Below are 57,671 nucleotides of genomic sequence, written 5' to 3'. Positions count from 1 at the left end.
GCCTGGTCAGTGCCTTGGATATCACCACCTCCGGGCGGATCCTCAGCTACCACGAGCACAATGAACAGTCCCGAACCCCCTACCTGCTGGACCTGGTCCGCGGCGGCGCCACACTGCTGATGGTCACCGACGCAGGTATGCCCTCCGTCTCCGACCCCGGTTACCGTCTTGTCGAAGCAGCCGCTGCGGAAGGGATCGCAGTCACGGCCGCCCCCGGTCCGTCCGCGGTGCTGACAGCCCTGGCCCTGTCCGGCCTGCCTACCGACCGGTTCTGTTTTGAGGGATTCCTGCCGCGCAAAGCGGGGGAACGGGCAGGACGCCTCGCGGAACTGGCTGCGGAACGCCGCACCATGGTTTTCTTCGAAGCACCTCACCGGCTCGAAGCGATGCTCCGGGCACTCGATGCCGCCTTTGGCGGCAGCCGCCCCGCCGCCGTCGCGCGTGAACTGACAAAGCTGCACGAACAGGTCCTGCGGGCGCCCCTGCGCGAGCTGCTCGAATGGGCGGAGAGCAGCGAAGTCCGGGGTGAGATCGCCGTAGTTGTTGGCGGTGCCGCAGAAGCAGCGCCGGAAGCGCCGGAAGACCACGTGGCGGCGGTCAACGGCCTCATCAGCCAGGGGTCGCGGTTGAAGGACGCCGTCGCGAGCGTGGCATCCGATGCACGCATCAGCAAGCGGGAGCTGTATTCCGCGGTGCTTGCCGCCCGGAGCAAGGATGATGCCGGCAAAGCGGAGAATGCTGGAAAGTCCTGAGAACAGGGCACCGGCAGGACAGGCGGAGCCAAATGCACAGTGAACCGTCAGTTCCGTTGTGCAGGAATGCATTTACAGTGCTCCGCGCGCGACTTACGGTGAGTTGAGCACCGGTCAGATCATGCACCGGGAAAACCCGCACATTTTTGGAGGCTCACCCATGGCTGTAACCGCTGAACGCGAGGCCGAACTGCTGGCCCAGGTTCCCACCGGCCTGCTGATTGACGGACAGTGGCGTGAGGCCACCGGCGGCAAGACCTTCGAAGTCGAGGATCCCGCCACGGGCAAGGTGCTGCTGAGCATCGCCGATGCCAGCACCGAAGACGGCGCCGCCGCCATGGACGCGGCCGCAGCCGCCCAGGATTCATGGGCACAGACCCCGCCCCGGGTCCGCGGCGAAATCCTGCGCCGGGCCTTCGAGCTCGTCACCGCCCGCGCTGAAGACTTCGCCCTGCTGATGACCCTGGAAATGGGCAAGCCCCTGGCCGAAGCCCGCGGTGAGGTTGCCTATGGTGCCGAATTCCTGCGCTGGTTCTCTGAGGAAGCAGTCCGCGTAACCGGCCGCTACGGCATGTCCCCGGATGGCAAGTCCCGGATCATGGTTAACAAGAAGCCGGTTGGCCCCTGCCTGCTGATCACCCCGTGGAACTTCCCGCTGGCCATGGCGACCCGCAAGATCGCCCCCGCAGTGGCTGCCGGCTGCACCATGGTGCTCAAGCCCGCAAAGCTGACTCCGCTGACCTCCCAGCTGTTCGCTGCCGTCATGATGGAAGCCGGGCTGCCCGCCGGTGTCCTGAACGTCGTGTCCACGACCCAGGCCGGAGAGGTGACCGGACCGATCATGAAGGATGAGCGCCTGCGCAAGGTCTCCTTCACCGGCTCCACCCCAGTGGGCCAGGCCCTGATCCGCGATGCCGCGGACAACGTGCTCCGCACCTCCATGGAACTCGGCGGCAACGCACCCTTCGTCGTCTTTGAGGACGCTGACATCGACAAGGCCGTTGAAGGCGCCATGGCCGCGAAACTGCGGAACATGGGCGAGGCCTGCACCGCCGCCAACCGTTTCATCGTGCACGAGGACATCGCCGACGAATTCTCCGAAAAGTTCGCTGCGAAGGTCGGGGCCATGACCGTTGCCCGCGGCACTGAGGACGAGTCCAAGATCGGTCCGCTGATCGATGCCAAGTCCCGTAACAAGGTCCACTCCCTCGTTGAAGACGCGATCGACGCCGGTGCAACGGCTGTAGTCGGCGGCGCCCCGGTGGACGGCCCCGGCTACTTCTACGCACCGACCGTGCTCAAGAACGTTCCGGCTGGAGCACGCATCCTCAAGGAAGAGATCTTTGGCCCGGTTGCCCCGGTGATCACCTTCTCCACTGAGGCCGAAGCCGTGAAGCTGGCCAACGCCTCCGAATACGGCCTGATCGCCTATGTCTTCACCGAGGACCTGAACCGCGGCCTGCGGATCGGCGAGAAGCTGGAAACCGGCATGCTGGGCCTGAACGCCGGCGTCATTTCCAACGCCGCCGCCCCGTTCGGTGGAGTCAAGCAGTCCGGCCTCGGCCGTGAGGGCGGGGACGAAGGCATCGAAGAATACCTCTACACGCAGTACATCGGCATCGCCGACCCCACCGCGTAGCTCCTGCCCGGTCCGGCAACCGGACCGCGGAGTGCAAGACCCGGCACCTGGGCCCAGCCCAGGCGCCGGGTCTTCCTGTGTTAAGCACCTGACGGGCGTGGTCAGGTCCGGCGGCCGCGTCCCAGCGAGGCCGGGAACAGGGCAGCTTTGATGCGGGTTCCTGCCGGGACCGCGGCACGCAGCCCGGCCGCTAGAAGTCCGATGTCGGCCCAGGAAGAGCTGGTCCGGCCCTGGGGCGAGGACGCCCTGCCCGGCGGTCCGGGCACGGTTGCCGGCGCGGCATAGGCTTCGGCCTCGTACGCCTGGCGCAGCCGGTCCAGGGCTGCAGCGGAGGGACCAGTCAACCCGGCATCCGCGGCCAGCCGGGCGGCGTAGGAACGCGGACTGTCAGCGGTCCTGGCTGGAAAGCCGTAGTCCTGGGCCAGGTCAATGGCCTCCTCCCACGCCAGGCCGGCACCTCCGCCCAGCTCAGCATGAGCGCGTTGCCGTTTCCTTGTCCGCCGGCGCCGCAGCCCCCGCGGCGTCAGGAACGCCAGGACCGCCGCCAGGAATCCGATCCCGGCACCGGCGAAAGGAGCTCCGCCGGTCTCCGCGGGTCCCACGGGCTGCGGAGATGCAGGTGGAGACGCAGCGGGCGAGGGAACGGAAGGCGGTCCGCTGGCCTGCAGTTCGCGCGGATCCGCATCAGTCTGGGCCGCAGCTCCCGCGTTCTGCTGCCGGGGCACGGCATAGGAAGGAACTACGCCCCGGGACGGAGTCGGCTCGAACCGGACCCAGCCAGCTCCCTCGAAGTACAGCTCCGGCCAGGCATGCGCGTCACGGGAATCCACAACGAACTCATCCAGCTCCTGGCCGGTGGCTCCGGTCCGGGTTTCGTTGGTAGCCCGGCCCGGGGCATAACCAAGTCCCATCCGGCTGGGGATCCCTACCTCCCGGGCCATAACAGCCATCGCGGACGCGAAGTGCACGCAGTATCCCGAGCGCTGTTCGAGGAAGCGGGCCAGCACATCCATGCCGTTGCCGTCGTAGCCGCCCTCAACCGGGGCGTCGAGCGAATACGAGAACCGGGCACTCCTCAGGTAGGACTGGAGGGCCAGGGCCTGGCCGTAAGGCGCAGTTTCGGCTCCCACTGCCTCCCGCGCGGTGTCCCGGATGACCTGCGGCAGGTCGTCCGGGAGATCAGTGAACACAGGGTCCACTGCGCCTTCCGGTGCCGGCCCGATTCCCCTGAGCATCTCACCCGTCATTGTCGGGCTCACGCTGCGTACCTGGTAGCTGGACTGCGGATCCGCACTGCCATCCGCGGAAAGTATGGTCATGGTGGAGGGATCCCACGTCCAGGCGCCGCCTACTTCCGAGACCGAGGACGGCGCATAAGGGGCCAGCAGCCACGGGCTTGAATACGACTGCGACCCGATCACTGTGGTGGTCACGGTCGTGGGGATGCTCGCCGACACGCTTTCCAGCGGAGTCATGGTGGACGTGCCAAGACGGCGGGAATCCGACCGGGTATCCGGTGCCCAGCGGCTGCCGGAGAAATCCTCCAGCGTGGTGGAGCGGAGGTAGAGCGGCCGCGGCGAATCGGTGGCGTAGGTGATCCGGCCGGTGGCGCTGGGCTGGCGCAAATCGTTGCCCAGGGTGACCACAGGGTTGAGCCCCGTGGTGCCGGCAAACAGGTCGAACCGGGCTCCCTGCGGGAAGGCACCGGTGCTGAACCCCGGGATGGCCAGCGGCAGCAGCAGCGCGGCCGTGACCGCACCCGCTCCGATGCCCACTGCTCCGGCAGCATGGCTGCCGGTCGGACGGTTCCGGCCGGTGCGGGAGTCCGCCCGCTCCTGCCAGGCTCCGGCCGCCAGGACCAGCAGGAACCCGAGGGCAGCGGCGAGGAACCCGGCAGTACCCACGCTCTGCGGCTTGATGATGCCGGGCACCAGCAGGATGGTGAACAGGCCCAGTCCGCTGGCGGCCGGCATCCGGAGAGTGACGGCCAGCGTGTCGACCAGGACGGTCACCAGACCCACGGCCAGACAGGCGATGAACACCACGCCCTGGTCGGGTACAACGGGAATCACCTGCGAAATGACCACTGTTTGGGCATCTGAAAGCAGTGCCCCGGCCCGGGCTGCCGTCCCGGAGGTGGGAATGATCCCCAGGAACGCCGTGTCGAAGGAGAACATCCAGGTCAGGGCCATGGTGAGGGAAGCCAAGCCGGCGACTGGAACCAGCACCGTGGGGAACCGGAAGCGGCGGGCCAGGGCGGTGGCTACGGAGACGGCGGCAACAGACAGGGAAAGTGGCCACATCCAGCCAAAGCCCTCCAGCACTCCGTGGATGCTCAGGGAGCAAAGGAGGACCGCAGCCGCGGCGGCTGCGCCGGTCACCCACTGCGCGGAAGCACGCCGGGCCGTGGCGCGCGGAGCGCCCTGCGCGGGGGGCCGTGAACGGGTGCGGGTCATGGCCGCGGTCATGGCAGCCGTCCCTGCGGGACTGCGGTCCGGATGGCAGGCTCGCCGGCGCTGGACCAAACGGCGGCCACGGGCTGTGAGGGTTCGACGGTGAGCGCGGTCCAACCTGCTGAGCGCAGGATTGTCAGCGCCGGAGCCACGCTGCCCGGCCGTTCACTGACCAGGACGGCAATGGCGGCGGGAGCGTAGTCCGCTGCCGGGGCCAGCCGGTGCGCGTCTTCCGCACTGATCTGCCCGGCAATCACGACCAGGGGGCCGCGGTTCCGCGGGTCCTGCAGAGCTTCTGCCAGTGCGTCACCGAAAGGTGCCAGGGAACCGGCAGGCAGCTGCGCCCCGGTCCATGCAGGTGCTCCGGGACTGGCCTGGTCAGTCGGTTTTCGCAGCGCCGGCCTTGCACGCCGTGGTTGGGCCCCCTGGGATGCCGAACCGGCAGATGGTTCCAGCCCCAGTGCGGCCAGCCCTTCGCCGAGGTCAAGGACACCGGCTGCACCGCTGAAGGTGTCCACCTGCGGTGCAGCTGCGGAGGGGGAACGGGCCAGCCCCGGCCGCGCCGCGGCATCAACCAGCCGCACCGCGAACCCGTGCTCCATCATGTGGGCGCCGATCGACATCACAGCGGACACTGCCCACTCGAAGGCTTCGGAACTGGCTGGTGCCGAGGCATCCGGACTGTCGGCCCAGAAGGGGGAGAGGAACCCATGATCATAGGAGGCCTCCCGCTGGTCGAGGAGGATCGTGGCCCGCGGAGTCGTGACCGTCTCCTCCTGGCGAACCATCAGTTTCCCGTGCCGGGCAGTGGCAGACCAGTGGACTCTGCGCATGGGGTCTCCGTGCCGGTACTCCCTGGTCGTCACATCGTCCTGGCTGGGGATGCCGTGCCGCCGTGTGGAGACTGAACCGTCGGCTCCGCGCAGCCCGTCCAGGATGGCGGCCGGCAGTTCAGCCGGGGCCGGTTTGACCACCAGCGCATCCGTCCCTCCGATGGTGTGGCGCAGCACCGCCAAGCCGAAGGGGTCATGGAATCCGGCACTCACCGGGCCAATCTGATAAAGGCCGCGGCGGGAGGACCGCAGCCGGTATTCGTACCGGCTGGTGCCCCCGGGGCCCGTGCTGCCTGCAGGAAACCCGAACTCCGGACTGGCACCGAAGCGCGCCGGCAGTCCCTCCCGCATCCGGGCAGTTCCGCCGAACGGCCGGACCGGGGTAAGGGTGAGGGAAATATTGACTGCGTTTCCAGCATCGGCCGAGGGCGGGGAAAAGGTCCGCTGGACGGTAAAGGCCGGGCGCATCAGCCGCAGCGCGAGGACCGATGCCAGCGGCAGCAGGATCAGGAACACAGCCAGCAGCAGGAGGTCGCGGCGGCCCAGCACCTGTGCGCCCAGCAGAGCAGCGACACCGGCTGCGGCCACGCCGAACCCGCGGCCGGTGAGCATACGCGTACGGACTCTGGACAGCATGACCCTCCTAGGCCGGGGCAGGACGCTACGGCCGGGTCACGCCAGCCGATCCGGGCGGGCGGGGGACAGGAACCTTGGCCAGGATCGACCGCAGCACAGACGCCGGGCTCTCGCCGGCGCTCAGCGCCTTGCGCTCGAGTATCAGCCGATGTGAGAGGACTGCTTCACCGAGGCGTGCGACGTCGTCCGGCAGGACGAAATCCCGCCCGTCGAGGGCAGCGCGGGCCTTGGACGCACGAAGCAGCTGGAGCAGGGCCCGGGGACTGGCACCGAGCCGCACCTGTGGATGGCCGCGGGTGGCGGCACCGATTCCCACCGTGTACTCCTTGACTGCTGAGGAGACGTACACCTCCCGCACCCGGGCTGTCATGGCGGCAGTATCCCGGACGGAAACCACCGGAACGATCGACTCCAGCGGGGAAACTGACTGATGGGATTCGAGCATGTCGATCTCAGAAGCCGTATCCGGATACCCAAGGGATATGCGTGCCATGAACCGGTCCCGCTGCGCTTCAGGCAGGGCATACGTGCCTTCCATCTCCAGCGGGTTCTGCGTAGCGACCACCATAAAGGGCTCCGCCAGGCGGTACGTTCCGCCGTCGACTGTCACCTGCCGTTCCTCCATGCACTCCAGCAGGGCGGACTGGGTCTTGGCGGAGGCACGGTTGATTTCGTCGCCGATCACGATGTTGGCGAAAACCGGGCCACGCCGGAACTCGAACCGGTGCGCGTCCTGGTTATAGATTGACACCCCCGTCACATCGGAGGGCAGCAGATCAGGGGTGAACTGGATCCGGGTCACCGAACAGTCCACTGCCCGGGCGAGGGTCTTGGCGAGCATCGTTTTGCCCACCCCGGGGACGTCTTCGAGGAGAACATGGCCTTCGGCGAGCAGAACGGTCAGGACCAGCCGGGCCGCCTCGTCCTTGCCATCGATGACAGTGTTGATCGCACCGAGGATCCGGGTGCTGGCATCCAGGAATGAATCTGCCGTCCCCTGGACACCCCCTCCGGCAAGATGGGAGGCCGCTGTGTCCGGGGCATCAAAATCAGTGGTGGCAGCGGATGTGTTACGAGCGTCCATGGATACCTTCCAAGTCTCGGCGGAGACAGCCGGGACTCTCGTGCAGAAACACGGCTGGCGACTGCGTGCCCCTTGACGGCAGATGAGAACAAACACCGGAAAACAAATACCGGGAATACCTTCAGGCTGCCGGCCGGGCACGTTTCTACGTACAGGGTACAAGCTCACTTAGGCTTAAAGACATGAGTACCCACAGCGGTTATGTTCAGGGCCAGATACCGCAGACCTACCTGTCGCTGCCGCACAGCCGCCGGGCGGACAGCAAAACCGGTGATAAGGCGTTCGCTCCCGCCCCTGAGCCGCTGCCGGTTCCGGTGATGGACAACCACACCCACCTGGACTTCGGCGGGCCGGGCGCACTCTCCGCAGCTGCAGCTCTCGACGCCGCCGGGGCCGCCGGTGTCCGGGGTGCAGTCCAGGTCGGAACGGACCTGGAATCCTCCCGGGCGGCTGTGCAGCTGGCCGGGGAAGATTCCCGCCTGCTGGCCGCCGTGGCAATCCACCCCAATGATGCGCCGGAACTCGCCGGGCTCGGAACGCTGGACAGTGCGCTCGCCGAGATCGAATCGCTGGCCGCCCACCCCCGCGTCCGCGCAGTGGGCGAAACCGGTTTGGATTACTTCCGAACCGGTCCGGAGGGGATCGGGGCCCAGCAGTATTCCTTCCGCCGTCACATCGACATCGCCCGCAGGCTGGGGCTCGCCCTGCAGATACACGACCGTGACGCACACGATGACGTGGTGAAGGTGCTCGGCGAAGAAGCTGAACCGCGGGCCGTGGTCTTCCACTGCTTTTCGGGTGACGCCGGGCTGGCGCGGATCTGCAACGACAACGGCTGGTACATGTCCTTCGCCGGAACGGTCACGTTCCGCAATGCCCAGGGCATCCGCGATGCCCTGGCAATCGCCGATCCCGAGTTGATTCTCGTTGAGACCGACGCTCCGTTCCTGACGCCCCATCCGCACCGGGGGCGGAACAATGCCAGCTACATGATCCCGTACACGGTGCGCTCGATGGCTGAAATCCGGGGGGCTGAGCTGAGTGCTCTCTGCGCCGCAATCGCCTCGAACACCGAGCGTGTTTACGGCTCCTGGGACTAGCTGCGGGGCACCGGTTGGACCCCTCCCGCGAATAAGGGTCCAGACGCCCGGTTTGCCCGCAGATCACGGTTCGGTTACGGTAAGGACCTATTAGCCGGGGTCGGGGAAGGCTTCCGGACTGATAACACCGCCTCCGTGCATTGCATCCGGGCTCTCTGAGCCGGATAAAAGTGTGCGGTGATGGTCCCTGCCTGCACTCGTCGGCGCTCCGTGAGACCCGGAGGCCCGCCCGGCGTGTGCCCTGTCCCCGTGCCCGGAAGCTGTGAACGTTTGGAATTCCGTGGCAACTGCATTCGTGAGGCGCGCACTCAAGCTCGGCGGCCAGGCCGCCGTCATGGTGGCGCTTATCCTGGGACTCGTGGCCTTCGTCGGCACGAACAAGTCCGTTGTCCTGTCTGTGGACGGCGAAACCAGCGACATCATGACCTTCGGAGGAACCGTTGAGGAGGTCCTGGCGAAGGCAGACATCCAGCTGGCCGCCGCCGACCGCGTGGTCCCGGCTCCAAGCAGCGAGGTACGTGACGGTTCCCGGATCGAAGTAACCACGGCCAAGACAGTCAACGTCAACGTTGACGGCACCGGACACACCATCCAGACCACCGGATCCACCGTGGCGGACCTCATATCAGAGCTCCGCGTATCGGCCAATTCCTCAGTTTCAGCATCGCTGGACACCTCCCTGGCCAAGCTGAGCGGACTGTCCATCTCCACCCCTAAGACCGTCCTGCTGGTTGCGGACGGCAAATCCACCGAAATCGAAACCACGGCAGGAACCGTTGGAGCTGTCCTCGACGAAGCCGGCATCGAGGTTGGTCCCACGGACCGCCTCTCCGCCCCTGCCCGCGCTGACGTGGCGGACGGAATGGTCCTCAAAGTCACGCGTGTGGTCACTGGATCCCAGGACACCGTCACCGAAGCCGTGCCGTTCGAAACGCGTTCCGTGGATGACCCGGAAATGTTCGAAGGGGAGAAGCAGGTGAGAACCGCCGGGGTACCCGGCGAGCGCATCCTGGTGTTTGACACGGTCGTCCTCGATGGGCGGGAAGTCAGCCGCAGCCTGGTCGGCGAAAAGCTCAGCGTGGAACCCGTTACCGAAACAGTGGCCGTGGGCACGAAGAAACGTCCCGCCGCCGCAGCACCCGCCGGCGGTGCGGCTCCCGCCGGCGGCAGCTGGGCAGCACTCGCCCAGTGCGAATCGGGCGGAAACTGGCACATCAACACCGGGAACGGCTACTACGGCGGGCTGCAGTTCAGCGCCCAAAGCTGGATCGGTGCCGGCGGCGGCGCCTACGCCCCTGTTGCCAGCGAAGCCACCCCCGAACAGCAGATTGCCGTCGCGGAGAATCTCCGGGCAAACGGCGGCTGGGGCCACTGGCCTTCCTGCGCGCGCAAGCTCGGGCTGCTCTAGCGGTACCCGCAGCGAACACATCAGCCCTGGCACCCTTGCGACAGCGAGGCTGCCAGGGCTTTTGCGTGCCCTGACCTGTCTGCCGCGCCGGCCTTGCGGAAGAGCGCTTCGCTCTCCTCCAACCGGGCGGCGGCCGCACAGCTCCTGCCCAGGGAAGCCAGGCTAAGCCCGAGCTGAAGGGCCACTTCGGCTGCGGTCTGGGGCGCCAGGACGGCCCGCTCGGCGTAGGCCGCTGAGAGCAGGCGGACGGCCTCGGCGTGGTTTCCCTGCAGATGCTGCCACCGTCCGCGTGAATGCAGGAGGTCCAGGGCATCTGTCACGGATCCGCCCACCACAGCCAGGGCAGTTTCAGCGTGTTCAATGCAGATGAGGGTCTGATCGTCATGCAGTCCGGAGGAGAGCCGCATGCTGGCCGAGGCCTTGTTGAACGACGCCCAAAGTCCCAGATCCAGCCTGGGACTCAGCAAAGAAGCTGCCTGCTGATGGAACCGGAGGCCGGCAACCCGGTCGCCGCGGCGGAACGCCACGTTTCCAACCGTCCAGAATCCCTTTCCAGCGAGCTGGGAATCCGGCACAGTATCCAGCAGGGGCACCAGAAAAACCCGGCAGATCTCCCAGGCCTGCGCCAGACGCCCACTTTCCGTGAGCGCTGCGGCCAATGCCTGGTAGGCCTCGAGCAGTCCATCATTTCCTGCCGGAGCCTTTTGTGCGGCTGCCACCGCTGCCTCTGCCTGGCGTACTGCTTCCGACAGGTGCCCCCGGCCCTGGTGGGCGGTGGCCAGCAGGGCCTTTGCACGGGCCCGAAGGGACAGCTGCTGCAGTGCAAGGGGGTGCCGGGCAAGCAAGGACGCCTGCATAACGCAGCCTTCGAAATCACCGAGCTTCAACTGGCAGCGGGCGGCCAGGAAAGTCAGTGCCCACCATTCGGGGGGAGCGTGTTCCGCCAAAGCTGCGCCGGCGCCCGCGGCCGCACAGTCACGGGCGCGCACATAGTCCCGCTCATCCCAGAACTGGTGGGCAGCGAGTCCGAGGTAGAGCGCTCCGTCCGGCCCGGCCGGCCGCGGCGTGTTGCCGGGGGCTGCAGCCAGCCGCTCGGCGAACTGCCTCATCATGGCTCTGCCCGGCTCACGCCGTCCGCCCTCAAGAAGCGACACTTCCCTTTCCCGCAGAAGAGGCGCGCCCAACTCGGACCGGCTCAGGAACCGCTCCCGCCGGGCCGACCGCAGCTTTTCACCAAACGATATGCCCATCGCCATTCCCGCCGTTCTCCGGGTGCGGCAGACTTGGATTCTGCCGCGGCAAATGATGCTACCGTCCGGCACCGCGCCACGGCAGAGCAGCAGGGGCTAACGCGTTAGGAATCCCATGAAGATGTTGCAGACACCGAATTCCGTATCATCCAGAACACTTGTAGGGGACTGGCCCGACTAGGAGCGATCCGCCGGGTCACCGGGGCGCAGCTGGGCTGGCGCTAGTATTAGGCAGTGACTGAATCCGTTTCCACGCCCGTTCCGCGGCCCCGGCCGCTCCTTGGCGCCTCCGATATCCGGGCGCTGGCCGAGGAGCTGGGCGTGCGCCCAACCAAGACGCTTGGCCAGAACTTCGTCATTGACGGAAACACCATCCGCAGGATCGTCGCGGCGGCCTCGGTGGACAAAGAAGAGACAGTTCTTGAGGTCGGCCCTGGCCTCGGTTCGCTGACCCTCGGCCTGCTCGACGCCGCGCGTGAAGTGGTCGCCGTCGAAATCGATCCGGTACTGGCAGGACGCCTGCCCCAGACTGTGGGCGACTGGCGCCCGGAAGAGGCCGGGAACCTGCATGTGGTCCTCGCTGATGCCATGCGCGTCACCGAACTTCCGGCCCAGCCCACGGCACTGGTCGCGAACCTGCCCTACAACGTTGCCGTCCCGGTGGTGCTGCACCTGCTGGAGCACTTCCCCAGCCTGCGCCATGGCCTGGTGATGGTCCAGGACGAAGTCGCCGACCGGCTGGCCGCCAAACCCGGGTCGAAGACCTACGGTGTTCCGTCCGTGAAAGCCGCCTGGTATGGAACCATGCGCAAGGCCGGCGTCATCGGCATGAACGTGTTCTGGCCGGCACCGAAGATCGCATCGGGGCTGGTGGGCTTAGAACGCCATGAACCTCCCGCCACCACTGCAACCCGCCAGGAAGTCTTCGCCGTGATCGATGCCGCCTTCGCGCAGCGCCGCAAGACGCTGCGCGCCGCCCTGGCCGGTTGGGCGGGAAGTCCGGCGGAGGCCGAACGGGCGCTGCGCGCGGCTGGGGTTGATCCCAGCGCCCGCGGCGAGGTGCTCGACATCCACGCGTACACCCGGATTGCCGAGGCACGGTCCGCCGTATGACTACTCCCGTTCCGCAGACGGTTCGCGTCAGTGCACCGGGCAAGATCAACGTCTCCCTCAAGGTGGGTCCGCTGCGCGCAGACGGCTACCACTCCGTGGCAACCGTCTACCTGGCTGTCAGTCTCTTCGAAGAAGTCGCGGCCACCGCCGCGGCGCGGCCAGGCATTACCGTGCGGGTGGAGGCCGGAGGTCCGCTGCGCATCCCGGCGAGCGGCATCCCGCTGGGCCCGGACAACCTGGTGGCCCGCGCAGCAGCGGCCCTGGCCGGCTACGCGGGCATCCCTGACCCGGCCGTCGATCTGCTTATCACCAAACATGTTCCGGTCGCCGGCGGCATGGGCGGCGGGTCCGCTGATGCGGCGGCAGCGCTCCTGGCGTGCAACGAGCTCTGGGGGACCGGACTCAGTGCAGCGGAACTGGCTTCGCTCGGAGCCAAGCTCGGTGCTGATGTGCCCTTCGCCCTGGCCGGCGGCGCCGCCGTCGGGCTGGGCGTTGGTGACCAGCTCACCCCCGTTGCCGCGGCAGCACCGCTCCACTGGGTACTGGTGGCTTCGGCATCAGGGCTGTCCACTCCGGCTGTCTACGGGCGCCTGGACGCCCTCCGCACAACGTCCGGCGCCGTGGCGGCAGAACCGGAAACAGCGGACGCCGCGGTGCTGGCCGCCCTGGCCGCGGGGAACCCTGCCGCACTCGCCGGCGTTATCCATAATGACCTGCAGCCCGCGGCACTGTCCGTGTCCCCGGCCCTGGAAAGCACCCTGCAGCGGGGCAGGGAACTCGGAGCCCTCGCGGGGATTGTCTCCGGATCCGGTCCGACCCTTGCCTTCCTGGCTGCAGACGGGGCGGCAGCCGCCGGCCTGGAGACTGCACTGCGTGCCGAGGGGCACAACGCCCTGGCCGTTTACGGCCCCGCCCCCGGGGCGGAACCCGCTGCGCCGGCCGCACCTGCAGACCACACCTGAACCACCGAAGAAAGTAGTTCCGATTGGCACACCTGCTTGGTGCTGAAAACCTCAGCATCGCCTTTGGCACCCGCACCATCCTGGACGCCGTGTCCCTTGGACTCGACGAAGGTGACCGGATCGGCATGGTGGGCCGCAACGGCGACGGCAAGTCCACGCTGATGCGGCTGCTCGCCGAACAGCAGACACCGGACAGCGGCCGGGTCACCCGCCGCCGCGACGTTACGGTCGGTTACCTCGACCAGTCGGACGTGCTCGACGGCGACCTGACCGTCGGGCGCGCGATCGTTGGCGACGCCGCGGACCACGAGTGGGCCTCCGATCCGAAAATCCGCGACGTGATGAGCGGCCTGGTCCAGGAAGTGGACTGGAACGCCCAGGTCTCCTCGCTCTCCGGCGGACAGCGGCGCCGTGTGGCACTGGCCAAGCTACTGATGGGCGACGACGACGTCATTATGCTCGACGAGCCCACCAACCACCTCGACGTCGAAGGTGTGGCCTGGCTGGCCCGGCACCTCAAGCAGCGCTGGCGGGCCAACGAGGCCGGCCTGCTGGTAGTCACCCACGACCGCTGGTTCCTCGACGAAGTGTGCACCCGGACCTGGGAAGTCCACGACGCCATGGTGGAGCCCTTCGACGGCGGTTATGCCGCCTACGTGCTGGCCCGCGCGGAACGCGACCGCACCGCCGCCGTCGTCGAAAACAAGCGTCAGCAGCTGATCAAGAAGGAACTGGCGTGGCTGCGCCGCGGGGCTCCGGCCCGCACCTCCAAGCCCAAGTTCCGGATCGAGGCCGCCAACACCCTGATTGCGGATGTCCCGGAACCGCGCGACACCCTGTCGCTGAACAAAATGGCCACCGCCCGCCTGGGCAAGGACGTCCTGGACCTGGAGAACGTCTCCCTGGAACTGGGGGACACCCAGCTGTTCCGGAACATCACCCTGCGCCTCGCCCCGGGCCAGCGCCTGGGGATCGTGGGCGTGAACGGTGCCGGCAAAACCACCCTGCTGCGCCTGCTCAACGGCACAGTGGAGCCCACCTCCGGCCGGCTCAAGCGCGGCAAGACCGTGCAGACCGCCGTCCTCACCCAGGAAGTCCGGGAACTCGACGATGTGGCGGACCTGCGGGTCATCGAGGTCATCGAACAGGAGAAACGCGTCTTCAACGTGGGCGGCCGCGAACTTTCCGCCGGCCAGCTCGTCGAGCAGCTCGGCTTCAGTTCCCAGCGCCAGTGGACTCCGGTCCGGGAACTCTCCGGCGGTGAACGCCGCCGGCTGCAGCTGCTGCGCCTGCTCGTGGGCGAACCGAACGTGCTGATGCTCGATGAGCCCACCAACGATCTGGACACCGACACCCTGGCCGCGGTCGAAGACGTGCTCGACGGCTGGCCCGGAACGCTCGTCGTCGTCTCCCACGACCGTTACCTGCTCGAACGCGTCACTGACACGCAGATGGCGCTGCTGGGCGACGGCAAGCTCCGGGAACTGCCCGGCGGCGTCGACCAGTACCTTGAACTGCGCGAAGCGGCGCTGGGCGCCGGGGGCGCCGGCGGGGGCCGTTCCTCGCAGGCTTCCCGGGCAGCGCAGGCCGCTGGTTCCCGGCCCGGGGTCGCGGGAACGGGCACTGCGGGAGCCGGAACGGCAACGGCAGTGGCCGGGTCAACCCATTCCGAGGCGGACAAGCGGGCGGCCCGGAAGGACCTCACCCGGATTGAACGGCAGCTGACCAAGCTTGCCTCGCAGGCGGAAAAGGTCCACGCATCGATGAACGCCGAAACCGCGCAGGGGTCGCCTGACTTCGAGGTGCTGGCGGAGCTGAATGCGAAACTGCAGGCCATCGCCGCTGAGCAGGAAGAGCTGGAGATGGCGTGGCTTGAGGCATCGGAGCTGCTCGAGTAGCTGCCGGACACCTGGCACCCCCTTCTCTCACCTCAACGTGGGAAGAGGGAGGAACTACTGCGGTGTCCCGGCTTCCGCCGCGAGCAGCTCGGGAAGCACATGGTCGCGCAGCAGCGGGGAAATATCCGTCCGGGCAAAGGCCTCGGCCGGCGTCAGCCACAGGGTCTCCTCGATCTCCGCTGCGGCCTGCGGAACGGGATCGGCGCCGCTGCCGAAGGGACCCGGGAGGGTCAGCCCGAACAGGCCGGCGTCAATGAAGGTGTTCGCCTCATTAGCGGCGGGCCCGTACCAGTGGCCAATATCGGACAAATCCGCAGCCTCCACACGAAGACCGAGCTCCTCGTTGACTTCGCGGGCGGCTGCCTGACGGAAGTCTTCCCCCGGCTCCAGCTTTCCGCCGGGCTGCATAAAGCGTTGTGTTCCGCGTTTGCGGACAAGCAGGATCCGCCCCTCGCCGTCGTGCACCAGGACGGCGGAGAGGGTCAGGACCATCGGCGCTCCTCCCGGCAGACTGCCGGGAATACCGCCGGGAATGTGGCCCAGGGCCGGGTCCTTCTGGAGCCCGGTGAGGCCGTTCCAGGAGAGGTTCACCAGGTGTGCGGCCACAGTGGCCTTGTCGGGGGAGCGCGCATCGAGCCACCACTGCCCGGTCATGGCGACCATGCCGACAAGCATCTGGGCATACATCCCGCCCACCTCGGCGCTGAGCCCGCGGCTGCTGAACTCCTTGGCGAGAATGTGCTCAACGTCCGCGGCAATGCGGGAGAGCAGGGTGGAAAACGTGCCCTCGGGCTGCGACGGCGGCGCATCACGGACCAGGATCCGGAAACCGTCGGTGTGGTTCTCGATGTAATCCAGCAGCGAATACGCGGCCCGCTCAAGCAGGACCCGCGGGCCGGCGTCGGCTCCCAGCGCCTCGGTGACTGCGGCCAGCAAACGGTCGAATTCGGAGTTCACCACTTCGGTGTACAGCGCTTCCTTGGAGCCGAAGTGCTCATAGACCACCGGCTTCGAAACCCCCGCACCGGCGGCGATATCCTCGATGGTGGCTCCTTCGAGCCCGCGCAGTGCAAAGAGGGACCGTGCGACGCCGATCAGCTGCGCCCTGCGCTGGGTTCCGGTCATGCGCGGCCGTGAGCGCGCCGCTGTTATTCTCGCCACCGTCCCAGTCTACGCATTCGTCCGGGCGGGAGGCCGGGAGGGCGTTGGAACCCAAGTCGCGGATGAACCTGAACACGTGGCAAACTGGTCTCTTGTGTGCAGCGGGAGCTGCAGACTTTCCGCCCTGGTGTAATGGCAGCACCCCGGCCTTTGGAGCCGTGGAGTATAGGTTCGAATCCTATGGGCGGAACGCTAAGGCAAGCAGCCGCACCGGGACAAAACGGAGGCAGAAGACGCCGCCCGAACCCCTGGCCGGACAACGTGTAGGAGCGCTTTTTCGTGAGCATGCAGGATACGCAAGGTACCGGAACGAACGCGGAAGCCGGCCTTGCCGCCGTCATAGTCCTGGCCGCGGGTGCGGGCACCCGGATGAAGTCCCGGATCCCGAAGATCCTCCACCCGGTCGGCGGGGTGCCGATGATCGGCCACGCGCTGAACGCCGCGCAGGCCCTGCACCCCCGGACGCTGGCCGTGGTTGTCCGCCATGAACGCGACCGGGTCGCGGAGCAGGTAGCGGCGCTGCAGCCCGGCGCCCTGATTGTGGACCAGGATGAAGTTCCCGGAACCGGCCGCGCCGTCCAGGCGGCCGTCGAAGCCATTGACGCGGTATCCCCGCTCCAGGGCACCATTGTGGTGACCTACGGCGACGTGCCGCTGCTGGAGCCGGCGACCCTGCGGGAGCTCGTTGCCGTTCACGGTACGGACTCCAACGCCGTGACCGTCCTGACGGCCCGGGTGGATGATCCCACCGGCTACGGACGGATTATCCGCGCCGCTGACGGCACGGTCACCCGGATCGTGGAACACAAGGATGCGGACGCCGCCGAGCGTGCGGTCAACGAAATCAATTCCGGTATCTACGCCTTTGACGCAGCTGTGCTCCGCTCCGCCCTCGCCCAGGTCAGCACGGACAACGCCCAGGGCGAGATGTACCTGACGGACGTCCTCTCCATCGCCCGCGAAGCAGGCGGCCGGGTGGCCGCCGTCGTCACCACTGACCAGTGGCAGGTCGAAGGCGCCAATGACCGGGTGCAGCTGGCGGCCCTGAACGCCGAACACAACCGGCGCACCCTGGACGCGTGGATGCGCGCCGGCGTCACCGTCGTGGACCCTGCGTCCACATGGATCGATGCAACGGTCACCCTGGCCGAAGACGTCACCATCCTGCCCGGCACCCAGCTGCACGGCACCACCCAGGTGGCGCGCGACGCCGTCATTGGCCCGGATACCACCCTCACCAACGTTGTGGTCGGGGAAGGCGCAAAAGTGGTCCGCACCCACGGTTCCGACGCGGTGATCGGGGCAGGGGCCGACGTCGGGCCCTTCGCCTACCTGCGCCCCGGCACGCGGCTGGGGGAGCGGGGCAAGATCGGCACCTTCGTCGAGACCAAGAATGCCACCATTGGCAACGGCTCCAAGGTCCCGCACCTGTCCTATGTGGGGGACGCCACCATCGGTGAGCACTCGAACATCGGCGCTGCCTCCGTTTTCGTTAACTACGACGGCGAAAAGAAGCACCACACCACCGTGGGATCGCACGTGCGGATGGGCAGCGACAACATGTACGTGGCCCCCGTTACGGTCGGCGACGGGGCGTACAGTGGAGCCGGGACCGTGATCCGCAAGGATGTTCCGGCGGGCTCGCTGGCAATCAACGTGGCACCCCAGCGCAACCTCGATGGCTGGGTGGGCACCAACCGCCCGGACTCCGCAGCCGCCCGCGCCGCGGAAGCAGCGCAGACACAGACTTCCCTCTCCGGTACTGATAACCCCACGCGAGAAAGCGACCACGAATGAGCAGCGAAATCACCTCAAAAGGTGAAAAGAAGCTTGTCCTAGCCACAGGACGGGCCCATCCGGAGCTGGCTGAGGAGATAGCCAAGTGCCTGGACACGGACCTGCTTCCGCTGGCCGCGTATGACTTCGCCAACGGCGAGATTTACGTCCGTCCGGGCGAGAGCGTCCGCGGCACCGATGCTTTTGTGATCCAGGCCCACCCGGCGCCGTTGAACAACTGGCTGATGGAACAGCTGATCATGATCGACGCGCTCAAGCGGGCCTCGGCCCAGCGGATCACCGTGGTCTCCCCGTTCTACCCATACGCCCGCCAGGATAAGAAGGGCCGTGGCCGCGAGCCCATTTCCGCCCGCCTGATCGCGGACCTGTACAAGACCGCCGGCGCGGACCGGATCATGAGCGTAGACCTGCACACCTCGCAGATCCAGGGCTTCTTCGACGGCCCGGTCGACCACCTGATGGCCATCCCGCTGCTCGCCGACTACATCCGCACCCGCGTGGATGTCAGCAACGTCACGGTGGTCTCGCCGGATACCGGCCGCGTCCGCGTCGCCGAGCAGTGGGCCGAGCGCCTGGGCGGCGCTCCGCTGGCGTTCGTGCACAAGAGCCGGGACCTGACCGTCCCCAACCAGGCTGTCTCCAAGCAGGTCGTCGGCCAGGTCGACGGCCGCACCTGCGTCCTGATCGACGACATGATCGACACCGGCGGAACCATCGCCGGGGCAGTCCGGGTACTGAAGGAAGCCGGCGCCAAGGACGTCATCATCGCAGCCACCCATGCCGTGTTCTCCGATCCGGCCGCGCGTACCCTGGCCGAATCCGGTGCCCGCGAAGTCGTGGTCACCAACACCCTGCCGATTCCGGTCAACAAGCGGTTCGAACAGCTCACCGTGCTCTCCATCGCTCCGCTGATCGCCCGCGCCGTCCGTGAGGTCTTCGAAGACGGATCGGTGACGAGCCTCTTCGACGGCAAGGCCTAACCCTCGTCCCGGCGAAACAATCCGGCAGGTGCCCGAAAGGACTTTTCCTTCGGGCACCTGCCGTTTTTCCTCAGGGTGGGCCGGCGCCGGTGCGAGTTGCGCTGCCGGGGCTGGTAGGATTATCAGCGATGCCTAGGCGAGGGAGGCCCCGGAAAAATCCGGAGGTACTCCGTTATCGACGGTGGCTGGCAACTTCTCATCTGCACCGCAGTCCCACGGACGCGGAAAATGCAGCTGGTTCGTTCCGATACCGGCGCCGGATAGGCAACTCGAAGCCATTACGGAAGAACCACAACAGGAGTTTGTTATGTCAGACCAGAAGCTCGCAGCCACCACCCGCACCGACTTCGGCAAGGGCGCTGCCCGCAAGGCCCGCGTTGCCGGCAAGATCCCCGCAGTCATCTACGGCCACGGCGCCGAGGTCCTGCACATCCTGCTGCCCGCCAAGGCAACCACGCTGGCCGTCCGCACCCCGAACGCTCTGCTGACCATCGACGTCGACGGCGAAGCCCACCTGGCCCTGGCCAAGGACATCCAGCGCGATCCGATCAAGCAGATCATCGAGCACATCGACCTGCTGACCGTCCGCAAGGGCGAAAAGGTTGAGGTTGAGGTCAACGTCCACGTTGAAGGCGAAGTTGCCCCGGGCACCGTCTTCAACCAGGAAGCCGTGACCATGCTGGTTTCCGCGGACGCCACCAACCTTCCCGAATCCATCAAGGTCAGCGTTGAAGGCCGCAAGGCCGGCGAGCACATCACCGCCGGTGACATCGAACTGCCGGCCGGCGTCGAACTGCTGCTGGACCCGGAGACCATGGTTGTCAACGTTTCCGAGCCGACGGTCCAGGACCTGGGCGAGACCTCCGAGGAAGAGACTGCAGCAGCTCCCGCAGCTGAAGAGGCCTAAGTCTTTCCTGAACGGTTTGCCGGGGCCTGAACTCCTGGACTGAGCCGTCCGGCAACTTTCGGAACCAGTCCAAGGAGCAGTCCCACCTGTGAACAGCAATACCTGGCTTGTAGCCGGGCTCGGAAACCCCGGGCCCGGCTACAGCCGTAACCGGCACAACGTCGGCCAGATGGTCCTGGACGAGGCCGCCGCCCGGATGGGCGGCCGCTTCAAAACGCACAAGGCGCGCGCCCAGGTCGCCGAGGGCCGGATCTCCCTTGGCGGCCCACGCGTGGTGCTGGCCAAGCCCATGACTTATATGAATCTCTCCGGGGGACCCGTGTCTGCCCTGGCCCGGTTCTACGGTATTGATCCGGCGCAGGTCATCGCCGTGCACGATGAGATCGATATCCCGTTCAATACCGTCAAGCTCAAGCTTGGCGGCGGCGAAGGCGGTCACAACGGCCTGCGCGACATCAGCAAGGCCCTGGGGACCAAGGACTACCTTCGGGTGCGGGTTGGCGTGGGACGTCCGCCGGGACGGATGGAAACCGCAGACTATGTCCTGAAGGACTTTGGATCCGCCGAGTCGAAGGAGCTTCCCTTCCTGATCTCCGATGCGGCCGACGCGCTGGAAGTCCTTATTACGGAGGGCCTGACCGCCGCGCAGCAGAAGTTCCACGGCGGGTCCTGAACCCGGTCAGGCGGTAAAGCCCCATGTCAACGCATACAAGTAGTGCGGGGCATTTTTAGGGTATTTAACCCGTGCCGCCAGGGGCCATGAGGGGCATTGTTTGCGCCTGAACCCAGGCCTAGACTGGCCGTAGCCTTCGGGCTCCTGAAGCGGGGCCGGCGTCGGGAGGCCTCCGAGACTGGGCCACCCCCATCCCGGCGTCGGTCCCTTTTTCACCATCCAGGTGAGAGTTCCCCGTGGCAAGTGAACCAAGACTGAAATCTCCCCTGAAGCCTGCGCAAATGCATACCTTCCTATGGACGCATTTGCAGCGTACCCTTCTACCCAGTGGACTCTGCGGATGCGGTTAGTCCCTAAACGGGTGCGTATTGGGGGACGGTCATGGCTCGGTCATTCAACGGGGTAGTAGTGGACCGTGCGCCGGCGCAGGTATTGGCCGGTTCTGAATGGGCCTAGATTCCTGGTCAGTGCCGCTGGTCGGACGCGCGGAGAGTCTGCGGGCAGTGGAAGCAGCGCGGGACGCGGGCCGCGGTTCCCTGATCCTTGGACCCCAGGGAATCGGGAAGACTTCGCTGGCAAATGCGGTCGCTGAAGGATCCGACGGTTTTTGCGTGGTGAGTATCCATGGCACTGAGGTTTCGCGGCGGACACCCTACGGCGCGCTCGCCTGGTTGTTGACCCAGCTCTCCGAAGACATCCACGCCGGCGCAGCGGCTTCCGGGCCTTTGCTGGTGTTCCAAGGACTGGCTGCCCTGCTGCGCCGAAATGCCCGGCAGCGGCCAATCCTGCTCTGTGTCTTCAACGCACACCACCTGGACGACTCCAGCGCCCTGATCATCGCCCAGCTGGCACGCAGCGCTGATGTCACCGTCGTTGCCACAGCGACTGATTTGCCAAGCTCCCCGGCGGAAATATTCTCGCTCTGGTCGGATGGGTTGCTCCAGCGCGTTGACCTGGAGCCACTCACCCTGCGGCAGACCAAGACTTTGATGGAGAAGAAGCTCCATGGTCCCGTCTCGCTGCGGGCGGCAGCTGCCATGTGGAAAGCGACGGAGGGAAACCCCCAGTTCATCCTTTTGATGGCAGATGAACAGGTTGCAGCCGGGACGCTGGTGGAGGCCGGCGGAGCGTGGGTTGCGGCGGGCCCCTTCGTCCGGTCCGGGGCGATTGCTGAAGTTGTGGGGGCAGAATTGGCCCGCATGAGCGCGGCCGAACGCAGGATCGTGGAAATCCTCTCCTTCGTCGGCGCACTGACGCTCCCTGAAATTCTGAAACTGGTGGACGCGGAGGCACTGGACAGTCTCCAGGAAAAAGGGATCCTGACCTTCAGCGGCACAGCCATGCCGATGGTGCGGGTCAGCAGTACCACCCTTTCGGCGGTAGTCACCGGCAGCGTTCCACTGGGCAGGAGCCGTGAACTCTGGGAAGAAGTTACCGCAGACCTGGACGTTTCCGGCGGACTGGATCCAGCGGCCGTCCCCGGCTACGTCGCCTGGTCACTGGCATGCGAGGCTGTCCCGCCGGTTTCCCTGGTTGAGCAGGCAGCCCGGCTGGCAAATACGGGCGGCGAACACCGGCGTGCCCTGGCCTATGCCAGGAGTGTGGCTCCCAGGTCCCGCAGCCGGGACCTGGTGACCGAGGAAATCCGTGCCCTGGTGGCGCTGGGGGAGAACCACCAAGCGCTTTCCGTTCTGCAGGACCACGAGCTGGACCGGAGCACCCCGCAGGACGGCAGCTGGGTAGCCCTGGTGCTGCAGAAAGCAGCGCTTCTGCGCACTATGCCGGGTGGCTCCGGAGGCACCGTATACGCGGAGATCCGCGCCGGCCTGGGCGGATGCGTGGACGGCGCCGGGACCGAAGCTGAGGCGGCAGTGACCCTTGCCGAAGCGGATTTACTCCTTGCCGAGGGGCGCTACAAGGATGCAGCCGCGCCAATGCTGAGCCTCGCGGCGGATCCAGGTGCGGCGCCGGATATCCGTTCCCGTGCCACAGCCATGGCGGCGGAAGCGCTTGCCGTGACGGGTCAGGCCGCCCAGGGCATGGAATTACTGGAGGACACGGCCGCTCTGCTGGAGGTGCCGATGAGCGCCCGGGAGCAGGCAGCAATGCTGACACGGATCTTTTTGGCATGCTTTGCCGCCGGCGAGTACCAGCGTGCGCTGGACCTGCTCGCGGAGGTGGGCAGCGCCGGACCGAAATGGTCATACCGGGGCAGCGGGGCGGAACTCGCGACCGGGCTGATCCGGGCTGCCTCCGGACAGGCTGACGAGGCGCTGGACTCGCTGCTGCCCGGAATCAGCCAGCTGAGGTACTCCGATCCGGAGAACCTGATGCCGCTTGCTGCTGCCCTCACCGCGTACTCCTACCGGCTGCGGGGCGACACTGAAAATGCCATGTCCTATGTGGCCATGGCCCCACGGTTCCGGCACCGTCCGGACTGGTACCCGGAACACAGCACCGCCTACTTCCGTGCGCTTGCCGCCCACGCCGAAAGCCCTGTCCTGCTGGCGCACAAACTCCGCCAGCTCGCGGAGGACACCTTGGCCCTCTCGAATGTTTCCTGCGCGCTGTCCTGCCTGGGGGCAGCGGCTTCGCTGGGAGACGGGCCCGCCGCCGTCGAACTTCATACCGTGGCGACAGCTGCCAGCGGACGCTGGGCAGCTGCGCTGGCTGACTATGCTGCCGGACGCATTTCAAGCGACGCAGGGCTCCTGCTCCGGGCAGCGGAGGGAGCCTCGGAACTTGGACATCATTTGTTCGCCCACCGTGCAGCCGTCCTGGTCCGGTCACAGGGGCCGGCGGCCACCGGAAGGAGCATTGCCCGGGCGGCGCTGACCGTGGAGAACAACAGCTTCCGGAAACTGCGGCGGGAGAACAGCCTGGAACGCCGGGTAAAGGAACTCACCGAATTCGAGACCGAGCTCGTTCGCCTGGCCGCGGGGGAAATGACCCGCGCCGATATAGCGGCTGAGCTGAGCCTGTCGCCGCGTACGATCGACTGGCACCTGGGTAAGATCTTCGACAAGCTCCACGTTTCGGGCCGATCCGAGCTGAAGGAAGCCCTGGGCTAGTCCTCAGGTGGGGGAGAAACATGCAAAGTTTCGCGTCGCAGCCGATGGTGGGCCGTGATGATGAGGTGCAGGCAGTCCTGGCCAGCCTGCGTTCCGGGCAGCTCCATGGCGCCCTCGTGGTGGCGGAAGCGGGACTGGGCAAAAGCGCGCTGGCACAGGTGGTGGTCGGGGTACTGGAAACAGCCATGCCCGTCCACCGCGTCCATGCAAGTTCCGCCTTAACAGGCATTCCGTACGGAGCCCTCGCTCCGCTGCTGCCGGACCTCTCAGCCAGTGATACCAACTCTCCACTGGCAGTCATGCGCGCCCTGCTCCAAAAGCTGCGGCCGGCATCCGGGCCCGGGGACAACGAAATTCCACTGGTGGTGGTGGACGATGCGCACGCCCTGGACGAGGCCAGCGCCGATCTGCTTTCCCAGCTGCTGGCCTCCGGAACGATCCGGGTACTTATCCTGACCCGCAGCATCACCGCGATCCCGGCCGGGATACCCGACCAGGTGTGGAGCGGCACCATCTCCCGCCACCACCTCGCGCCGCTGACGGAGGAACAGGTACACGAGCTGTGCCGCCAGATTCTCGACGGACCGGTTTTGAGCACGACGTCGAGTGAGCTGAGCCGGATGAGCGGGGGAAACCCCATGTTCGTGCACGCCCTGGCAGCGGAGACCCGCCGGACAGGCAATCTGGTGCAGCGCAACGGCGTCTGGCTGCTCGAGGAGTTCGTGCACCCGCCCCAGGGACGGCTAGGGGACCTGCTGAAGGCGCAGCTTTCCGGTCTCTCCAGCGAGGAGCGGGAAACCATGGAAATCATCGCCCTCGCCGAGCCGCTGCCGGTTGGCGTGGCTTTCCGGCTGGGCCTGCACCGTTCCGTGGACGCGCTGACCGCAGCCAACCTGGTCAGCGTGGAGGACGGCGGCCAGCGGCTGCTGCGTCCGCGCCATCCGCTCTACGGAGAGGTGGTGCGCCATATGGTCCCCGCAGCCCGCTCCGCCCGTCTGCGGCAGCGGGTGCATGCGGTGCTGCCCGATCGCCACGAATCCATCGACGGGCTGCTGCGCAGCGTCGCGTGGTCATTGGATTGCGGTGCGTCAGTTCCTGATGAACAGCTGCTGCAGGCGGCATACATGGCGAACAACTTCTTCGACAGCAATTTCGCCCTCCGTGCCGCCGGCGAGGTACGCCGGGAGGAGCTGCGGCCGGCAGCCGGCGTGCAGGCAGCACGGGCACACTACCAGCGCGGGAACTACGCTGCCGCCCGGGACCTGGTCTCCGGAACAGTGGAGGCTGCCTCAGACCTGACTACGGCCAAGCTGGGCACACTGATCGATGTCCAGGTACGCCAGCACCTGGATGGTGGGGGAGCCAGGCTGCGGGAACCGCTGCAGACCTGGCAGGAAGCCGTCGACCGGATTGAGGCCGCAGCCCGGGCTGCCGGAACCTTTGACGAGAAACTGGAGCAGGACGCCGTTTCGTCCCGCCGCGGAGTGAGGCTGCTCGGGCTGCTGAGCGACGTCGCGGAGGGGCACTTCCGCACGGCCCTCACCGGCCTGACTGCCCTGCTGGAGGAGGCGCAGCGAGTCGAGGACATCGAGGCCACGGCGGTGGCGCTGTCGCTTCTGGGCGACGTGTATACGGCTACGGGACGGGCCGAAACCGCAGTAAACCTGACCAGAGAAGCACTGACCATCGTGACAGGAAACGACCACAGGTTCCTTTCCTACTACCAGTTCGTCCTCCACCGGCATCTCTCTGCCCTCCTCTGGGCGGGGTACTGGGACGAAGTCCGCAGCTGCGTACAGAAAAAGGGCGGGATCTCTGCCCGGGCTCTGGTCCACACCGGGGGAGCTGTGGACTTTTGCTTCGCGGTGATGCACCTGCGCCGGGGGCAGCTGGCAGAGGCACTTCCTAAACTGGCCGCAGCCGTCGAAGGGCTGCGGAGCCATGACCCTGAAGGCCTGCTTCCGCTGGCCCTGGCGCTCAGTTCGCATGTCTCGGCCCAACAGGGCGATATTGCCATGGCGGATCAACTGCTCCAGGACTTCGACCAGCTCGGACCGCGTGGCTCTGTCCACTACCAGACCATGGCAGCCGGCAACAGGATTGCCGGCACTTACCGGCGCACCCACGATCCACGCGCGCTGAAAGACCTCCGCGATCTTGCAGACCAGGCCGAGGAACGCGGATTGGTGGCTGCGGAGTTCGATCTGCGCAACATCAGCATCCGCATGGGGGACCCCACGGGGATGAGCAGGCTGCTGAAACTCAGCGATGATTTCCAAGGTCCGCAGGCGCGGGCCGTGAATGGGTTCACGCGTGCCGTGCTGGACCAGGATGTCCCTTCGCTGCTGCGGCTTGCTGCCGAACCCTCCGACTATGACACGGAAGCGCTGGGTTCCCTGGCCCTACAGGAGGCCCTGCGGCTGGCGCGGGCCAGCGGTGACCGTGCCCTGATTCAGCGGGTGCAGCGGGCGGTCGGCAAGACCTCAGAGAAAACTGCCGGGCAGCGGAAACAGCCGGCGGCTCCCGCGCTGACGCGCCGCGAGAAGGACGTGGCGGCCCTCGTGCTTAAGGGATACCGCAATGCCGAGATCGCCGAACGGTTGTTCCTCTCCGTCCGGACCGTGGAAGGCCACATTTACCGGACCTTCGAAAAGCTTGGGATCAGCAAACGCGACGAACTGAGCGCCGACCTGCTGGGAGAGTAAGGAACCGCCGGCGGTGCAGGATTGAACAGCCTTCCTCGCAGGAGGAACGCCATCCCCGATCAAGGGGTTCGTCCAAGTAGCAGCGCCCCGGGAACTTCCCAATTACGCGGGCACCGAGGCGCAAAAGCCCGTATGCATTACGTGTAGGCGCGGCTTCTCCGGGACCATAGCATCGGTCCTCGACCGGCAATTGAGTCCGGCGCGACGAACCGGAGTGAGTCAATGCCCGTTGTCCCCCACAGCCGACCGGACACCCTTGCCCAAACGCGGGACCGCCGGCCGTACTTACTGGCGGGGCGTGCAGAGGCGGTCCGTTCAGTGCTCGAGGCAGTGGAACTCAGCGGCGGGGCTGTGATCGTTGGCCGGGAGGGCATCGGCAAGACTGCCCTGGTCAATCACGTTGCCGCCGCCGTCACTGACCGCTTCCACGTTGTTTATGTCCGGGGCAGCACTGTCTCAGCCCGAAGCAGCTACGGAGCACTGGGCTGGCTGCTCAGTGATCTCCCGGAGGGAATCCTGGACAACCCGGTCCAGGTCCTGGCTGAGCTGAAAACCTACCTGCGGCACCGCGCTGCGGGGAAGCCTGTCCTTTTGGTTCTGGACAACGCCCATGAACTTGATCCGCAGAGCCAGATGGTCACGGCCCAGCTGGCCGGGCAGCAGGCGGTGACGCTGCTGGCGACCACACCTGATCTGCTCCGCTGTGGAGAAGGGCTGGTGCGCCTGTGGTCTGACGGTGTCCTGCGGCGGACAGATCTTGGTCCGCTGGAAAACCCGGATGCACGCGCACTAATGGAAACCGTGGCGGGCGGACGATTGTCCGCGCTCGCTGTTCGGACGGTTTGGGCAGACACCCAGGGGAACCCGCTCTTTACGTCCCTGCTGTGCCGTGACCAGATCGCTGCCGGCCGCATCCAGCACCGTGGTGGAACCTGGACGTTGACCGGGCCGCTGACATACGCCGGTGAGATTTCCGATTGGATGGAGAGCTGGTACCGCTCCCTGCCTGCGCCGGAACGCCGGGTCATTGAACTCGCTTCCCTGTGCCCGGGCATACCGGTTGGCACTCTGCTGGACGTTGCGGACCCCGATGCGGTGGATGCGCTGGAGGAACGAGACGTGCTCCGGGTCAGTCCGCAGAGCGGCTCCGTGTACGTGCGGGAACGTCTTTACGCCAGGCTGGTCGCCAGGCTGGTGCCGGTGGGGCGCTCGTTTGACCTCTGGCATGACCTTTTGGCCACAGGACCGGATTTGGAGCGCTTTCCGGACACGGCGGCGAAGGCCTACGCCTCCTGGTCGGCGGCGTCGGGGGCCCGGCTCGCGCCTGGCCTGGCCCGGCGCGCGGGCGCAGCGGCCATTGCAGCCGGCGACCCGGAGGCGGCGCTGAAGATCAGTGAGGCTGTCCCTGATTACCGCAGTAACCCCGAAGTGATGCTTGAACGGGGCAGGGCCCTGGCTGCCCTGGCCCGGATACAGGAAGCGGAAGCCGAATTGGAGGCAGTGGTGCTGCTGGGGGAACCGGCAACCACCGTGGCTGCCCATCTGGAACTTGCACTGGCCCGGTGTACCCTTCCCCATCCTGCGGCCGCACCGGCAACCAGCATCACCGCCGCGGAGAATGCTGCCGCCGCGCTGCCTGCAGACTCCCGGAAGAGCGCCGGACAGTGCGCCGTGGTAATCAGGGCGGCCCTGGCGGTCCGGGAGGCGGAACCGCGCCTGCTGCCACAGGGACTTGAAAGGATATGGGAGGACAGGTCCGTTGCCGAGGCAATCCGGTTGATGGCCGGTGCGGCGCACGCCCAGGCGCTTGCCATGGCAGGCCGGAGCGACGCCGCCGCTGCCGCAGCGGGGAGGCTCTGGAACGACCTGCAATCCGCAGAATACCTGCCCCACCTTCACGGCGGGGAAATCCTCACCGGCTCCATTTCGGCCTACATCCTGTGTGGAGACTTCACCACCGCGCTGGAAGTCATAACGAAAGCAACCGGACTTCGCTACCTCGACGCCCATCTGGATTCCTGGGCTGAGCTCCCTGCGGGAATCGTCCATGCCCTGAGCGGACGGGCGGATGCTGCCCTGGCGTACCTGATCCCGGCATGCAGGCAACTGGAATCAAAGGACCCGGCGGATTTGCTGCCGTTGGCCTATGCCGCAGCTGCCTACTGCTACGCCGTGAAACAGGACTGGGACCGGATGCGGGAAACACTGGTCGCCGCACCAGCGTTCCGGGGCCGTCCGGCGACTTCAGTCCTGGCGGTGACCAAGTACTTCCGGACAGCAGCGGCGCTGGAAGGAAAGCCGGCTGCGGGAGCGGCCCGGCCGCTGGTGGTCCAGGGCAGGGAGGCACAGCGGCGGGGTTCCTTTGCCGAAGCTGTGCTGTGTTACGGTGCCGCGGCCATCGCCGGGGACCGGACGGCGGCCGGACTTCTGGCAGCGGTTTCCGCCTCCGGCACGGGCGACGCCGCCCGGATGTACCAGCAGCTTGCTGCAGGACTGCAGCAGCAGAACGGTCCGCTGCTGCTGGATGCGGCCGGGCGGGCGGTCCACCTGGGGAACTACGGATTGGGTTACAAGGCGGCACAAGCTGCGCACGATGCTGCGGCCGCGGCCCAGGACAGGGAAATGGTCCGGCGCTCGCGGGTCATGGCCAATGAGTGTTACCGCTACCTGGCGGATGCCCACAGCATCGGCCACCGCCTTGGACAGCTGTCCGAGTTCGAGCGGGATCTGGCGGTCCGTGCGGCAGACGGCGAAAGCAGCATACGCCTGGGCAGCGCACTGCACCTTTCCTCTCGAACGATCGACTGGCATCTTGGCCGGATTTTCCAGAAGCTCCACGTTTCGGGCAGGTCCGAACTGCGGCGTCTCCTCGGCGGGCAGGTGATTGGGGTGGAAAAAGGAGACGCGAAGCCCTCCGGCAAGTAGCCGCCGCGTAAGCACCGGTACCTTTCCAAGTACCGAACCCAAATTTCACGGTTGTGATTCGGGTAGAGGTCGGTGATTACTGGTGACAGGTACTCGTGTTGGCAACAGAGGGGACTACCTAGTCTGTTGAACGCCTGCCTGCACGGCGCAAGACGGGTTGCTGGATAGAAGAGGTCTCGCTGTGAAAAATCATCACCCCGAAGGCGCCAACGCGCTTATGGTGCATACTGCCGATACTCCTGACATTGGAGCGGTCCAACGCAGCCAACAGCGGAGTCCCTCCCTGTTCCTTGGACGGTCGGCCCTTGTCCGCAGCGTGGCAGACCGGCTGGCTCCACAATCCGGATCATCAGGCTGCCTCCTGATTGGTGCGGCGGGCAGCGGCAAGAGTGCGCTCATGCGCCACGTCCTGCAGATCCACTGCCAGGATTCCTACGTTGTTCAGGTCCGCGGATCCGCCTTTGCCGGACGCACTCCGTTCGGGGCCCTGACTTTCCTGCTCTCGGATTTGGAACCGGACACTGCATCCCACCCGGTGCTGATCCTGCGCGGCCTCACTGACCTGATCCGCAGCCGTGCCGGTGACCGAAGCGTCATCCTCGTAGTTGACAATGCCGAGGAACTCGACGAGTTCTCTGCGATGGTCCTCAGTCAGATGGTCCTGAACCGTGCAGCACGGATGATCGCCGCCTTCCGCGACTTCAGCGCGGCACCGGCGGAGTTCATGGGACTTTGGCGCGAAGGAGTGCTGACCCGGATGGACCTCGGTCCGCTGTCAGCCACCGAATGCGCCCAGCTTGCCGAGGCGGAACTTGAGGGCCCAATCTCGCGCGACGCCGCAGAGGACCTGGCTGGGATCAGCGGGGGGAATCCCAGCCAGCTGCTCGCCGCCGTCGCCGACTACCGCGACTGCGGCCGGATCCGCTTGGAAGCGGAAGTCTGGGTACTGGATCCGGATCGACGGCCTGCATATCCCCGGTTGGCGGCAGCAATGCTGCAAGCCGTGTCGGGACTCAGCCAAGGCCAGCAAAGCCTTCTCGAGACCCTTGCGCTCTGCGGCACGCTGCCCCTGAAGAAGGTCCTCGAACGGGCAGACAGCGCCGAAGTCGATGCGCTGCAGGAATCCGGGCTGCTGGAGCTCGCCCAAGTCCACGAACCGGTCCTCTCACTGGTCAATCCCGCGCTCGGTACCGTGCTGCGGTCCCAGGTTGATGGGGACCGGCGCCGGGAGCTGATGTCCTGGCTTGGCCCCGATGCCAACACATCATCACCCTGGCTCAGCGCCGAATGGTTCATGTCCATCAACGGCCAGCTCCCGCCGGGTCTGGCCGCCGCCGGGGCCCGGGAGGCGAACGAACTGGGCAACCCCCAGGCTGCAGCAGCCATCCTCAGCGTTGATCCGGAAGCTCTTTCTTCGCCTGCTGCGCTTCTGGAACTCATCCGCGCGCACCTGGACGGGGGAGCCTTCGAAACTGCTGCTGAAACGCTTTCGGAGCACCGTCCGCTGGCCAGCTCTTATCCGGCTGATCCAGCTTCCTGCAGACTGCTGATCCTTGAGAACCAGGTTCTGTGCAGGAATTCCCTGGCAGCGCCGGCTGAAGCAGTGCGGGTTGGGAGTGGGCCGGGAGCACGGCCGGAGGTGGAGCGGCCGGGCGCCCCGCGGGAGCACAGCAGTGTCCTGGACGAAGCCGAAGGGCTGCTGGCTTCTTTGAAGGAGAGCGCTGTCCCGCGCGTTGAGACGGCGGGACTGGAAGCAGAACTGATCCTGGCCCGGGCCGAATGCCGGTCACGGCATGGGGAGTACAAGGAGAACGCAGCGTTCCTTACCGGTATCTATGCCAGGGGGGATGACCTGGGCCGCCGGCTCAGGGTGCTTGCCGGTTCATGGCTCTGCGAGGCATGGGGCATCACAGGGAGGGCCGACGATGCCCTTGAGCTCGCCGCTTCCCTCTGGCAGCTGATGGCTGATGCGCCGCGCGGGACTTTCGAGGACGCTGCCGGTGCCGCTGCCAAGGCGCGGATAATCCATGCACTGCTGGTCTCCGGTGCCCTGCGGACTGCGGAGGAACTCCTGGAGAAGGGACCGGGCGGGAATGAAGAGGGCGAATTGGGCGGGACTGTCCGCCAGTTGTGCAGCGGACTGCTGCACGCCTATGCGGGGCGTCCTGCAGCAGCGACGTCGCAGTTAATCCCTGCCCTCAGCCAGCTTTCGGTCGCCGATCCTCTGGGGCTGAAACCGGCCGCGGCGTCCGCTGCTGCCTACGCAGCAGCACTGCAGGGCCGGCAGGAACGAGCCGAATGCTTCCTCAAAACTGCCGCCACGGCTTCCGGGGGAACGCCGTCATGGGCACTGCGGCGGACGGGCAGGCACTTCGCCCTCCTGGCAGAGGCGGCTCTCGGTTCTCCACGGGCGGTGCCTGGACTCCTGCTCCTGGCGGACGATGATGACCGCCAGCAGACATATTCATTCAGTTTGCTGGCGCTGCTGGCCGCTGTCCGCCTGGGCAGCACAGGTTCAGTGGAGCGCCTGCTCGACACCGCCTGCACTGTGCAGGGCGGTTTTGGAGTGCTCTGCGAGAACTATGCGAAGGGACTGGGAAATCTCGACGCGCAGCTCCTGCTCCAGGCGGCGGAAGCCGCAGGAGCGGACGGGCACGAACTGCTGGCACAGGAAACAGGCGAGCGTGCCCTGGAAGTCGCGTCCGGCGTGGGGGACCGGGCCACTGTTCGGTTTATCCACCGTAACCGCCGGATGAACTCCCAGGAGGGGGAGGGTGACAGCGAGGTAGAAGACTGCCTGCGCGGGCTAACCTCCCGGGAGCGGGCGATTGCACGGCATGCGGCTGCCGGGACCAGTAACAAAATGATCGCCCAGGAGCTTTCCATTTCGGTTCGTACCGTAGAAGGCCATCTCTACCAGATCTACTCAAAACTGCATGTGGGAAGCCGGCGTGAGCTGGCGAACCTTGTCGCATCTGATAAGACTGCACGGGAAGGCGGACAGCCGTGAAGGCAGTACAGGATACCCAGGCATCGTCTTTCCAACGCACCGCGGAGGCTGAAGACATCGCCAACCGGCTGCTGGACCCGGCGCTGCGGGGCGCGGTGGTCCTGGGGCCCGATGGAATGGGGAAGACTGCTGTCGCGGCAGAAGTGCTCGCCCGCCTTGACGGGATCGTGGAGCCGTACCGCATTCACGGGAGCCCGGTTTTGTCACGGATCCCCTACGCCGTGCTCACGCCATTTATGGACAGCGGTGACGCCAGGGACCTTGAGTCTCCGCTGGTCGTCCTCCGCAATATCCGGCGCTACTTCCGGGCCCGGGCAGAAGCTGGGCATCCGCAGGCGCTGCTGGTCGTCGACGACGCCCATCACCTCGACGAAGCCAGCAGCCATGTTCTGGTTCAGCTGGCGATGTCGGGGGAACTGCGCCTGTTTGTCCTGTCGCGCAGCCGCGGAGTTCAGATCCAGGAGCTGCTGTCCTTGGCGCGGGACGGGCTGATGTCCAGGGTGGACCTCGCCCCGCTTCAGCCGGACGCAGTCCATAAGCTGTGCACCCACCTGCTTGGCGGACCCATCCTCAGCGCCTCCAGCTCCATCCTGGCCCAGATATCCGGGGGGAATCCGCTCTACGTCAAGGCTCTGATTGCAGCAGCCAAGCGAAACGGGGAGCTGGTTCAGCGCAATCAGGCCTGGTTCCTCCGTGCATTTCCCTCGGTCCTGGAACCCACGGTGCAGGACCTGGCAAAAAAGTTACTGGCCGGGCGGACACCTGCCGAACGCTCCATCCTTGAAGCCGTGGCCCTGGCAGGCTGCCTTCCACGCTCCGCCCTTGCAGCCCTGGGCAGCCACGAGGCGGTCCAGAGCCTGCTGGATGACGGGTTTCTTGACGCTGCCCCTGATGTTCCGGACCTCATCGGCTATGCACAGCCGCTCCATGCCGACGCCGTCCGCAGCCTGGTTCCACCGATGCGCAGCATGGCCATCAGAAGCCAGGTCCGTGGTCATGCACCCGGTACCGGCAGGTCTGCGTCGCTGGCGCACCTTTCCTGGGCACTGGACTGCGGCGAGCAGATCTCCGGCAGCGATCTGCTCGAGGGCGCACGCCGGGCCAATGCGGCCGGAGACTCCGAACTGGCGCACCGCCTGGCCACTGCAATCCAGGACAATTCCCTGAGCATCCCCGCACGGGTCCAGTCCGCCGTCGCCCATCTGGCGCTTGGGGACGTATCCCAGGCCAAGGGAGAACTGGACGACGCCATTGCTGCCGCACCGGACACTGCCACATTGGACTCGGCGGTCCTGGCGTCCGCCCAGCTGGTGGCTGTGTGTGCGCGGCCCGGCACCGAGATGCAGGCCTTAGCCGCTGCCTGGACCATACGCGACCGGGAGCTTGCCGGGCCCGTGGAAGGCGAAACCGGACGAGCCGCCTGGCTTGGGGCCGGGACCGCAGTACTGGCACTTTGGGGACGCATCCTGGACGGAAATCTCCTTCAGGCCGGGCCGCCGGCTTCCGGCGCCGTTAAACTGCTGGACCCGGAAGCGGGCCGGACGGCGTACTCCGCAACGCCGGTTTTCCACGAGGCCAAAGCGCTGGGCTTTGCGCTCGCGGCTGAGGTGAGGACTGCGGCCGGCACGATCGGAGAGGCAGTCCGCGCGGCACATGAGGCACGGAATGAGGTCCTGCAGGATCCGCAGGCCAGCAGTATCGTCCGCGGGCAAATCTTTGTCCGGCGGGCATGGGCTCTCCTGCACGGCGGCCGGTTCGAGAAACTGCGCCAGCTGCTCGTCGCCGAACGTACGGCGAACCCCCACTACCTGCTCGCCTACGGTGGAACAATCGGACTGTTCGAAGGCGCACTGGAGATCCATCACGGCCGATTCCGGGAAGGCCTGCTCCGGCTGCGGCCGGCCGTCGAGGCGCTTCGGTCACGAGACCCCGAGCGGTTGTTGCCCTACGCGCTGGGGATAGCAGGATACGCAGCATCGGTCACCGGTGACACAAGCCCCGCCGCCAAGTACGCCGGGGAGGTCGGGGTGATTGGCTACACCGGTCCCAAAGGCAGCTGGCTGAGTGCGCAGGCGTTTGCTGCCGCTGCCCTCGCCCCGCAGGGAACGGAACTGCCCCTGCCGCCGCAGATACGGGAACTGGCAGCGGAAGCGCGGGAACAGGGCCAGCTTGCCGCCGAGAAGGACATCCTGGAGCTCGCGCTGGCCGTTGGTGACCTGAAACAGGCCCGCCGGCTGGTCGACCTGACTGATTCCTTTGAAGGTGCCGAAGCCCTTGCGCTCAATGCTTACGCGGCTGCCGTCGCGGCAGACAATCCTGAACGGATGGTAGCGGCCGCCGATGAGGCAGTTCGATGCCGCAAGTACCTGGTGGCGGTCGAATGCATCGGCCATGCGATCCGCTATTACGGCGCCCACAACAATCTGCGGCGGCAGCGGGCACTGATTCAGCAGCTCCGGCGCCGGCGGGAAGAGCTGGCGGGAGTCACGGTGTCCTACCTGAGCCCCAGCGTGCACCAGGTCCGGCTCACCAGGAGGGAACACGAAATAGTCCATCTGCTGCTCGAGGGCGCCAGCACCAAGGATATTGCGACCCGCTTCACACTCTCGCAGCGGACCGTTGAAGGCCACGTCTACCGGATCTACGTGAAGCTCGGCATCAGCCGCCGCACGGAACTGGAAACCGTCTACCGGGCGCTGGAAGCCGAGCCGGAGGTCCACGTCGGCCGCTAGGTGTCCTGAAACTGCCTGGCCTGCACCCGCAGGCATCCCATCTGCACGTACTGCGTCACCCGCCGCGCTAATGGGGGAAGGAACAGCCAAGTAGCCCCTGGCCCCGGGCGGGTACCAACCCTTTTCCTGCAAGTGGCTCGAGCGCTTTTTGGAGTGCCTGCTACTGATGCAGACGCTTTGGGACTGACGTTGACTGAGACCGGTCAGCAGGAAGAAGTGCAAAGAAGGTCTCACATGCGCGGCTCAACCGAACCAGCGGGGCGCACTCTCATCCCGCCTGCTTACCCCGTATCCGGTACGCACAAGAATGGTCCCGCCCGGCGTTGCGCCTGGTGGGGGCCTCCACAAGCGGAGCCGGCGGCGTCGAAGTCTGCTGAGACCCAGACTTCCCCCCAGCCGCCGCCGGCTCCTTCTACCGCCCAGATCCTGGTAGGAACGAAACCGAGGACGACGGTCTCCACATGAGTGCAGAAACCCGCAGGCTCCTGCCAGAGGACTATTTCCCGCAGGAGAGCCGAACTAATCCAGGCGATGGGGTTCGCCTGCCCCACCCGGCAGCCCCGGACACCCTCACCGCAGTTGTGAACAGGGTCCGCGTCCGGAAAGGGCTTCAGAAGGCGGACGTGCACATGGACCTTGGAGCTCCTGGGGCCATGACGGCCCTGATTGATGCGCCGCTGTCCGGCACAGGACCAACAGGGTCAAAGGTGCAAGCTGATCATGCTGCCGTTCCAACCCAGCCGTACGTTTTTCCGAGCTTCGTCACCCATCCGTTCAGCAAAGGGGGTGCGGCGAGGACCGCTGCGGTGGTCTGGAACCGCCGCTACGTGCGCATCCTGACAGTTACAGATGCCCTGGTGGTTGTCGGGGCAGTCCTGGCGGGCACCGCGGCGAGATTTGGCCTCGAGCCCGCCGAACTCCAGGTGGGGCCATTCGATACCCCTTACCTTGTGCTGTCAGCAGTGATCGGCGTGGCCTGGATGCTGGCCTTGCACGTGTACCGGAGCAGGGACACACGGATAGTAGGGGTGGGACCCGATGAATACAAACGCACGATCAACGCGGCCTTTGCCGTAACGGCCGGACTGGCGTTCGCAGCGGTGGTCTTCCAACTCGACATCGCACGCGGATACATCGCGTTCATCCTGCCCGTCGGAACGGCTGGGCTAATCTGCTCCCGGTGGCTGCTGAGGCAGTGGCTCCAGCAGCAGCGCCAACGGGGAAAGTACCTGGCCCGGGTCCTTGTGCTGGGGCGTCCGCGGGACGTCCGGTACGTGGTGCACCAGATCGGATCCAGATCGCGGGCGGCCTACAAGGTGGTCGGCGTATCGCTGACAGGCAAGCGGCGGTCCTGGCTGGACGTGGACGGTACGCACCTCCCTGTTGTATCTGACGAAAACGCGGTTGTAGATGCCGTGGCCCGGGTTCGTGCCGATGCGGTCATCGTGGCCGGTCCTACCAAGGGCGGCAGCCGGTACGTCCAGGAGCTGGGATGGAAGCTGGAGGAATCAGCCACACAGCTCATCCTGACCACTGGACTTACGAACGTGGCAGGACCGCGGATCCACGCACGGCCGGTTGAAGGACTCCCGCTGATGTATGTGGAACTTCCCCAGTACACGGGCGGTAAACACGTGGTCAAAAGAGGGCTGGACATTCTGCTGTCCGGGGCTGGCCTGCTGGTTCTCCTCCCGGTCCTGGCCACGCTCGCCATATTGGTCCGCCGGGACAGTCCAGGACCCGCCATCTTTCGGCAGGAGCGCGTGGGCCGCGGTGGCGGCACCTTCGAAATGCTCAAGTTCAGGTCGATGGTGCAATCCGCGGAGGACGACCTTGAGAGCCTGCTGGACCGCAATGAAGGCAACGGCGTGCTCTTCAAGATGCAGCAGGATCCCCGTGTCACGCAGGTGGGGCGGTGGATGCGGAAGTACTCCCTGGACGAACTGCCGCAGCTCTGGAACGTCTTCCGTGGCCACATGTCACTGGTTGGGCCAAGACCACCCCTGCCCCGCGAAGTGGCGCAGTACGGAGACCGGGTGCACCGCAGGCTCTATATCAAGCCCGGGCTGACCGGTATGTGGCAAATCAACGGGCGTTCCGAACTCAACTGGAAGGACGGAGTGCGGCTGGACCTGTACTACGTCGAAAACTGGTCACTCGCAGGTGACCTCATCATTCTCTGGCGCACGGTGAAAATGCTCCGCCGGCCAGTGGGCGCGTACTAGGCAGATGAAATCCGGCTTCGGCTGGTCTCACGTCAATAAGGAAGCAGGAACCATGAAATCTCTAGTTACTGGTGCGGGCGGGTTCATTGGCGGTCACCTTGTGGCCCGTCTGATCAAGGATGGTCATGAAGTCCGGGCCGTCGACTGCAAGCCGCTTGATGAGTGGTACCAGGTTCACGACGGTGCGGAGAACATCCAGGGGGACTGCTCGCTGCTGGAGACCGCGCAGCAGGTAACCAGAGGCATGCAGCACGTTTACAACCTGGCGGCTGACATGGGGGGCATGGGGTTCATTGAGAACAACAAGGCCGCGTGCATGCTCACGGTGCTGACCAGTACGCACATGCTGGTGGCAGCCCGCGACCAGGAGGTGGAACGGTTCTTCTACAGCAGCTCAGCCTGTGTCTATGCCGCCGAACACCAGACTGACTCGAACGTCACCGCACTGCGGGAAGAGGACGCCTACCCGGCCCAGCCCGAAGACGGCTATGGCTGGGAAAAACTGTTCACGGAGCGGATGTGCCGGCACTTCCAGGAGGACTACGGCCTGCAGACCCGGGTGGCACGCTTCCATAACGTCTACGGTCCCGAAGGCACATGGGACGGCGGCCGGGAGAAGGCCCCCGCAGCGCTGTGCCGCAAGTTCGCAACCGCCTCCCTCACCGGGGATCCCAATCTGGAGATCTGGGGCGACGGCGGGCAGACACGCAGCTTTATCTACATCGACGACTGCGTGCGCGGCATCCTGGAGGTCATGAACGGGGACTCCGCCGAACCGGTCAACCTGGGCTCTGCTGAACTCGTCTCGATTAACCAGATGGCAGACCTGCTGGAACAGATCTCCGGCACCGTCGTGAACCGGCAGTACAAACTGGACGCGCCGCAGGGTGTCCGCGGCCGCAACAGCGACAATACGCTCTTCCAGTCCATCTACGGCTGGGAGCCTTCCATCTCCCTGAGGGACGGACTGGAGCAGACCTACGAGTGGATCCTGGGGCAGGTCAAGACACAGAGGGGGCTGGTTGATGCGACTTCAGGTGCATGACTTTTCCGGACATCCGTTTCAGGCAGAGCTGTCCCGTGAGCTGGCGGCGCGGGGCCATTCCGTGGACCACGTCTATTCCGCGCAGTACAGCAGCGGGAAAGGTGTTCTGGAGCGGACTCCGCAGGATCCCGCACTGCTGGGCTTCTCGCCGCTGGATTCCGGCCAGCCGTTCCGGAAGTACAGTGCGCTGGGCAGGCTGCGTTTCGAGCAGGCCTATGCGCGCACCTGGCTCGAGCACAACCAGCGCACCGCACCGGAGTGCATCGTTGCCTGCAACGTGCCGCTGCTCGCACTGGAGCAGTTCCGCCGCGCCGCCGCCCGCCGGAACCAGCCCTGGCTCCTGTGGCACCAGGATCTGTTCAGCAACGCCATCAGTGAGGAGCTGGCACGCCGGCTTCCGGCGCCGTTGGCCGGCAGCGGCAGCGCACTTGTCCGCAGGATCGAGGCCGGGATAGTCCGCAGTGCTTCGCAAGCGGTGGTGATCGGAGAAGAATTCCGGCTCGCCTACCGGAGGTGGGGACTGGATACCGGACACGTGACAGTCATCCCCAACTGGGCCCCACTTGCCGAGATAGTTCCGCGCCCGCGCGGCAATGCGTGGGCTGCGGTGCACCTGCCGGGAGAGCCCGAGTTGAGGCTGCTCTACGCAGGGACACTGGGGCGCAAGCACAACCCGCTTCTGCTTGCCGATCTGCTGCGCTCGGCCCTGGCAGCCGGTCTGCCGGCACGGCTGATCGTCGCTTCTGAAGGCGAGGGCATCGAGATGCTGCGCGCCGACCTGATGCAGGACCCGGACCTGCCGGTAACCCTGCTGCCCTTCCAACCGGCCGCGGACCTGCCGGACATGCTCGGTTCTGCCGATGTGCTCGTCACCATCCTGGAACCCGGAGCCTCCCGCTTCTCGATCCCCAGCAAGGTGATGTCCTCGCTCGCTGCCGGCCGCCCGATCCTCGGCCTGATGCCGGAGGACAATCCGGCGGCTGCGGACATCCTGGAAGCGAAGGGGTACGTGGGCCCGCCCACGGAATTCGGTGTTGCCGGTGCCGTAGCCTGGCTCCGGAACCTGACCCGGGATCCGTCTGCTGCGCAGGAACTTGGGGCCAGGGGCCGGGAACTCGCCGAAAGCCGGTTTGGGATTGTCCCGATCGCGGACCGGTTCGAGGAAGTGCTCAGACGGGCCTTGCCGGAGACTGATCCGGTTCCCGGCCGGCGTCCCCGGCCGGCGCATGCGCGGACGACACGGGGCGCCCGCAGGAAGCAGCAAAATGCTGCGGCCTAAGCCCCGCGCCACAGGGGCAAACGGCGGCGCTGCCGGGGAACGCCGCCATGCCGGTGCTGTCATTGATCTGTCCAAGGCGCCGGGCTCCAAAGAGTCCTGGGGGCGGCCCCGTCCCGTTGTGTATCTGTGGTCCGCGTGTGAACTGGTCTTTGTCACCAATCCGTGGCAGATCAGCTCCCGGCTGCGCGTCGCAGTGCTGCGTGCCTTCGGGGCGGAGATTGCCGACGGCGTGATCTTCCGTCCGCGCACCCGGGTCAAGGCGCCGTGGAAACTCCACATCGGTCCCAGGTCCTGGATCGGGGAAGGTGTGTGGTTCCATAACCAGGACCATGTCTGGATTGGAGCCGACGTCGTCATTTCCCAGGAGAGTTTCCTGACCACGGGAAGCCACCGGGTCCGCACCGACATGGGACTGGTAACCAGCCCCATCCGGATCGACGACGGCGCCTGGGTGACCTCGCGCTGCATGGTTCTGGGGGGAACCCGGATCGGCAGGTCTGCAGTCATCCAGCCGATGACCGTGGTCAAAGGAACCGTTGGCGCCAACCGGATCTACGGTGCCTCCAACCAGCCGGCGGAGCTCGGCGACCGGTTCACCGAAGAGGCAGACGGCCGGAACCCGGCCGCCCCAGGCCGGCCATGACCCCGGCGGCGTTAACGGGCCAGGTCCGCCACCGTCCCGGCCAGGAGCGGATAAATCTTCTCCGCCAGGTAGGCGTGGCCCGCGTCCGTAGGGTGGACGCCGTCGATGCCGATCAGGGAACCGTCCGTTCCGGTGAACCAGCCTTCGGCAACCGCGTCCACGTAGCTGACCTTCTCTTCTGCCGCTGCCCTGGCCATCGCCTCGTTGTTGGCGGAGATGAAGTCCGGCACGTTTGCGTCCACCCAAACCGGGCCAATCACAATGATCTCTGCCTTCGGAGCGAGGGCGCGGAGATCGGAGTACAGCGTCCGGGCTGCCTCGTACATGGCAGTGTCGCTCTGCCGGCCGTCATTGCGGCTGCCGAAGACCAGCACCACGTCCGCTTCCGGGCTCAGGCGCTCGGCGGCAGCTTCACTGAACACCAGTCCGGTGACGCCGCGGGCAAGGTAGCCGGAACCGGGCTGTGCCACCGGGTTGATCTCCACGGGCTTGTTTCCTTCATGGAACCGGGTGCCAACCAGGCTGGTCCAGTTGGCCAGGCCCTTCCCGCCTTCGTCGGAGCTGCCCACATAGGAGTCCCCGAGAATCTCGATGCGCGGAACGGCCGCCGGCCCGGTGTCGGCGGAGCGCGGAGTCTCCGGGACGGCGCTCCGCGGTGTCACGCCGGTGGCGGGTCCGGTCTGGGACAGGGCGTAGAAGGAGAGCAGCGCCGCGGCCAGGACCAGTGCCAGAAGACCAAGAATGCGCGGTCCGCGGCTTGGAATTCGGGACGAACGGTGGTTGGCGTGTCTGGTAGGCATTCCTCAACCCTAAGCCAGGCACAACGCCCGGACTAGATTCTCAAGACAAAAAAGATACCTGCTTCAGGGGGGAAGTACATGAATAAAATACCTATATCGGTTTTGATTCAGACTCGAAACGAGGAAAAAGGAATTAGCCAGTGCCTCGCGGCCTTAGCGGATTTCGACGAGGTCATTGTTGTTGATTCCAATAGCAATGACCGGACGGTTGAACTGGCCCAGGAGGCTGGCGCCCGGGTGGTCAATTTCACCTGGAACGGAGCCTTCCCCCAGAAGAAGCAGTGGCAGCTGGAGAACGTGGAAACACGCCATGACTGGCTCCTGATGCTGGACGCAGATGAGTACCCAACGCCGGACCTCATCACGGAGCTGGCCTCGATTGCCGACGATCCAGCCGAGGAGCGGGTCGCTTTCGACCTCCCGATCGCGTACTACTTTGCCGGCACCCGGCTCGAGCACGGGCACCGTGTGGTCAAGAGATCGTTCCTGCGGCGGGGCGAAAACGCGTTCTGCAACATCGATTTGCTGCATCTGCCGGGGATGGGGGAAGTGGAAGCGCACTACCAGCCCCGGCCCAGCGGCCCGGTGGGCCGCACCACCGCCCTTCTGGTGCATAACGACGCCGATCCCGTACGGACCTGGTTCGACCGGCACAACCGCTACTCCGACTGGGAGGCGTACCTACGCAACCACCCGGAAACCCGGAACAGCGTCCGCGCCTCCAAAAGCCGGCAGGGCCGGCGGTTCGACGCCGTGCCGTTCAAGCCGCTGGTGTTCTTCCTCTACAGCTATCTTCTGCGCAGAGGATTCCTGGATGGCCGTGCCGGCTTTGACTACGCCCTGGCGCTTTCCACCTATTACTGGCAGATCGGCCTTAAAAGCCGTGAGCTGGCACGCGTGGAACGCGGGGAGCCCGGTACAGAGCCGGCGAAGGAACACAACCATGGCTGACGGCCAAGCACCGGAACCGCGTCCGCTGCGGGTGCTGCAGGTCGGGGGCCTGGCCGGGCCCGGTGCGGCCGCCGGGGGAGTGTGGGCGGTGGCCAGGATGCAGAGCGCGGCCCTGGCCGCCGCCGGTGCCGCCGTCGAACTTGTGGGCGGCTGGCTCGGCGCGCCTCCCCCCGTGAAAGCGGGAACCTCCCCGCACGGAGTGCGGTACTTCCGGGTTCACCGGCCTTTCCCGGGAGCGAAGCTGCGGGGCCTGGTGAGCCTGGCCCTGCCGCGGTATGCGGCTGCGCACGGCCGCACCGCCGACGTCGTGCATGTGCACCTCTGCCGTGACTTCATCACCACGGCCGCAACACTGCTGCTGCGCCGCACCGGGGTCCCGGTGGTGGCCCAGACCCACGGGATGCTGGTGCCGTCCGTCGCTGCGCCGGTCCGGGTCTTTGACCGGATCATCACGCGGCACATGGTTCGGATCCCCGCCCTGTGGCTGACACTGACAGCGCAGGAAGAGCAGGACCTGCAGCAGCTGGGAGTCCGGCCCAGCCGGATGCGCCGCGTGGTGAACGCGGTGCCCGATCCCGTTCTGCGGTGGTCGGATCCGGAGCAGCAGGTCTTCCTGTTCGCCGCGCGGCTCGCCGCCCGCAAGCAGCCTGCCGTGTTTGTGCAGGCGGCTATTGAAGCGCTCGACGCCGGACTGGACGCCCGCTTTATCCTTGCGGGTCCGGACCAGGGCGAGGCCGAGAAGGTGCGGGCGCTGATTGCCGGCTCCGGGCACGCGGAGCGCTTTGAATTGACCGGAGAGCTCGGGCCGAAGGATGTGCAGGCGGCAATGGGGCAGTGCACGGCCTTTGTGCTGCCATCGCTCAACGAGCCCTATCCCATGGCCGTGATCGAGGCAGCTGCCCTGGGAGTGCCGCTGATTGTCAGCACGGAGTGCGGCCTGGCACCGGATCTGGAGCAGGCCGGGGCAGCCGTCCTGAGTGAACCCACCGCCGCTGCACTGGCCGAAGCCATGCGCAAACTGGGCGCAGACGCCCAAGCCCGGAACGGGCTCAGCGCCAGGGCCCTGAATCTGCACCGCGCCATCTGGTCGGCGGACATACTGGCCCAGGACCTCCTCTCCCGGTACCGGCTGGCCAGCAGCTCCAAGCAAGGCCCGGGGGCCAGGCGGAGGAAGGAAGGAACCCGATGAAAAACACGCTGGAAACGCTCAGCTACCCGGGGCCGGTGGTGCAGGAACCGAGACGCGGCCTGCAATCGGCGGTGGCGCTCGCCGCCTTCCTGATCTTCGCCGTTGTACTGCCGCTTCTGGCGCGCGGGGCAGCAGCCGTGGCATACACCGACACGGATTTCCTCATCCGGTATTCGGTGGCCCTATATGCGGCGGTCAAGATCGCGGTGCTGCTCTGGAATGCTGACATCCGCCCGGTAGCTGGAGTGTTCTGGATCTTCGTCTACACCGGCATGGGTCTGGCACCACTGGCCCAGCTGACCACGGGACGCTCCACTGCCCTGGGCATCCAGGTGGATGACGGGCTGCTGACGCTGGCCAGTTTCCTCACCCTGCTGGGGTGCATGTGCTTTGACGCCGCCTACCACGTGCGGCACCGCAGCGGACAGGCAGTCCGGCCCCGGTTCCGGAGACTTCGAAGCGTGCAGACACTGCGCTTCTTTTCCGTGGGTGCAATTGGGGCAGCCCTCGTGTACATCGTGCAGGTTGGCGGACTGGCTGTCTTCTTCCTCAGCAGGGAGGAAACCAGCGAGGCCCTGGACGCCATTAATCCGGACAGCGGCCAGGCGCTGCGGGCCATCATTTCCGCCGCCGGTTCTGTGGCCTGCCTGATTGCGCTTATCTTCTACATCCATGTGTGGCGGAACCGGCAGCGGCGGCTCGGGCTGGTGGACACCGCACTGATGGTTGCGCTGGCGGTGATCAACGCCGTCGTCAACAATCCGATCTCCAATTCGCGGTACTGGACCCTGGCAGTGCTGTTCGGCCTGCTGCTGCCGCTGATCCGGGGACGCAAAGGGATCTTCAACCTGATGCTCGCGGGCGGGGTGCTGGCGTCCATCCTGGTCTTCCCGCTTTCCGATGTGACACGGCGGGCCGCCGGAACCGGCACAGCCGTCCAGTTCGACTCCGTGTGGACCACCATCGCCACCAAGGACTATGACCAGTTCACGATGTTGGCTAACACTCTCGGTTACACCCAGGAACAGGGTTTGTCCTGGGGATACCAGGCATTAGGTGCGATGTTCTTCTGGGTGCCGCGGGTGATGTGGGCGGACAAGCCGTATGACACCGGGGTGGAAGTTGGCATGTGGATGAACAGCGCCAACCTCAACCTCTCGGCGCCGCTGTGGGCGGAGGCCTGGATCAACTTTGGGCTGATCGGGCTGATTGCGGCATTTGCCGGGCTCGGCTTCCTGGCCCGGCGGCTGGATGCCGGCTTCCGGACGGATATCCTCAGCCGCGGCTCCGTGGGATACCTGGGCATCTCCATCTTCGCCGGGTACCTGTTCATTCTGCTGCGCGGATCGTTGCTGCAGTCCATGGGCCGGCTGATGATCCTGGCGTTGTCCATCCTGATCCTCACTGCCGTGGCCGACCGCAAAGAAGGAGCAAAAACATGAGCCGGACCCTTCCCCAGCCGGCCGCGAAGCCTGGCTTCCGCGAGTCGTTCAACCGGCTGAAGCAGGCACAGAAGACCCGCAGGGGAGTGCCGCTTTACCTGCTCTGGGTCAACCGCCCAGCCGGACGGGTGGTGGCCGCGGCGCTGCGGAACACACGGATCCGGCCCAATCACGTTACCTTTGCCGGGGCGGCCCTGACTTACGGCTCCCTGCTGTGGCTGGCGTTCAGCGCCACCGCCAACCTCACCTCGGCCCTGGCCGGAGTGCTGCTGGCGCTGGGCTATGTGCTGGATTCCGCGGACGGCCAGCTGGCCCGGCTGCAGGGACGCAGCTCAGCCTATGGGGAATGGCTGGACCACATTCTGGACAACGGCCGGATCGCCGTCATGCACGTGGCAGCGTTCTGCTTCCTGCTCCGGAACACGGACCACCCGGCGCTGCTGCTGGCCGCCTGCACGGGAGCCTTCCTGCTGGCCAGTTCCACCATCTTCTTTGGCGGTGTGCTCCTGGACCAGCTTCGGCGGAACGCAACGCGCGGAGCGGGTGGGTCCGCGGGTACTGGGGTAAAACCTGATTCCGCAGGACCGGCCAACCCTGGTTTCGCTGCCCCGGCCGGATCTGCCGAGCGCCGCCGCCTGATGCGCCGTTCAGTGATCACGCTCCCGGTGGACTACGGGATGACCTGCCTGGCTTTCCTGCTGCTGCCGTGGCCGGGCGTTTTCCTGATTGCCTACGCTGTGCTGGCTGCAGCCCACGTGTTGATGTGCGCCGCATTCCTCCCCAAATGGCGGTCCGAGCTGCTGAGGCTGGGCTGAATGGGCAGACTGCGGCGCGTAGTCACTTTCGCGGACCAGGGAGTTTCCAGCCTCTCCAACTTCGTGGCCGTGGCAATCGCGGCAAACGTTGCCGGTGTCCAACAGTTCGGCCAGTTCTCCCTTGCCTACGCCGGTCTTTTGCTGTTCCTTGGCGGGCAGCGCGCATTGGTGGGGGAGACGCTGCTGGTCAGGTACTCACGGACCGGGCAGCTTACCCGTGAAATCGCCGCCGCGAGCCTGGGTGCGACGGCGCTGACAGCAGTTCCTACGGTGCTGCTTCTTCTAGCGGGGGCGGCTGCCGCCGGAGAGGAAAACGCAGGCCTGTGGCTGGTAATGGCCGCAGCTGCTCCCGTGGTGCTGCTGCAGGACAGTCTCCGCTACCTGTTCATCTGCGAGGGCACCCCCACACGGGCGCTGGCAATCGACGGCGCGTGGGCGGTCATCTCCATCGCGGCGATGCTGTCGGCCGCCCAGGCCGGCGCCGGTTTGGCGGCGGTCCTGGTGTGGTGGGGCATCGGCGCTGCGGTCGCTCTGCTGCTGGGACTGCTGCTGGCCCGGTGCGTTCCGGCTGTTCCTGCCGGAACCAGATGGTTGTGGCTCAACCGCAGTTTCGCCTTCCGCTATGCGGGGGAGTTCGCCGCGCTCAACGCGTCGTCCTTCGCTGTGCTGTATCTCCTGGCTGTTCCGCTGGGGGCGGCAGGCGTTGGCGCGCTTCGGGCCGCACAGCTGCTGTTCTCGCCGTTGAACACGGTGTTCGGTGCGCTGAAGACGGCGGTGATACCGGAGCTGGTCCGCAGCCGCGGCACCGCAACTTTCCGGGCACGGCTGGTCGAAGCGTTGGCGGTTGTCCTGGTTCTGGGTGTCGGCTGGGGTGCTGCCGTGCTGCTGCTCCCCGCCGCAGCGGGGGAATTTGTACTGGGGGAGACCTGGCAGAACGCGCAGGACCTGCGCTGGCCGTATGCCGTCCAGTATTTGGCGATGGTGCCGTACACCATTCTTCTCGCGTATTTCCGGGCGACCGAGTCCAACCAGCTCTCCACCCTGATGCGTGGCGTCCTCGCCGCGCTCACCCTGATCCTGCCCCTGGCCTTTGCTGTCCCTGGTTCCGCTCAGGCCTCGGCCTGGGGCTTCACCGCCGCGGTTGCCGTGGCAGCACTCTGCGGTGCCGCGGCCGTGATGTTGAACCGGCGCAGCCGCAGCATCCGGGACAAGGCACTGGAACACGCCGACTGACTGGGGGCGACCCGATGGAACTCCCGCAGGATGGTTTGCTTCGGTCCGGAGCGCAGCGCAAAGGAACGCCCCCGGGAGAACTTCTCCCGGGGGCGTTCCTGCCGGCCTGAGGGCTGGCCGGGAAAACCAGCTCTATACAGCGCTTCCTCCGCGGCCTGCATGCTCCGGGGCCTGGCCGCGCCGGCTCTCCCGGAGGATCGCAGCTTCGGCTTCGGCCACCGGTGAGGCCGGAGCGCCGTCGTTGTCCATGGCGTGCAGTGAAGGTGTCCCGTATTCGGACCGGTAGGCAGTGTTGGCGTCAGGGCCGCTGCGCGGAATCCGGTTGAGCACAACACCCACCACGTTCGCCTTTGCCAGGGTCAGCTGCTCCACGGATTTGGACAGGTTGTGCTGGCTGACGTGTGTGGCACCGACCACGAGCAGCACACTGTCCGCATGGCGGGTCAGGATGGCGGCGTCGGCAACCGGGAGGACCGGCGGAGCATCGAAAATAATAACGTCGTAGTCGGATTCGAGTTTCTGGACCAGTTCCTCCATGGCCCGGGACCCCAGCAATTCGGTGGGATTCGGCGGCAGCGGCCCCGAGGTCAGGACCGATAGTCCGGCCGATCCCCAGTGCTGGGTTGCTTCCGCTAACGTGAGGCGCCCGATCAGGACGGTGGTCAGCCCCACGCTGCCCTCCAGGCCGGTGGCATCGGCAACCGACGGCAGCCGCAGGTCGGCGTCGACCAGCATGACTTTCTGGCCGCTGTGGGCGATGCTCAACGCCAGATTGAGCGCCACCGTGCTCTTGCCTTCGCCCGGCTGCGAGGAGGTGATGACCAATGACCGCATCTGCCGGCCGAGGGCAGCGAACTCAAGGTTGGTCCGCAGCCGGCGGAAGGAGTCCGTGCCGGAGCCGGACAGTACGGCAGGGGCGGGGGAATTCCGCGGAACCTGCGTCTCGGTGATTCCACCCAGCAGCGGCAGGCTCGTGGACCGGCGCAGGTCCGCCTCGCTGCGGACATGCCGGTCCAGGACATGCCGCAGCACGGCCACGATCAGTCCAGCGACCAGCCCGTACAGGAAACCGAGTATCAGATTGAGCACAGTGTTGGGGCTGGAGGCGCCGGACGGCGGCTGAGCTGCGTCCACCGATGTCAGGCGCACCGGCGACGGCAGTCCGTTGGTGGGCCGCTCAAGATCCGCGACCGAGGCGATCAGGCTGGCGGACACCCCGTTGGCGATGTCCGCTGCCATCTCGGGCGAGGAGTCCGTGGCGGTGATGTCGATGAGGACGGTGTTGCGGGAGGTGGACGCCTGGACGCTCTTCGCCAGCTCCTGGGCCGACATGTCCAGATCCAGATCTGCGATCACCGGGTCCAGGACCTGGGGTTTGCGGGCCAGACCCACATAGGACTGGACACGTGCAAGCGCGAACACACTGCCCTGCTGGAGTTCAGCGGAGGTTTCGACATTCTGGGTGGAAACAAAGAGACTGCTGGTGGCGGTATAGGTTTTTGGCATCAGGACTGATGCCCCCGCGGCAATAATTATGCCGATGAGTGCAAATGAGACTATGAGCATCCAATTTCGGCGAAGTATGAGTATTTGTTCGCGCATATCCATTGGTTACCCCTTCCCTAGGATAGGCATTTATAAAGCAAGACAGTTCTGAGACCGGAAAATCATGCGCGGGACCACGAATAGCACTGGGTCGATTCCACGCGGGCGGCATCCGCGCCGACAGTTACAGGTTGGGTTCCGTCGAAGGATCCGATGAGGTCCCCGCTGCCCGCGTATACGGAGATGCCGCATTCCGTCGACATGCCGTAGGCACGGTAGGTGCCGGGCGCAACGGAGGGTTCCTCAGCCCACGGTGCAGCTTCACCGACGGCGAAAACGCCGTCCGGGAACCCGAGAGCGGCAGCTTCCAGGACGGGAAGCAGACCCGGGCAGAGGGACACGATCGCGTCGGACGTGTCTTTTGAGGGCTTCATGATCAGCTCGCTGAGCACGGCCTCACCGTCCAGGGCGTTGGCACTGGTCAGCTGGTCGCAGTGCTCCTGACCCACCTGGAGAATGGCGTTGGGATCGTTGCCCTCCGGGACCTTGTCCTGGAGGAACTGTTCCTGCGCTGCATCAAATTCCGGTTCCGGTGCAGGCTGCGGGGACTGGACCACGGCCTCCGCATCTTCCTGGGTCTCCGCACCACCTTCCACGGGAGAAGCGGAGGCAGAGGATGATTTGGAGGGCTTGGCTTTGCCGGAACCGGAGCTGGAGGCGGATGGCGACGGCGATGCCGCGGGGGCGGTGTCGGTGGCCGGCTCGGTGAAGCTGCACCCGGACGCCAGGCCAAGTGTCAGCAGAGGCACCAGCAGCAGACCAGGCACCCGCCTGGATCGTGACGGAGGTTTGAGACCAGATTTCATAGCCTGAGCTTTCTAATCGAAGGTGGAACCGGTCGGCGGGATGATGCACTCCTGGGATGCCGGGATCGAAGGTCGGATGGATGTAGTTGCTGCGGTGACTATTCGAAAACCAGGGTCAGCACCGGGCGCCTCGTGGAGGAGGCTTCCTTGGTGTAGAACCAGGCGTTGTCGGTGCCCACACTGGTGATTCCCAGGTCGATGGAACCGGACAGCATGGCCGAGATGGCCGCGGCATCCAGATGCACCGAGTACGGCGTGTTGACCGCCACCGGTGCTGCGCTGCCAAGCAGTGCAGCGGCGAGGGCGGGCCGGTTGTTGTAGGTGGTGGTCGCTTCCGCCCACGTCCCTTCCACCGGATGGACGGTGTGCGTGTCCAGGGAACCGCCGAAGCTGTCCGATGTGGTGTACAGGCGCAGGGTGGCCGAGACCAGCCGCATGCCGGGTGGCACCCCGGTTCCTGCGGAGAACCGCAGATAGGACGTGTAGGCGAGGCTTCCACGGGAGGCCATCGAGGTGGCTGAGCCGTGGACCGTGCCCGGCGCCCCCTGATTGACATAGGTGTCGGCGGTGGGCGTGAGGGCCAGGGTCACCGGGTCCACCGGCGGTGCGCCGGCCACGGTGGCGGCTGCCTGCGCGGAGGCCGGGCCGGTGTTGCCGGCTTCGTCCACTGCCCGCACCCGGTAGTAGTAGGTCCCCGGGGCCAGGGCGGCGTCCGTGTAGGAGAGAACGGAGGCTCCGGCGGTGGTGAGCAGCGTTGTTTCTGTGGGTTCAAACCCGTCCGTGGTGGCACGGTGCACCTGGTATCCGGTTACGCCCACGTTGTCCGTGGCAGCTTCCCAGCGCAGGGTGGCGGTGGTGTCATCCACCGTTGCCGTTGCACCGGGGACTGTTGACGGCGCTGTGGTATCGGGTACCGGTTCGGGTCCCGCGCCGCCGGTTCCGGCAGCGAAGTGCTGCGCAACCTGCGCCGCGCTGAGCGCCGTCGGATACGCGGCGAACTCGTCAATGGACCCGGCGAGGTAACCACTGGCGGGACGGTTGGGCCAGCGGAAATTCAGGCTGTCTCCGCCGATCCGCCAGGACCCTTTGTAGGTTTGGACTGCTGGCGTGTCGCCCCTCGCCGCCACCTCGCCATCGACGTACAGGGTCCAGCCTGTCTCCGTCTGGCTAACTACGGCGTGGTGCCAGGCGTCGTCGTTGTAGGTGGCGGACGTGGCGGGTGCAACCAGCGTGTTGGCGGGGTTGAGGACGGCGAAGGCCAGCGTGCCGGTGTTGGTCATATACAGACTGCGGTCCACGGTGCCGCTGGAGTTGCGGTCGGCACGGCGGTTGGGCTGGCCGGAGGCGAAACCGAAGATCTCCCCGCCGCGGGTGGTGCTGGTCTTGAACCAGGCTTCCGCGGTGTAGGTGGTGGGCGCCGCGTAGCGCTGCTGCCCGGAGACCTGGTCATCGACGCCGTCGAACACTGCTGCCGTGCTGCCGGATACGGCTCCCGGTGTTCCTGCGGTCACAGGCGAGCCGTAGGGAAGGCCGCGGTTGTTGCCTGAGGAGCTGTCTGCAGGAGCGGCGGCGGTGGCGTCGTCCAGGCGCCAGTACGTGTTGGCTCCGTCACGCAGGACTGCTGCCGGATACGGATGGGACTCCGTGGCCGTGGTGACCGATACCTGCGCCGAGAGGGCGCTGGTATTGGTGCCGTCGCTGGCCCGGACCCGGTAGGAGTACGCCGTTCCCGGACGCGCGGTGGTGTCGGTAAAGGACAGCTGCGGGGCATCGAACCAGGTGGAGCTGCCGGAAACGGTGCCCAGCGGTGTGGAGGAACCGTTGCGGAAGATGCTGTACGTCAGGTCGGAGTCATCGTTGTCGATGCTCTGGCGCCACCGGATGGTGTTTTCTCCGGCTGACAGGCTGGAGACGCTGACCGTTGCCGGGGTGCTGGGCGCGGCCGAGCCCGGACCCGGACCGAACCGGGTCAGCCCCTGCTGCGGGGAGCCGTTGGCTGCGGTAAACTCGCCGGCCACCCACAGCACGTTGTTGCTGGCCGCTTTGGTCATGGCCATGGCCCGCGGACCGATTCCTTCACCGGTGCCGCCGTTGGTGTCCGGGCTCCAGCCAAGGAAGGGGTACGGGTTGTCCACGTCCTGCGCGGAGAGGTGCCGGCGGTTGCCGTCGGAAAAACCGCCCATGGCCGAGCAGTCGTGGACGTGGTGCCCGGAGTAAAGCACTCCGTTGTAGGGCAGCACCGTCTGGGTTGCCCCCTGGCAGGTATCCTTCCAGACCTGTTCGTAGTTGTTGTCCAGGGACAGGCGGGCACGGCCGTCGAAGGAGGTGGGGCCGGTGCCTTCGCCGGCAATGTAGAAGTCGCTGCCGTCGCTGGTGATGTCCTTGATAACGGCTGTCCGCGGAATGTACTCACGGGTGGGGTAGGTGCGCACGCTGGCACCCGTGCTGGTGTCCACCACGGCCATTGCCTTGGAATCCGCCCCGTTGACGGTGCTGAAGTCGCCGCCGATCAGGACAGCACTGCGGCCTTCAGGGACGTCGACCGCCCGTCCCACCGCGTCGACCTGCGGGGCCCACGGGCGCAGGGCACCGGTGGTGCTGACAGCGGCAAAGCTGCTGCGGGGCGTACCGTTGACGTTTAGAAAGTCGCCACCGAAATAAACGGTGTCGGCCGTGGCAGCAATGGCCCGGACAGTGGCGGATATGGAGCCGGGGCGGAAACCGGTGTCCACTGTGCATCCGGGCAGGTTGATGGCGGCCAGGCGGTTGGCGGAGACGCCGTTGACGTTGGTGAAGTTGCCGCCCACATAGAGCTTCTTCCCGTCGGGGGAGACATCGATGGCACGGACCGTGGTTCCGGTGCCGCCGGTGAAGGACAAAGCGCATGACGTCGGGTTACCGGTGTAGGCATCAAAGGCGGCAAAGTTCACTGCGGCCCGGGCCTGGGTGCTGTTGGCGGCGGTGCCCGGTGGACGGATCTGACTGAAGGTGCCGCCGGCGTACATCACGCCGCCGGACTCTGCGACTGACCAGACGATGCCGTTTGTCTGCCAGGTGGGCAGCGCAACCGCGCTGAACCCGACGCCGGGGGACAGCGCCGACGCCGGCGCCGCCACGCCAATTACTGCTGTCGCAGACAGGGCCGCGATGGAGAACATCGCCGCAATTTTCTTCTGCACGGCTCAACCGCCTCGTGTACTGGGGACGGGCCCACGGCCCGAAACTGACTCGAATCGTAGCGGCGGCCCCAGATGCGCCCTACGGTGGGCCCTACCCGAATCCGGTGCCCCGCTACCCTGTGCAAATACGGGCGGTACTCGTGTTTGCGGGAACCCTACTTGAATACCCCAAGACCGCTTTACCGCCGCCTGCGCGCACCCCAAGATGATCGGGTACCACACCACATCTGGGGGTTGAACACATGGCGGTTCGGATCGGCTACGCCTCTGGCGTTTACGACCTTTTTCATATCGGGCACTTGAATCTGCTCCGGCATGCGCGGAGCCGGTGCGATTACCTGATTGCCGGCGTCGCTTCCCCCGGAATGTCTGAAAGGCTCAAAGGCACGACTCCCGTGGTTCCGCTCGCGGAACGGCTGGAAATTGTTCGCAGCATCCGCTTCGTGGATGACGTGGTGGTGGACGAGCACATCAACAAAGCCGAAACCTGGGCCGAAGTGGGTTTTAACGTGTTTTTCAAGGGCGATGACTGGCGGGGCACGGGGAAGGGCGACCGGCTGGAACGGGATATGGCCCGGATCAAGGTGGAGGTCGTCTACCTCCCGTACACCGCCACCACCTCTTCCAGCGTGCTCCGGAAGGCTCTGACACTGCTTGACGGCGGACGCGGCGGAAACGCCGTCCGGAACGCCTGAAGCGCGGTTTTCCGCGGAGGGAAGCAAATCCGGTTTGAGCCGGCGGCACGCGCGCCCGGGACCGCTGGCTGGTCCAGGCGCGCACCGGGCCGGACAACAGGGGGTAAGCCCTAGCCTTGGCGGCACGTCCGCCTAAGCCGCCGGGCCGCACCCAGGTTTCGAAGCGCGGAGCCCAGCAGAACGCCGATCAGCGCCCCGGCGCCGTTGAGCAGCACGTCGACACTGCTGGCGGAGCGTTCCGGGAGGAACAGGTGCTGAGCCAGTTCCATAGCGGCGGAGAGCCCGAGGCACAGGGCCAGCGCCAGCCACCACCGTTTCCTGGCCAGAAGCAGGGACACCAGCAAGCCGGGCAAAATGAACAGCGCCACGTTGGCCAGCCGCTCGACGTCGTCGTAAGTCACCCAGCTGGGGACACCGCGGGCCTGCAGCCAGGCAAGGGCCTTGAGCACATGGCCGTAAACCGGACGGTCCACCGGAGTCGGGTTCAGCAGGATGGCGGTCACCACTCCGGCAGCCCCCACCGCGCAGAGCCACAGGACCACTGCCGGTCTCCGGATCCGGGTTCGGCACCCCGCCCGCGCACGGTTCCCGGGCGGCGGACTCCGGCGCGGTCTGGAACTAGACAAGGGCGGCTGCCGGCATGGACCTACTTCCGCCCCAGCTGGTTATGGGCGGCCGCTTGGGCAGCGGTGAGCACTGTCGGGTAAACGGCAAACTCGTCAATGGAGCCCTTGAAGTACCGGCTGGTTGGAGCGCTGGGCCAGCCCGTGGTCAGGGTGTCTCCGCCGATCCGCCAGGAGCCGATGGTGGTCTGGCTCGCGGCCACGGTGTTGGACCCAACCTTCACGCCATCGACGTACAGGGTCATGCCCGCCGGACCCTGCGTGGCGACCACATGGTGCCAGGCGTTGTTGTTGTAGCTGGCGGAGGAGACCACCGTTCTTGCGGCGCCGCTGGCCCATTCACCGAAGACCAGTTTTCCCGCGTTGGTCATGTACACGTGCCGGCCATAGTTATTGCTGAGACCAGCATTTTTGCCGTTCCGCCAGGGTTGGCCGTTGCCGAATCCCATAATCTTGCCGCCCGTTGTGGTGTTCGTCTTGAACCAGGCCTCGGCACTGTACACGGCTGGAGGCGTGATCCGCTGCGGACCATAGACAAAATCATCAACGCCGTCGAAATAGGTGGCCTTGTTGCTGTCCCCTGCAAGCACGCCGGCAACCCCGCCAATGGTGGGTTTGCCGAACGGCAGGCCCATCCGATCCCCGGCGGAGGAGTCCGCTGCCGCAGCAAACGTGTCGCCCAGCCGCCAGTATGTGGTGGCTCCGTCGGCCCGGACCGCCGCCGGGTAGGCGGGTACAGATCCAGCCGTGGCGATCGAGACCTGAGCTGACAGTGCACCCACATGGCCATTCGGATCGCTCGCCCGGACCCGGTAGGTGTATGTTGTGCCCGGCGCCGCGGTCTTGTCGGTGAAGGATGCCTGGGGGAGATTCCACCATTGCGAGGACGCCTTGACGGTTCCCAGCGCAGTCGCGGACCCGTTTCGGTAAACACTGTACGTGAGGTCCGAGTCGTCAGGATCGGAGGAGGTCTGCCAGCGGACGGTGTTCTGCCCGGTAGCGCGGGATTCACCGCTGACCAGCTGGGGCGCTCCCGGTCCGGCGGTGCCGGGACCGGGACCGAACCTGGTCAGGCTCTGCTGGCCTTTGCCGTTGACGGTGGTGAACTCGCCACCGGCCCAGAGGACGTCGTTGGTTCCGGCGGTGGTGTGGGCCAGGGTCCGGGGACCGAGTTTTTCGCCCTGGCCGTCGTTGGTGATGGGGTTCCACTGCAGCATGGGGGACGGGGTGTCGACGTTTTGTGCGCTGAGGTGCACACGCTCTCCTTCGGTGAAGGAGTTCATACTGGCGCAGTTGTGGGCGTGATGGCCGGAGTACAGGGTTTTGGCGTAAACGGAGACAGCCTGGGTTGCGCCGAGACAGGTGTCTCGCCAGACCTGGGAATAGGTCCCCAGATCGAACCGTGCCCGGCCGTCGAAGACCCCGCCGCCGGTTCCTTCGTTGCCGATGTAGAAGCTGGTGGCGTCGGAGTCGATGGACTTCACTACGGAGGTTTTGGGAATAAAGAAGTTCGGATAGGTCCGCACGTTGGCGCCGGTGGTGTTGTTTACAACTGCAAGCGCTTTTGAATCAGCCGAGTTCATGGTGAGGAAATCTCCCCCGGCAATCACCACGTTCTTTCCCGCCGGGATATGCAGGGCCCGTACCGGCTGGTCTGCTGCCGGGGCCCATGCCTGCAGCGCACCGGTGTTCGAGACAGCAGCAGCACGGGCGCGGTTGGTGGTGCCGACTGTTTTGAAGTCGCCGCCAAAGTAAACGGCCGTGTTCGTTGCTTCAATTGCCCGGACTGTGGCGGAGACTGCACCCGGTTTGAAGTTTGTGTTCACCGTGCACGCGGGAAGGTTGATGGCGGCTATGCGGGTGGTGGAGACGCCATTTACCGCTCCGAAGCTGCCGCCGATGTACAGGGTGCGTCCGTCGGGCGAGACATCAAGTGCCCGGACGGTGGCGCTGCCGCCCGTGACCGAGAGGGAACAGCTGGTGGGATTTCCGGTTTGGGCGTTGAAGGCGGCAAAGTTGACGGCGCTGACCGATCCGGCCGCGCCTGCGGTGGTTCCGGGCGGGCGGATAGCCGTGAAGGTGCCTCCGGCATAAACGATGCCTTTGGACTCGGCCATGGCCCAGACGATTCCGTTGGTCTGCCAGGTGGGCAGGTTGGAGGCGGCGAAGGCGACCCCCGGGGAGATGGCGCCGGCCGGAGGAGCCAGCCCGATGAGCGACGTGGCTGCAAGCAGCGCCCCGGCCAGGACTGCAGTGATTTTTCTACGCATTTCTGCCAACCCCCTGATGCCTACTGCTTCGTGACGTATCCGTGATGGAACCTAACGTTCCCTGCCCTGCAGGGTAAGGCGGGTAGATACCTGCTTTTTCCGGTGCTGTACGCGCGGTGCATGCCAGGGCCTGCACCGCTCCCGGATGTCACCCGTACCGGGATCAACAACCAACTAAGGCCGGACTCAGATGCGTTCGTTCGCCCGCAGTGGGATGATTAGCACAGACTTACGTTGCGTAATGGCGCAGTTAGACACAACTTGCCACTACGCGCGACCCGACGGCCAGCCAAGGAGAGTAAATCCGTGCCCGTGGTTTCCACGCCTGACACCCTCAAACCCGCCGCAGGGCTGATGGACAATGCCGAAGTGCTGCGCATCCGCAACGACTTCCCGATCCTCCACCAGCAGGTCAACGGCCACCCGCTGGTCTACCTGGATTCCGGAGCCACGTCGCAGAATCCGCTCAGCGTCATTGAGGCGGAGCAGGAATTCTACGAACAGCGCAACTCAGCGGTCCACCGCGGCGCCCACTCATTGGCCGTTTCGGCAACGGATGTGTTCGAGGATGCACGCCGGACGGTCGCAGGGTTCATCAACGCTGCACCGGAGGAAATCGTGTGGACGTCCAACGCCACCGAAGCCCTGAATCTGATCACGTATGCGTTTTCGAATGCGTCGGCTGGCCGCGGGGGAGAGGCCGCCGGCAGGTTCGTCCTGGGCCCCGGTGACGAGATAGTGGTGACGGAGATGGAGCACCACGCCAACCTCATTCCGTGGCAGGAGCTCGCTGCCCGAACCGGCGCCACGCTGCGCTGGATCCCGGTGGACGATTCCGGTGCACTTCGGCTCGAAGAAGCGGAGCAGCTGATCTCCGGACGGACCAAGGTGCTGGCGTTTACGCATGCCTCCAACGTGCTGGGAACCATCAACCCGGTAGAGACACTGGTGACGATGGCGCGCCGGCACGGCGCCCTGGTGGTGCTGGATGCCTGCCAGTCCGTTCCGCATCTGCCCGTGGATGTCCGTGCCCTGGACATTGACTTCGCAGCTTTCTCCGGACACAAAATGCTGGGGCCCACCGGGATCGGCGTGCTGTACGGCAAGTCCGGGCTGCTCAATGCCATGCCGCCCTTCCTGACCGGCGGGTCCATGATCACCACGGTCACCATGGACAAGGCAGAATACCTTCCGGCTCCGCAGCGCTTCGAGGCGGGAACACAGCGGATCTCCCAGGCCATGGCCCTGGGCGCAGCGGTGAACTACCTGCAGGAAACCGGGATGGACCGGGTCCACGCCTGGGAGGCAGAGCTGGGCCAGCGGCTGGTGGCTGGACTGGAGCAGATTGAGGGCATCAAGGTGCTGGGCCCGGCTGCCGGGATTGAGCGGATTGGGTTGGCAGCATTCGACGTCGAAGGCGTCCACTCGCACGACGTCGGTCAGTTCCTCGATGACAAGGGCATTGCCGTGCGGGTGGGACACCACTGCGCGCAGCCGCTGCACCGCCGGCTGGGACTCGTTTCGAGCACCCGGGCGAGCACGTATTTGTATAACACCACCGACGACGTCGATGCGTTCCTGGCAGCTGTTGCCGGCGTCCGTCCCTTCTTTGGAGTGAAGTAGACATGAGCTCGGATCTTGAACAGCTGTACCAGCAGATCATTCTGGAACATGCCAAGACCCGGCACGGTGAGGGGTTGGCGGACGCCCCGGAAGGCGCACTGACGGGGGAATCCCATCAGCTGAACCCCACTTGCGGGGATGAGATCAGGTTGCGGGCAT

39 protein-coding genes and 1 tRNA gene (2 of these 40 only partly in view) are annotated in these 57,671 nt (G+C 66.0%); 29 read left to right on the top strand and 11 right to left on the bottom strand.

Annotated features, from left to right (window positions below; genetic code table 11):
• Together rsmI and H9638_RS04730 are read left to right on the top strand one after the other, a co-directional pair.
• Positions 1-752: the 3' portion of a 16S rRNA (cytidine(1402)-2'-O)-methyltransferase gene (gene rsmI, locus H9638_RS04735; RefSeq protein WP_318241799.1), read on the top strand. 145 nt of this gene lie to the left of the window's left edge; only the last 752 of its 897 coding nucleotides appear in the window; its start codon lies beyond the left edge, outside the window; its stop codon occupies positions 750-752.
• Positions 753-912: 160 nt separating this feature from the next.
• Positions 913-2,391 (top strand): NAD-dependent succinate-semialdehyde dehydrogenase, encoded by a 1,479-nt coding sequence (locus H9638_RS04730; RefSeq protein WP_191746055.1) that lies wholly within the window; start codon positions 913-915, stop codon positions 2,389-2,391.
• 101 nt (positions 2,392-2,492) lie between these two features.
• Here the strand turns inward: H9638_RS04730 and H9638_RS04725 are convergent, their stop codons facing one another.
• The 3 genes from H9638_RS04725 to H9638_RS04715 are packed head-to-tail and all read right to left on the bottom strand — an operon-like array spanning position 2,493 to position 7,397.
• Complete coding sequence (locus H9638_RS04725) at positions 2,493-4,859, bottom strand: transglutaminase family protein (protein ID WP_191746054.1); 2,367 nt, start codon at positions 4,857-4,859, stop codon at positions 2,493-2,495.
• Positions 4,856-6,313, bottom strand: coding sequence for a DUF58 domain-containing protein (locus H9638_RS04720; protein ID WP_191746053.1), 1,458 nt, complete (start codon positions 6,311-6,313; stop codon positions 4,856-4,858). The genes H9638_RS04725 and H9638_RS04720 overlap by 4 nt, the downstream gene beginning before the upstream one ends.
• A 25-nt stretch (positions 6,314-6,338) precedes the next feature.
• Positions 6,339-7,397 carry an AAA family ATPase gene (locus tag H9638_RS04715; RefSeq protein ID WP_191746052.1) on the bottom strand — a complete coding sequence of 353 codons (1,059 nt, stop codon included), beginning with the start codon at positions 7,395-7,397 and terminating at the stop codon, positions 6,339-6,341.
• Between the two features lie 182 nt (positions 7,398-7,579).
• Here H9638_RS04715 and H9638_RS04710 point away from each other — a divergent pair, with 182 nt between their 5' ends.
• A complete protein-coding gene (locus H9638_RS04710; protein ID WP_191746051.1) occupies positions 7,580-8,497 on the top strand; it encodes a TatD family hydrolase in 918 nt (305 codons plus the stop codon).
• Between the two features lie 295 nt (positions 8,498-8,792).
• Positions 8,793-9,905: a transglycosylase family protein gene (locus H9638_RS04705; RefSeq protein WP_318241780.1), complete on the top strand. Its 1,113-nt coding sequence runs from the start codon at positions 8,793-8,795 to the stop codon at positions 9,903-9,905.
• Positions 9,906-9,925: 20 nt separating this feature from the next.
• On the opposite strand, the gene H9638_RS04700 is transcribed toward H9638_RS04705, so the two are convergent.
• Positions 9,926-11,059 (bottom strand): XRE family transcriptional regulator, encoded by a 1,134-nt coding sequence (locus H9638_RS04700; RefSeq protein ID WP_191746050.1) that lies wholly within the window; start codon positions 11,057-11,059, stop codon positions 9,926-9,928.
• A 330-nt stretch (positions 11,060-11,389) separates the two neighbouring features.
• On the opposite strand from H9638_RS04700, the gene rsmA reads away from it, so the two are divergent.
• From rsmA to H9638_RS04685, 3 genes are read left to right on the top strand one after another with little or no spacing between them, the layout of a single operon-like run.
• Positions 11,390-12,268 (top strand): 16S rRNA (adenine(1518)-N(6)/adenine(1519)-N(6))-dimethyltransferase RsmA, encoded by an 879-nt coding sequence (gene rsmA, locus H9638_RS04695; protein WP_191746049.1) that lies wholly within the window; start codon positions 11,390-11,392, stop codon positions 12,266-12,268.
• Positions 12,265-13,230, top strand: coding sequence for a 4-(cytidine 5'-diphospho)-2-C-methyl-D-erythritol kinase (locus H9638_RS04690; protein ID WP_191746048.1), 966 nt, complete (start codon positions 12,265-12,267; stop codon positions 13,228-13,230). Before rsmA ends, H9638_RS04690 begins: the two co-directional genes overlap by 4 nt.
• Before the next feature lie 23 nt (positions 13,231-13,253).
• Positions 13,254-15,128, top strand: coding sequence for an ABC-F family ATP-binding cassette domain-containing protein (locus H9638_RS04685; protein WP_191746047.1), 1,875 nt, complete (start codon positions 13,254-13,256; stop codon positions 15,126-15,128).
• 54 nt (positions 15,129-15,182) lie between these two features.
• Here the strand turns inward: H9638_RS04685 and H9638_RS17060 are convergent, their stop codons facing one another.
• Positions 15,183-16,289 carry a TetR family transcriptional regulator gene (locus H9638_RS17060; protein ID WP_191746046.1) on the bottom strand — a complete coding sequence of 369 codons (1,107 nt, stop codon included), beginning with the start codon at positions 16,287-16,289 and terminating at the stop codon, positions 15,183-15,185.
• 118 nt (positions 16,290-16,407) lie between these two features.
• Here H9638_RS17060 and H9638_RS04675 point away from each other — a divergent pair.
• From H9638_RS04675 to H9638_RS04610, 14 genes are all read left to right on the top strand, one after another.
• Positions 16,408-16,479, top strand: a tRNA-Gln gene (locus H9638_RS04675).
• A 95-nt stretch (positions 16,480-16,574) separates the two neighbouring features.
• Positions 16,575-18,086 (top strand): bifunctional UDP-N-acetylglucosamine diphosphorylase/glucosamine-1-phosphate N-acetyltransferase GlmU, encoded by a 1,512-nt coding sequence (gene glmU, locus H9638_RS04670; protein WP_191746339.1) that lies wholly within the window; start codon positions 16,575-16,577, stop codon positions 18,084-18,086.
• Positions 18,083-19,066, top strand: a complete 984-nt coding sequence (locus H9638_RS04665) for a ribose-phosphate diphosphokinase (RefSeq protein ID WP_191746045.1) — start codon at positions 18,083-18,085, stop codon at positions 19,064-19,066. The genes glmU and H9638_RS04665 overlap by 4 nt, the downstream gene beginning before the upstream one ends.
• A 307-nt stretch (positions 19,067-19,373) precedes the next feature.
• Positions 19,374-19,973, top strand: coding sequence for a 50S ribosomal protein L25/general stress protein Ctc (locus H9638_RS04660; protein ID WP_191746044.1), 600 nt, complete (start codon positions 19,374-19,376; stop codon positions 19,971-19,973).
• Positions 19,974-20,061: 88 nt separating this feature from the next.
• Positions 20,062-20,646, top strand: a complete 585-nt coding sequence (gene pth / locus H9638_RS04655) for an aminoacyl-tRNA hydrolase (protein ID WP_191746043.1) — start codon at positions 20,062-20,064, stop codon at positions 20,644-20,646.
• Between the two features lie 467 nt (positions 20,647-21,113).
• On the top strand, positions 21,114-23,717 hold the full coding sequence (locus H9638_RS04650; protein WP_191746042.1) for an AAA family ATPase: 2,604 nt from the start codon (positions 21,114-21,116) through the stop codon (positions 23,715-23,717).
• 20 nt (positions 23,718-23,737) lie between these two features.
• Positions 23,738-26,422 (top strand): LuxR C-terminal-related transcriptional regulator, encoded by a 2,685-nt coding sequence (locus tag H9638_RS04645; protein ID WP_191746041.1) that lies wholly within the window; start codon positions 23,738-23,740, stop codon positions 26,420-26,422.
• A gap of 222 nt (positions 26,423-26,644) precedes the next feature.
• Positions 26,645-29,347: an AAA family ATPase gene (locus H9638_RS04640; RefSeq protein ID WP_225216997.1), complete on the top strand. Its 2,703-nt coding sequence runs from the start codon at positions 26,645-26,647 to the stop codon at positions 29,345-29,347.
• A gap of 217 nt (positions 29,348-29,564) precedes the next feature.
• Entirely contained in the window at positions 29,565-32,357 is a 2,793-nt protein-coding gene (locus tag H9638_RS04635; protein WP_225217061.1) for a LuxR C-terminal-related transcriptional regulator, read from the top strand.
• The gene (locus H9638_RS17055) at positions 32,354-35,089 is read left to right on the top strand and encodes a LuxR C-terminal-related transcriptional regulator (protein WP_191746038.1); all 2,736 of its coding nucleotides are present in this window, start codon (positions 32,354-32,356) and stop codon (positions 35,087-35,089) included. Before H9638_RS04635 ends, H9638_RS17055 begins: the two co-directional genes overlap by 4 nt.
• Positions 35,090-35,796: 707 nt before the next feature.
• Positions 35,797-37,314, top strand: a complete 1,518-nt coding sequence (locus H9638_RS04625; RefSeq protein ID WP_318241779.1) for a sugar transferase — start codon at positions 35,797-35,799, stop codon at positions 37,312-37,314.
• Positions 37,315-37,366: 52 nt separating this feature from the next.
• Complete coding sequence (locus H9638_RS04620; RefSeq protein WP_191746036.1) at positions 37,367-38,359, top strand: NAD-dependent epimerase/dehydratase family protein; 993 nt, start codon at positions 37,367-37,369, stop codon at positions 38,357-38,359.
• Positions 38,340-39,638: a glycosyltransferase gene (locus H9638_RS04615; protein ID WP_191746035.1), complete on the top strand. Its 1,299-nt coding sequence runs from the start codon at positions 38,340-38,342 to the stop codon at positions 39,636-39,638. Before H9638_RS04620 ends, H9638_RS04615 begins: the two co-directional genes overlap by 20 nt.
• Positions 39,625-40,281 (top strand): LbetaH domain-containing protein, encoded by a 657-nt coding sequence (locus H9638_RS04610; RefSeq protein WP_225216996.1) that lies wholly within the window; start codon positions 39,625-39,627, stop codon positions 40,279-40,281. Before H9638_RS04615 ends, H9638_RS04610 begins: the two co-directional genes overlap by 14 nt.
• An 11-nt stretch (positions 40,282-40,292) precedes the next feature.
• On the opposite strand, the gene H9638_RS04605 is transcribed toward H9638_RS04610, so the two are convergent.
• Positions 40,293-41,081 carry an SGNH/GDSL hydrolase family protein gene (locus H9638_RS04605; RefSeq protein ID WP_191746034.1) on the bottom strand — a complete coding sequence of 263 codons (789 nt, stop codon included), beginning with the start codon at positions 41,079-41,081 and terminating at the stop codon, positions 40,293-40,295.
• A gap of 102 nt (positions 41,082-41,183) precedes the next feature.
• On the opposite strand from H9638_RS04605, the gene H9638_RS04600 reads away from it, so the two are divergent.
• Genes H9638_RS04600 through H9638_RS04580 form a run of 5 tightly spaced genes read left to right on the top strand, consistent with a single transcriptional unit; the run spans position 41,184 to position 46,711 of the window.
• Positions 41,184-42,032 (top strand): glycosyltransferase family 2 protein, encoded by an 849-nt coding sequence (locus H9638_RS04600; RefSeq protein WP_263599405.1) that lies wholly within the window; start codon positions 41,184-41,186, stop codon positions 42,030-42,032.
• A complete protein-coding gene (locus H9638_RS04595; protein WP_191746032.1) occupies positions 42,025-43,221 on the top strand; it encodes a glycosyltransferase in 1,197 nt (398 codons plus the stop codon). Before H9638_RS04600 ends, H9638_RS04595 begins: the two co-directional genes overlap by 8 nt.
• Positions 43,218-44,663 (top strand): oligosaccharide repeat unit polymerase, encoded by a 1,446-nt coding sequence (locus H9638_RS04590; protein WP_191746031.1) that lies wholly within the window; start codon positions 43,218-43,220, stop codon positions 44,661-44,663. The genes H9638_RS04595 and H9638_RS04590 overlap by 4 nt, the downstream gene beginning before the upstream one ends.
• Positions 44,660-45,478, top strand: a complete 819-nt coding sequence (locus H9638_RS04585) for a CDP-alcohol phosphatidyltransferase family protein (RefSeq protein ID WP_191746030.1) — start codon at positions 44,660-44,662, stop codon at positions 45,476-45,478. Before H9638_RS04590 ends, H9638_RS04585 begins: the two co-directional genes overlap by 4 nt.
• On the top strand, positions 45,479-46,711 hold the full coding sequence (locus H9638_RS04580) for an MATE family efflux transporter (RefSeq protein ID WP_191746029.1): 1,233 nt from the start codon (positions 45,479-45,481) through the stop codon (positions 46,709-46,711). It abuts the gene before it with no gap.
• 132 nt (positions 46,712-46,843) lie between these two features.
• Here the strand turns inward: H9638_RS04580 and H9638_RS04575 are convergent, their stop codons facing one another.
• The 3 genes from H9638_RS04575 to H9638_RS17050 form a co-directional block, all read right to left on the bottom strand.
• Positions 46,844-48,313, bottom strand: coding sequence for a polysaccharide biosynthesis tyrosine autokinase (locus H9638_RS04575; RefSeq protein ID WP_225216995.1), 1,470 nt, complete (start codon positions 48,311-48,313; stop codon positions 46,844-46,846).
• Positions 48,314-48,378: 65 nt separating this feature from the next.
• The gene (locus H9638_RS04570; protein WP_191746027.1) at positions 48,379-49,122 is read right to left on the bottom strand and encodes a hypothetical protein; all 744 of its coding nucleotides are present in this window, start codon (positions 49,120-49,122) and stop codon (positions 48,379-48,381) included.
• 98 nt (positions 49,123-49,220) lie between these two features.
• Complete coding sequence (locus H9638_RS17050) at positions 49,221-52,301, bottom strand: CBM96 family carbohydrate-binding protein (RefSeq protein WP_191746026.1); 3,081 nt, start codon at positions 52,299-52,301, stop codon at positions 49,221-49,223.
• A gap of 242 nt (positions 52,302-52,543) precedes the next feature.
• Here H9638_RS17050 and H9638_RS04560 point away from each other — a divergent pair, with 242 nt between their 5' ends.
• Positions 52,544-52,996, top strand: coding sequence for an adenylyltransferase/cytidyltransferase family protein (locus tag H9638_RS04560; RefSeq protein WP_191746025.1), 453 nt, complete (start codon positions 52,544-52,546; stop codon positions 52,994-52,996).
• A gap of 110 nt (positions 52,997-53,106) precedes the next feature.
• Here the strand turns inward: H9638_RS04560 and H9638_RS04555 are convergent, their stop codons facing one another.
• The gene (locus tag H9638_RS04555; RefSeq protein ID WP_191746024.1) at positions 53,107-53,538 is read right to left on the bottom strand and encodes a VanZ family protein; all 432 of its coding nucleotides are present in this window, start codon (positions 53,536-53,538) and stop codon (positions 53,107-53,109) included.
• A gap of 104 nt (positions 53,539-53,642) precedes the next feature.
• Positions 53,643-55,889, bottom strand: a complete 2,247-nt coding sequence (locus H9638_RS04550) for a LamG domain-containing protein (protein ID WP_191746023.1) — start codon at positions 55,887-55,889, stop codon at positions 53,643-53,645.
• 306 nt (positions 55,890-56,195) lie between these two features.
• On the opposite strand from H9638_RS04550, the gene H9638_RS04545 reads away from it, so the two are divergent.
• A complete protein-coding gene (locus H9638_RS04545) occupies positions 56,196-57,512 on the top strand; it encodes an aminotransferase class V-fold PLP-dependent enzyme (protein ID WP_191746022.1) in 1,317 nt (438 codons plus the stop codon).
• Positions 57,513-57,514: 2 nt separating this feature from the next.
• Positions 57,515-57,671, top strand: partial view of a Fe-S cluster assembly sulfur transfer protein SufU gene (gene sufU, locus H9638_RS04540; RefSeq protein WP_191746021.1) — the 5' end (the start) only. It continues 308 nt past the right edge of the window; 157 of the gene's 465 nt are visible here — the first part of the coding sequence; it begins with the start codon at positions 57,515-57,517; the stop codon falls past the right edge of the window.

The sequence above is a fragment of the Arthrobacter pullicola genome (assembly GCF_014836875.1).
GTDB lineage: Bacteria > Actinomycetota > Actinomycetes > Actinomycetales > Micrococcaceae > Arthrobacter_B > Arthrobacter_B pullicola.
Note: the sequence above shows the minus strand (reverse complement) of the source record. Positions and strands in the feature narration are given on the sequence as shown.

Coding starts and splice junctions, on each gene's coding strand:
- H9638_RS04605 (WP_191746034.1), bottom strand. CDS start 41,081: ATGCCTACCAGACACGCCAACCACCGTTCGTCCCGAATTCCAAGCCGC.
- H9638_RS04635 (WP_225217061.1), top strand. CDS start 29,565: ATGGTGCATACTGCCGATACTCCTGACATTGGAGCGGTCCAACGCAGC.
- H9638_RS04725 (WP_191746054.1), bottom strand. CDS start 4,859: ATGACCGCGGCCATGACCCGCACCCGTTCACGGCCCCCCGCGCAGGGC.
- H9638_RS04575 (WP_225216995.1), bottom strand. CDS start 48,313: ATGCGCGAACAAATACTCATACTTCGCCGAAATTGGATGCTCATAGTC.
- H9638_RS04645 (WP_191746041.1), top strand. CDS start 23,738: ATGCAAAGTTTCGCGTCGCAGCCGATGGTGGGCCGTGATGATGAGGTG.
- glmU (WP_191746339.1), top strand. CDS start 16,575: ATGCAGGATACGCAAGGTACCGGAACGAACGCGGAAGCCGGCCTTGCC.
- H9638_RS04620 (WP_191746036.1), top strand. CDS start 37,367: ATGAAATCTCTAGTTACTGGTGCGGGCGGGTTCATTGGCGGTCACCTT.
- H9638_RS04610 (WP_225216996.1), top strand. CDS start 39,625: ATGCTGCGGCCTAAGCCCCGCGCCACAGGGGCAAACGGCGGCGCTGCC.
- H9638_RS04570 (WP_191746027.1), bottom strand. CDS start 49,122: ATGAAATCTGGTCTCAAACCTCCGTCACGATCCAGGCGGGTGCCTGGT.
- H9638_RS04730 (WP_191746055.1), top strand. CDS start 913: ATGGCTGTAACCGCTGAACGCGAGGCCGAACTGCTGGCCCAGGTTCCC.
- H9638_RS04590 (WP_191746031.1), top strand. CDS start 43,218: ATGAAAAACACGCTGGAAACGCTCAGCTACCCGGGGCCGGTGGTGCAG.
- H9638_RS04660 (WP_191746044.1), top strand. CDS start 19,374: ATGTCAGACCAGAAGCTCGCAGCCACCACCCGCACCGACTTCGGCAAG.
- H9638_RS04615 (WP_191746035.1), top strand. CDS start 38,340: ATGCGACTTCAGGTGCATGACTTTTCCGGACATCCGTTTCAGGCAGAG.
- H9638_RS04710 (WP_191746051.1), top strand. CDS start 7,580: ATGAGTACCCACAGCGGTTATGTTCAGGGCCAGATACCGCAGACCTAC.
- H9638_RS04715 (WP_191746052.1), bottom strand. CDS start 7,397: ATGGACGCTCGTAACACATCCGCTGCCACCACTGATTTTGATGCCCCG.
- H9638_RS04690 (WP_191746048.1), top strand. CDS start 12,265: ATGACTACTCCCGTTCCGCAGACGGTTCGCGTCAGTGCACCGGGCAAG.
- H9638_RS04560 (WP_191746025.1), top strand. CDS start 52,544: ATGGCGGTTCGGATCGGCTACGCCTCTGGCGTTTACGACCTTTTTCAT.
- H9638_RS04595 (WP_191746032.1), top strand. CDS start 42,025: ATGGCTGACGGCCAAGCACCGGAACCGCGTCCGCTGCGGGTGCTGCAG.
- H9638_RS04550 (WP_191746023.1), bottom strand. CDS start 55,889: ATGCGTAGAAAAATCACTGCAGTCCTGGCCGGGGCGCTGCTTGCAGCC.
- H9638_RS04665 (WP_191746045.1), top strand. CDS start 18,083: ATGAGCAGCGAAATCACCTCAAAAGGTGAAAAGAAGCTTGTCCTAGCC.
- H9638_RS04585 (WP_191746030.1), top strand. CDS start 44,660: ATGAGCCGGACCCTTCCCCAGCCGGCCGCGAAGCCTGGCTTCCGCGAG.
- H9638_RS04580 (WP_191746029.1), top strand. CDS start 45,479: ATGGGCAGACTGCGGCGCGTAGTCACTTTCGCGGACCAGGGAGTTTCC.
- H9638_RS04720 (WP_191746053.1), bottom strand. CDS start 6,313: ATGCTGTCCAGAGTCCGTACGCGTATGCTCACCGGCCGCGGGTTCGGC.
- H9638_RS04640 (WP_225216997.1), top strand. CDS start 26,645: ATGCCCGTTGTCCCCCACAGCCGACCGGACACCCTTGCCCAAACGCGG.